Here is a 55,680-nt window from a genome sequence, read left to right as displayed (position 1 = left end):
ACCGGAAACGAGGCCTTTCCCTACCTTCCCGAGGGCTTTCTGATCCGGGGCGAAGAGGCCGGCGGGGGCTATCTCGACCGCTGGACGCGCGCGGATCCGCGGAGTTTCGCGCCGCCGGAATAGGGGAAAATGGGCCGGCTCATCCAATTCTTCACCTGAAGCAGCCAAACAGTCGCGCGAGGTGGGGCACCGCTCCGGGGCCTCTTCTGTCAGGTCGGGATCGCGCGTGTTCAACAATATCAGCATCGGCGTAAAGCTCCCCCTGGTGATCGTGCTGATCGGTCTGATCTCCATCCTGGGGGCCGAGGCGATAGCGACGGCGAACACCCGTGCGACCATCATGGTGACGGGCGAAGACCGGCTTCTCGCGGTTGCCGAAAGCCGCGCGACCGAGGTGCGGCGCGAACTCGATGCGATCCGGGCCGATCTGAAGGGTATGCGCGAAAATCCGGTGATCCTCGATGCTGCGCGGGCCTTCGTCACGGCTTGGCAGTTGCACGGGCCCGATGCGCGTGACGAGCTCCGCCGCCTCTATCTAGACGATAACCCGAATCCGCAGTCGCAGCGCCTTCAGTTCAACGGCGCCGATGACCGGTCTGCCTACAGCCTCGTGCACCTGCGGTATCATCGCTTCTTCCGGGCCAAGACCCAGGCGCAGCGGTACAAGGACATTCTGCTGATCGCGCCCGATGGGCGGATCGTCTATTCGGTCGCGAAGACCGAGGAATTCGGAACCGACATCGACGATTTTCCTGTCGGCCAGGCGGGGCTCGTCAGGGCCGTCCGGCTTGTCCAGGGCGGCACGATGGACGAGGTCATGACCGAGTTTCTGATCGATCCCGCCGCGCCGGGATCGCGCAGCGCGATCTTCGCGCTTCCGGTGACCAGCCCGTTCGGCACGGTCGAGGCGGTGTTGGCGGTCAGGGTCTCAATCACGCGGATCGACGAGATCATGCAGCGCCCGGCGGGCCTTGGGCGCACCGGGGAAGCCTTCCTGACCGATGCCTATTCAGGACGGATCAGCGTACTGCGCAGGGTGGCCCCGGCGCTGACCGGGCGCATTCCGGCGCCCGATGCCGAACGCCGCAATCTCGGGCGCGGCCGCCAGATCATCGTGCAGGAAGGGCCGAATGGGGCCGGGATCGTCAGTGCCCATGTGCCGCTTGATATCCTGGGGCGGTATTTCGGCGTCTATGTGCAGCAGGCCAGGGGCGAGATCCTCGCACCGGCCGAGGTCTTGCGCGACAAGATGCTGGTTGAAGGCGCGATGGTTCTGTCGCTCGTCACCATCTTCGGCGTGCTTCTGGCAAGGGGGATCAGCCGGCCGCTTCTGCGGGTGGACGAGGCCATGGGGCTGGTGGCCTCCCGCGATTACCTTGCCGATATTCCCGACCGGCGCCGGAATGACGAAATCGGCCAGATCGCGCGGCGACTGGACAGTTTCCGCGCGACCCTGCTTGAGGCGGAAAGCTACGAACGCGAGATCGCTTTCAAGGGCGCGGCTTTCGAGCAGAGCCCTGCCGCGCTCATGCTTGTCGATGCCAATCTGACAATCATCTATGTGAATGCCCGCATGATCGCCTTCCTGCGGGCCCATCGCATCGCCCTGGACAGGCATGTTCCCGACTTCACGCCCGAACTTTCCATCGGCCGCCCGCTTGAATTGCTGTTTCCCGGCAGCCGGTCCGTCCGCGGCCGTCTGGAAGAGGCCGAGCTGGTGACCGAGCACCTGCAACTCGGCTCGGCGCATCTCCAGATCGATTGCGGGCTGATCCGCGACTCCCTGAGGGAAGTCGTGGGCATGCTGTTGTCCTGGACCGACATCACGGACCGCCAGAAGCAGAACGCCCTGTCGCAGGTTCTCGAAACGCAGACACCGCTTGCATCCTTTTCGCCCGATGGCCGCCTTGTCGAGATGAATGCGCCGTTTCGGGCCCTCGCGGGGCCGGACCGGTCTCTTGTGCTCGGCACCCATTGGGACCACATCCTGAGCGCCTGGCCTGAAGAGCCGGACGCGCCGCAGTTCACGGATTGGGCGGATCTCAAATCGGGGCTGAACGGCGATGCCGCGTTTCGAATTGCACCGAAGGGAGGGCAGGACGCCGATACAGCGCGCGTCGCCCTCCACCGGGTGCGGGATATCGATGGCAGGCTTCAGAGCCTGATCCTTGTCTTTGTTCCGGAGAGGAAACCGTCCTGGTCGCTCGTCTCACCGGATCTCGGGCCGGCCTGGCCCTATGCCGCTGGAGAGGGACGCACATGACCGTAATGACACAGCCGCCGCGGACCGTCCTGCTGGTCGACGACAGCCGGACGATCCGGGCCCTTCTCAGGGCCACGATCGAGGCCGATCCAAGACTGACCGTTGTGGGGGAGGCCGCGGATCCTTACGAGGCCCGCGAAAAGATCAAGGCGCTCAGTCCCGATGTGATAACCCTCGATGTCGAGATGCCGCGCATGAACGGGCTCGAGTTTCTGGAGCGCCTCATGCGGCTCCGGCCGATGCCGGTGGTCATGGTGTCGACGCGTACGAAGGAGAAATCGGCGGATGCCATTCGCGCCATGTCGATAGGTGCGATCGATTGCGTCGATGTGGCGCGCGTACAGGCCGATCCGATCCTGCGGTCGCGCCTCGTGGAAACGATCTATTGCGCGGCCGGCGCACGGGTCGTTGCGCGCGGGCAGGAAGCGGGCGTGACGGATGGCACCGCATCCGGATCGGTTCAACTGCCCGATGCGCCGTTCCGATGGAACGGGCGCACCGTCCTGATCGGCAGTTCCACGGGCGGCGTGGATGCAATCGAACGCGTTCTCTCCCCCCTTCCGGCGGATGGCCCGCCGGTCTTCATCGCACAGCACATGCCAGAGGCGTTTCTGCGCAGCCTTGCCCAGCGGTTGAACAGCCGCATGGCGCCGGAGGTGCGGATCGCCGAAGGCGGCGAGACCCCGCGCCAGGGGGAAGTGCTCTTTGCGCCGGGCGGGACGCATCACCTCGAGATCACGGGCCGCAGCGTACCCCGCACCCGCCTCGTCCCGGATGACGGGGAGGCGCTTTACGTGCCGTCCGTCGACCGGCTGTTCGGTTCCGCCACGCAGATGGCGTCGAACGTGCTTGCGGTGATCCTGACCGGTATGGGACGGGATGGCACGGAGGGCATGCTGGCCCTGAAGGCGTCCGGTGCGGTCACGCTTGCGCAAAGTGGGGAAACCTGCGTGGTCGACGGGATGCCGCGCGCCGCCCGCGATTCCGGCGCGGTTGATCGGATCGTTCCGCTTGACCGGATTGGCCGGACCATACTCGAGCTCACGTCCGCCAGAGCCCGGTCCTCTACCGGGCGGGAGGGCCAATGACGACACGGCTGGGAGCCGGCACCACGCGCGTTTACATAGCCCAGGGCGAGCAGGCGATCGGGGATCGGCCCGACCACGTGATCACGACCATTCTTGGCTCCTGTATCGCAGTCTGCCTCTGGTCTCCGGATCAGAGCCTTGGCGGCATGAACCACATTCTCCTGCCCGAAAGTCCGGGGCGGGATATCGCGGCGCGCGGCGCCGGTGCCTGTTCGATGGAACGTCTCGTGAATGCCTTGATGAAATGCGGCGCCGATCGCGGTGCGCTCCGTGCCAAGGTTTTCGGGGGCGCGTCGATCGTGGCGGGGCTGTCCGATATCGGGGAGCGGAATGCGAAATTCGTCTTCGAGTATCTGGAAACCGAACAGATTCCCTGCCTTGCGAAGAGCACCGGCGGGCAACGCGCCCGCCAAATCCGATTCTGGCCGGCGACGGGTCAGGTTCAGCAGCGTTTCGTCCGACCCGACGAGGCGCCGGCATTACAGACCGGGCCTGTCGAGAGAGCAAATGGGCTCGAATTGCTCTGACCCCTGCGTCCTGGAAACGCCAAGACCCTGGTCGCTTGCCACGGATCCCGAGATCGGAATCCAAGCAGAGCGGTGCCGTCTGCCGGGGTGCGTTGGGTGAGGCGAAAGGTCATGTCCCACCGCTGTGACGACTGATCCGGGCCGGCCTGGAGCTTCTTCCCGGCCCCGCAAGGCCCGTCCGAGTCACGTCTTCTCAAGATGTCCAGGCCGGCCAACTCCTTATGCCGCGTCGCGGGCCGAATGAACACGCATGGTTTTGAGAATGCCGCATCTGACCGGGCGGGCCGGTGCTTTCAGCTGTCCAGGCGCTGAAACGCCGCGGGCTCACCTTCGAGCGTCGCACATCCGGCCCGGGCCAAACCAGAGCCGTCGTGCAGAAGCCGTTCCGAGAGGCTGTCCAAGACGACCGCGTCTCGCAATTCGGAAGGATCCACACGTATCCCGTCAGGCAGTCTGCCGACCAGGAAGGTCGCAAGATCCGCCAGTCGGCGCAAAATCTGCGAAATGCGATCGGCGCTCTGAATGTCACGCAACGTGGTCGCGTCAAGCCGTACGCCGTCTTCGCCGACAAGGGTGCCAATGACCTTCTGCAACGCATCGCTGTCATCGGCAAGCTGCTCGATTTCTCGTGCCATCCGGCGCAGCACATCCTCCAGTGCGACCTCCGCCGGGCTTAAGGTGGCACCCGGCGGTATATGCTTGTTCACGCTCACTAGAGGCGCCCGACGATCGCTTCGATCGCGGCCTTCAGATCCGCTGGCTGGAACGGTTTCTTTATGAAATTGTTCATCTTCAGCGCGCGCCCCCTGTCGATCACGGCGGCAACGGCGCGGCCGGTAATCAAAAGAAAGCCGATGCCGGCAGTGCGCGCGCCGCCGCGAAGCTGCTCAAGCAGCGCAAGCCCATCCATTCCGGGCATATTGTAGTCCGAAATCACGAGATGCGCCGGCGATGCCTCGAGGGTTTTCAAAGCGCTCGTCCCGTCAGAAGCAGTCGCAATATTGCGAATGCCCAGACTCTCGAGCGCTTGGGTGATCAGGCCGCGGCTCGTTGACATATCATCAACCACAAGTACACGAAGCTGGTCGCGAAAAGCCATGGGTTACTCCTTGTGAGGCAGATTGGAAAACGAGGTCATCGTCGTCTTGCGATAGCTGGTGACACCAGATGGTGTCAGGCCAAGCGTCTCGGGATCGGTCACACGCTCGGAATGGCCGAGAAACAGCCATCCGCCCGGAAGCAGTGCCTCTGCGAAGCGGGGCCACAGCTCTCGCTGGGTTTCGTCCGAGAAGTAGATCACGACGTTCCGGCAATATATCGCATCGAACCTCTGGCGCATCGGCCAGGTCTCGATAAGGTTGAGGGCGCGAAACGTGATGAGGCGGCGGATTTCCGGGCAAACCGTCACATGTTCGGGGCCGTCAGGCTGTAGAAACGCACGCCGCAACCGGTCAGGAACATCCGCTATCTGGCGGGTTTCATAGCGGCCCTTGAGCGCGGTCGACAAAACGACCCGGTCTATGTCGGTGGCGAGAATACGCAGGTCGGCATCCCCCAGATCGGGCCAGCGATCCAGAAGTGTCATCGCGATGGTGTAGGGCTCCTGGCCGGTCGAACAGCCCGCAGACCAAAGGCGTATCGCCTCGCCCGACTGCGCCTTTGCCTTAAGGTCCGGCAGGAGCGTATTGGCCAGCGTCTCGAAATGATGTGCTTCCCGAAAGAAGTGCGAAACATTCGTCGTGAGGGCCGAGATCAAGTTCAGGCGTTCCGATCCATCGCCGGCACCCTCCACCTCGTCGAGATATGCCGTGAAGGAGGAATGGCCGGTAGCGCGCAAGCGCCGGCTCAACCTCGACTGCACCATGGATCGCTTTGCGTCCGGAATGGAAAGGCCGGCTTCGCGCTGTGCAAGCCGACGCACCCGGTCGAACTCTCTTTCGCTGAGCTCCGACCCGGCCGCGCCGTCGGATCGTGATCCCACGGCCCCTTCGGTTCCGGTTCTGGGGAATGGGCCGTTCACGCCGCGACATCCTTTGGAGAGGGCAGAACCATCGCGAGATCGAGGATGCGGATCATGCGGCCGTCATGGATCGTCAGGGCTTGAACGAACCCCTGATCCCGGTCGGCATCCATTTCCGGCGGAACCTGCAGGTGTTCGCGCGGGAACGAAAGAATGTCAGAAACCGCATCGACCCGCATGCCCATGTTTCGGCCGTGCACATCGACAACGATGATCACGTTGCGCTCCGTGGGCTCTTCGGCATCCAGGCTCAGACGCAGGGCAAGATCGATCACCGGAAGCACCGCGCCCCGGAGGTTGATCACACCCCGCACATAGTCGGGCGCATGGGGCAGCGAGGTCGCCCGCGTCCAGCCGCGGATCTCGCGCACCGACATGATGTCGACCGAGTACTCGTTCTCTCCGATCCGAAAGGACAGGAGCTCAACTTCACTCTGGTCGGACACAGGACCATCTTTGGACGCTGGGGTCGACATGGTGTTCCTTTCACACTCTATCCGACGGCGGCGAGCGCCGGGCCGGGCCGGCTCAGACCGCTTGCATGGGTAAGAAGATCGGTGGGGTCGAGAATGAGGGCGATCTGCCCGTCGCCCAGGATCGTCGCGGCAGCGACGCCCGGCACGTGGCCATAGCTGTCTGCCAGCCCCTTGATGACGACCTGACGCTGATCCTCGATTCCGTCTACGACAAGGGCGGCCCGCTTCCCGTCTTCCTGCGAAATCAACAGGACAATTGCGCCCGCATATTCCGTTCGCGGTGGCGCATAGCCAAGCTCCGTTCCCAGATCGATGAGAGGCACGAACTGCTCGCGCACCTTGATCACCTGCGTCGACGGGCCAAGCTGCCGTGCATCCCCGTTCTGCAAAGACAGCGTCTCTGAAATCGCCGACAGTGGCATGACGAGCGTCTCTCCGGCGACGCGAACGACCATGCCGTCCAGAACCGCAAGGGTCAGCGGAAGCGAGATCGAGAAGGTCGTACCGATCCCGGCCTCCGAGTTGATGGAGATCCGTCCGCCAAGGGCGCTGATCGCGTTCTTCACAACGTCCATGCCAACGCCGCGGCCGGAGAGGTTCGACACTTCTTTCGCCGTCGAGAACCCGGGCAGGAAAAGCAGGTTGTCGACCTTGCCGTCACTCAGGTCCTGCCCCGGTGGGATAAGGCCCTTCTCCTCGGCGATGGATTTCACGCGCGCGCGGTTAATCCCCCCGCCGTCATCGGCGATCTCGATGACGACGCGGCCCGACCGGTGCGAGGCGGTCAGGGTGACGGTTCCCTCGGGCGGCTTGCCCGCGGCAACGCGCGCCTCGGTCGATTCCAGCCCGTGATCCACGGCATTTCGGATCATGTGGGTCAGCGGGTCCGACAGACGTTCGATCACGGTCTTGTCGATTTCCGTTCCTTCGCCATCGGTGCGAAGGCGAACCGTCTTGCCCACTGCGGCCGAGGCTTCACGCACGATCCGCGACATGCGCTGGAACAGCGATTTCACCGGCTGGGCACGGATCATCATCACACTGTCCTGCACATCGCGGGTGAGTTGCTGAAACTCGTCAAGCCCCGAGGCGATCTTGGTGTTGCCCGACATGCCCGAGGCGGCAATCGACTGCGACAGCATCGCCTGGTTGATCACAAGCTCGCCGACGAGGTTCACCAGCCGGTCGATCCGGTCGAGGTCGACCCGGACGGTGGCATTCGACTTCGCCGCAGGCGCACCGGCCCCTTGCGGTTTGCCCGCCGACGCAGCCTCCGGCGGGGCGGGCGGTTCCGCCATGGCCGGTTCGATCCCGGCGGGGGCCGCGGCGTCCTTGAGGGGGGCAGGGGGGGCCGGTTCGGCGTCTGCATCGGGCGCGGAGTCTTTGGGCGTGGGGCCGGTGGCCGCGTCGCCGTCCGCCGGGGGCGGCACATCGATGGTTTCGGGGCCGGTGGAGGCATCCGCCGCACGTACGGCGGATGCCTCCGCCGACCCCTGATCAGGGTCCGCTGAAGTTGCCTCCGGCGCGCCGTCGCCCCCTGCGGCACCGGGGTCATCCATCGGCGGCGCGTCCGCGATGTCGAGTGCACAAAGCCCCTGCGCGAAGTCGAACACCTCGCGGATTTCGGCCTCGCTCGCCTCGGTTTCCAGGGTGATCTCCCACGCCAGGCTGCTGGCGGCATCGCCGTAGGAATCGATGTCGGGAAAGTTGCCGATCAGGCACCGGATCTCCGCCGTCCCAAGATCGGCAAGCGCGCGAAGCAGGAAGAGCGGCTCGTTGCCGGATTGATAAAGTCCCGCTTCGGGGGTGAAATGAATGCGCACCCTGCGCGGGCCTTCGGCCGCGTCCGAAAGGGGCAGATCGCCCCCGACAATCGGCAAAGCGTCCAACTCCCCGCCATCTGCAGGGTCGTCGTCCAGCTCGAGCCCCGGCAGGTCGAGGGAGATGCCCATGGGCTCGAAGGTCACCTCTTCCTCCTCGCCGCCGCCAGCGTCGGGATCCTCGCCGGACAAGGCGCCAAGTTCCGCCAGAAGGCCGGCAAGATCCTCTGCGGGAAGCGTGTCGTCTTCCCGCGCGACGCGCACCAGATCGGAAAGCGCGTCACCGCATTGAAAAAACAGGTTGACCAGCGTGCCGTCGATCTCAAGCGCGCCGCTGCGCACCTGATCCATCACGGTCTCGAAGGCATGCGCGAAAGACACGAGTTGATCGAGGCCGAACGCGCCCGCACCCCCCTTGATCGAATGCACGGCACGGAAGGCGACGTTGATCGTCTCCGAATCGTGTTCTCCCGCTTCCATGCTCTGAAGCGCGTCCATCAGCGCCTCAAGCAGCTCCTCGCACTCTATGAAGAACGAGTCGCGGATTTCCTGCATCGGGTCTGACATCAGCCGGCCACCATGTTCAGCGCCTTGATCAGTTTTTCGGGATCGAAGGGCTTCACGATCCACCCCGTCGCCCCTGCATTCCGGGCGCGCGCCTTCAGATCCGCCGAGCTTTCCGTGGTCAGAACGATGATCGGGATGCCTTTGAAGGTTTCCTGCGAACGCACCGCGTCGATGAAGCCGAACCCGTCAAGCCGGGGCATGTTGATATCGGTGATGATGACGTCGGGTTCGACGGTATCCAGCACCGTCAGGCCTTCTTCCCCATCCTCGGCGAAATGCGAGGTGATGCCGGCCTGGGTCAGCGTGTACTTGAGCATGTCGCGGATGGTGCGGCTGTCGTCGACGGCCAGAACTGTCATGCCCATCTAAATCTCTCCTGAAAACGGTGGTTCGTTGTCGAGGTCCAGGATTCTGAGGGCCTCTTCGACGGCGGCGCTGGGCGCCTCAAGAACAAAGGCGTGGCGGTCGGCCTCCCATGAGCGGTGGGCAGCCAGAAGGGTCTGCGCGGCATGCGCGCCGAACTGCACCACCCGCGCCAGGTTGATGGTCACATCCGCGCCGCGCCGTGCGCGCAGGGCTTCGGCCAGCGCTTCTGATCCGCGCAGGTCCAGCTTCATGTCGGGTTCGATTGCCGTCATCGCATCCGCCCCCGCACGCGCCCCGCTGTCGATCGCACAGTCATGGAAACTCCCGTGATGCCTCACCGAAGTCGTGCTTACGGATGATCCGTTAAAGCGGCGTTACGAAGGCCCGCCTCAGACGGCGCGGGCAAGCCTGTCCAGATGCGCGGCCGATCCGATCAGTGCGGCATAATCGTCTTCGATCACCCAGACGCCGAACTGCCCCATGAACTCGGTGAACCGGCCCTTGTCCCGGAACGCTTCGATGAAGCCGAACCGCCCGAAATAGGGGGCCATGGCGCGGGCCACGCCGCCGGCAAGAAACACGCCGCCGAAGGGCAGGTGGTCAAGCGCCTGATTCCCGGCAACCCGGCCCAGCATGCGCACGAAAATCGCAACGGTTTCGGCCGACCGGGGATGCCCGTCCTTGCCCATCCGGTCCATGATTTCCGCGGCGCTTGCGCTCCGCGGATCGCCCGCCTCTTCCCCAAGCCAGGCATAAACGCGCTCAAGTCCGCGCCCTGACAGAACCTCTTCGACGGCGGCGAATCCGTGCGCCTTCTCGATATAGCGGCACAGGCGAAGCTCGGCCTCGTTGCTGATCGGCAGGTTGCCATGCCCCGCCTCGGACGGGGCCACAAGCCGCGCCTCGCCCGCATTGTGTACCGGCGCCACGTTGAATCCTGTGCCAACCCCGATCACCAGTTGCGAGGCATTCGGCGCGGGCTCCGCCCCCTCAACCACCTGGTGCAGGTTCTCCGCCGCGATCCGGCCAAGGGCATGGCCCTGTGCCTGAAGGTCGTTCAGCACGGCGGTGAAATCCGCTCCCGTGGCGGCGGCCAGCGTCTCGCGGTCGATCGTCCAGTCCAGGTTCGTGAGCGTGCCCCGGCCATCGCGGACCGGCCCGGCAATCGCCACCGACGCGGCCTTGCAGGCGAACGCGCCATGCTCGCCCACATAGGCGCGCAGCACGTGTTCAAGCCCCGGATACTCGGCATTGCGGAACCGGCGGATCGTCTCGGGCAAAAGTGTCGGCCCGGCGGCCAGCCCGACGCGCGTGTTCGTGCCGCCGATATCGGCCACAAGGGCGTCAGCGTGGTCGGGGTGGGGCAAGGCGGTCATCGGGCGTCCTTCATCGGGCCATTGCCCGTGCCAGCGCGTGATAGGATGCTTTCGGGGTTCGCTTCAAGCTTTCGAGATCCACATGAACGAGGCCGAAGCGTTTCTCGTACCCAAGCGCCCATTCGTAATTGTCGAGCAACGACCACAGGTAATAGCCTTGAACGGGCACGCCCGCCTGGATCGCGCGGCGCACCGCACCAAGATGCGCCTCGATATAGGCGCCGCGCACCGGGTCATCGACGGTGCCGCCCGGTGCCATCACATCGGGCGCGGCCATGCCGTTTTCGGTGATGTAGATCGGCAGGCCCTTCGAATAGTCCGCATGCGTCCGGTTCAGGAAGTACTCTAGCCCCTCGGGATAGATCTCCCAGCCCATCTCGGTTTTCGGAAGCGGGCCCGAAACCTCCGTGTGCGCGGGCCATGGCCCTTCCGCCGGGGCAAGGATCTTGCGTGTGTAATAGTTGATACCGCACCAGTCGAGCGGCGCGCCGATCAGATCGAAATCCGCGTCCCATCCCTTCGGCAGGTGCGGCTCCAGCCCGTCGAGCACGTTCCGGGGGTAGCTTTTCCGGAAAACACCCGAAAGGAAGAAGAGGTTGTAATACCCGTCATAAAGCTCGGCGGCCTCCCGTGCCGCGTCGCTCGGATCGACGGGCTGGGCATATTCCATGTTGAAGACGCCGCCCAGGTTCGGCTGCCCGCGCGCGCGCATCGCCGCGATGGCGGTGCCATGCGCCACCAGCACATGATGCATCGCCCGCGCGGTCGCGCGGATATCCCGAAGCCCCGGCGCATGCAGGCCCAGGAAATGCGAGATCCAGGCAACGCAGATCGGCTCGTTGATCGGCGCGACCGACCAGATCCTGTCGCCGATCCGGGCCAGGATCGTGTCGGCATAATCGGTGAACCAGTTCGCGATGTCGCGGTTCTGCCAGCCGCCGAGGTCGGCAAGCGGGGAGGGGAGTTCCCAGTGATAGAGCGTCAGCGCGGGCTTCAGCCCCCGCGCCAGCATCCCGTCGACCAGCCGGTCATAGAAGTCGAGGCCCTCAACGTTGGCCGCCCCGCGTCCTTCGGGCAGCACGCGCGCCCAGCTTGTCGAAAAGCGGTAGACGTCCAGCCCGGCGGCGGCCACGAGATCGAGGTCTTCCTCCCAGCGGTGATAGTGATCGATCGCGCGGCGCCCGTCCTCTGCCCGCACCACGTTGCCGGGGGTGGCGGCGAAGCTGTCCCAATGGGTTGCGCCGGCGCCGCCGAATCCATGCCCCTCGATCTGGTAGGAGGATGTCGCCGTTCCGAAGAGGAACCCCTCGGGAAAATCGCTGCGGGAAATCTCCATGGTGCATCCTTGTGATCGGGCCCGGGGGCCCTGTTGGCGCGTCTCAGCCCGGCTGACCGGCCTGCTCGGGCACCCGAATCCGGGGGCCTGTCGATTCGCCGACGATGAAATCGGTGTTCAGCATCGTTTGCGACAGCTTTCCAGGCGTCTCGATCAATTCGATCAGCGTCGCCGCGGCGATCCGGCCCGCCTCGCGCACGGAGGAGCGGAGCGCGGTGAAGATCGCCGTCTCTCCTCCGTTGCGGAAATAGGACAGGTCATCGTCATGGGTGATGAGAGAAATGTCGCGGCCCATCCGCAGGCCCGCGCCTTCCACCGCCCGGCGGATCCCGAAGGCCGAAATCGTGGAGGCGGTGACAAAGGCCGTCGGCGGATCCTTCAGTGCCAGAAGTTCGCGCGCGGCCTCGAACCCGTAGCCTTCGGTCATCTCGTCCGATCGCATCAGCGCCGGATCGATCCCGATCCCCCGTGCCTTCAGGCCTTCGGTGAACCCGGCGCGCCGGCGCACGGCGAAATCCATCGTTTCAAGCCCGTTGATCAGCGCGATCCGGCGATGCCCGAGATCGGCCAGAAACTCCGCGGCGCGCCGGAACGAGCGCTTGTTGTCCACATCGACCCAGCTGTAGGGCGCGTCGATCTCGGACGAGCGGCCATGCACGACGAAGGGCAGCTTCAACTCGCTCAGAAGGGCGATCCGCGGGTCCCGGCTCTTGGGCGCGTGAACGATCACTCCGTCTGCCGATCGCCGCGCGGCGATATCGCGGTAAAGCTGTTCCTGGCCGCTGTCGCTGACGACCGTCAGGCTGATGTCATAGCCGCGCGGCAGATAGGCCTCCGACGCCCCTGCGATGAAATCGGCGAAGACCGGGTTCACCATCTCGTGGCGGTCGGAGATCGGGATCACGTGGGCGATCGTCATCGACCGGCCGGTGGCAAGGCTCTTGGCGCGTGTGTTGGGGCGGTAATTGTGGCGCTCTGCCGCGGCCAGCACCCGCAGGCGCGTTTCCTCCGCAACTTCCGGATAGCCGTTCAAAGCCCGGCTCACAGTCGTCTGCGACAGGCCAAGATGCTTCGCCAACTCCCTGAGATTCATCGTTAATCCATCTTCAAACCGCTTTGGCTCCGGCTTGACATTAGCGCCCGCCGCCACCGCCGTCAAAGGGGCCGTTTGCAGTCATCCCAAAATGAAGGCAGAAAAAATATATGTTTTACAAGGGAAGGCGCGATTGTTTGTTTGACAAGGCTCTATGTTTGAGCGACGGTCCTGCCATCCAAAGCGCTTTGACAAACGGCCCGAACGGGCAAAACGGCGCGGGACACATGCGTGGGAGGAAAAACATGCATAAGAAACTGATCGGCAGCGCTGCGGCGCTGGCATTGCTTGCAGGCGCGGCACAGGCCGGCTCGCATCTGATGGTTGCCCCAGGCGAGGGCGGCTTCAACTGGGCGAGCTATGAAGAATTCGCTGCGAATCACGATCTGTCGGGGCAGAGCCTGACGGTTTTCGGCCCCTGGCTTGCGGGCGAGGCCGCCTCGTTCGAGAATCTCATCGCGTTTTTCGAAGAAGCGACAGGCGCGGATGCGGCCTATACGGGCTCGGATTCGCTCGAGCAGCAAATTCTCATTGATGCCGAGGCAGGCTCGGCACCTGATCTGACCGTGTTTCCGCAGCCGGGGCTGGCTCAGAACATGGCCGCACGCGGCTTCCTGACGCCACTTCCCGAGGGGACGGCCGACTGGGTGCGCGAGAACTTTGCCGCCGGTCAGTCGTGGGTCGATCTCGGAACCTACAGCGATCCCGACGGAAACGACGCCCTCTACGGTTTCTTCTTCAATGTGAACGTCAAGTCGCTCGTCTGGTACATCCCTGAAAATTTCGAGGACTTTGACTACGAAGTCCCGGAAACCATGGAAGAGTTCGTGGCGCTGATGGACCAGATGGTGGCTGACGGTGAAACGCCGCTTTGCCTGGGTCTCGGTTCTGGAGGTGCGACCGGCTGGCCTGCGACCGACTGGGTCGAAGACCTGATGCTGAGGATGCATCCCCCGGAGGTGTACGATGCATGGGTATCGAACGACATGCCGTTCACGGACCCGAGAGTCATCGAGGTCCTTGAGCAGTACAGGGCGCTGACCGGAAATGACGACTATGTTGCAGGTAATGCCAACGATACGGCCGCAGTCGATTTTCGTGACAGCCCCAAGGGTCTGTTCGACAGCCCGCCGCAGTGCATGATGCACCGTCAGGCCTCGTTCATCCCTGCCTACTTTCCTGAAGGCACCATGTTGGGCGAGGATGCCGACTTCTTTTACTTCCCGGCATTTTCGGAAAAGGATCTCGGCACCCCGGTTCTCGGGGCGGGTACGCTTTTCGCGATCACGAGCGAAAATCCCGCGGCAAATGTCTTTGTCGAGTTCCTGAAGACACCCTTCGCGCATGAAATCATGATGGCGCAGGATGGCTTCCTGACCCCGCATCTTCAGGCGGATCCGGCAAACTATTCGAACGATACGCAGCGGGGGCAAGGCGAGATCCTGACCAACGCGACGACCTTCCGCTTCGACGGCTCCGATCTGATGCCGGGCGGCGTGGGCGCAGGCTCCTTCTGGACGGGCATGGTCGATTTCTCGTCGGGCTCCAAGGACGCCGCCACCGTGGCGCAGGAAATCCAGGACAGCTGGGACGCGCTCAAGTAAGCGCTTGATCCTCTGATCGCGGGAGATCCGGGCCATGCCCGGGCCTCCCCACCCATCGGGAACCACATAGCCAGGGGAGGGGCCGCCATGCATCCGGCGTTACAGGGCCTGCTGACCATCGTGATCGGGGTCGGAGGCTGTATCGGGTACTTCTACTTCTCGAACCAGTTCCTGGATAAGGTGCTCTTCCCGGCCAAGGGGCCGAACGCGGGGCGCAACATCAACCGCGCGAACATGATCCGGCCCTGGCTGTTCCTGTTTCCGGCGCTGTTCGCGCTTGGCCTCTACCTCGCCTATCCGGTGGTCGAGACGCTGCGCCTTTCGCTCACCGACCGCTCGCAGGGCGGGGCCTTCGTCGGCTTCGCCAACTACTCCCAGATGTTCGGAGAGCCGAAATTCTGGGAAGCGATGCGCAACAACATGCTCTGGCTGATCATCGTGCCGGCCTTCTCGACGGCCTTCGGCCTCCTCGCCGCACAGCTCACCGACCGGATCGCCTGGGGCAACATCGCGAAATCGCTGATCTTCATGCCGATGGCGATTTCCTTCGTCGGCGCGGCGGTGATCTGGAAGCTTGTCTACGACGTGCGCCCGGCGGGCGAAGGACAGATCGGCATCCTGAACGCCATCATCGTCTCCCTGGGCGGCGAGCCGGTGACGTTCCTGTCCGTCCCGTTCTGGAACAACTTCTTCCTCATGATCGTTCTGATCTGGATCCAGACGGGCTTTGCCATGGTCATCCTCTCCGCCGCCCTGCGCGGCATCCCCGAGGAAACCGTCGAGGCGGCCATCGTCGATGGCGCCAACCCCTTCCAGATCTTCTTCAAGATCAAGGTGCCGCAGATCATGGGCACCATCGTCGTCGTCTGGACGACCATCACCATCGTCGTTCTCAAGGTCTTCGACATCGTCTTCGCCATGACTAACGGGCAATGGGAGACGCAGGTTCTCGCCAACTACATGTACGACAAGCTTTTCCGCTCCAATGACTGGGGGGTGGGGTCGGCGTCCGCCATGGTCATCATGCTGCTGGTGACGCCGATCCTTGTCTGGAACGTCTACAACGCCCGGAAGGAGATGCGGTAATGGCCCGCGATCGGAGGAGCATATAATGGACGGTATTGCTGGCAAGAAATCCGGTCTCACCTGGGCGGTCCACATCTCGGTCGTCCTGCTCGTGGCGCTGTGGCTTTTCCCGACGCTGGGCCTTCTGATCTCGTCCTTCCGGACGGCCGATCAGATCGCGGCCTCGGGCTGGTGGGCCTCGCTGTTTCCCTCGGAACAGACGGTGCAATACCGCACCGGCGCCCCCGATACCCAGGTGCAGGAGGGCACGAGCTTCGTCATCGAAGGCAATGTCTTCGACGAGGCAGGCGAAGACCGCGCCGATATCTCCGCCTGGGGCACCAGTGCGCGCGACGTCTCTGCCTACGCGCCCGGCGACACGGCGGATATGGGCGATGACGGGCAGCTCACGCTTCAGGGCGACGGCACCTACCGCCTCGTGAACGATCAGGAATTCGAGGGCCGCCGGGGCGAGCGGATGTTCGTCACCAAGATAACCCCGCCGGAATTCACGCTTCAGAACTACCGAAACGTCCTCGGGCCCGAAAATCGCGAGGGCATGCTGAAGGCCTTCTTCAACACGCTGACGGTGACGATCCCGGCCACGATCATCCCGATCCTCGTCGCGGCATTCGCGGCGTACGCGCTGGCGTGGATGGATTTCCCGGGCCGCGCGCTTCTGATCGCCGCGGTCGTGGGGCTTCTCGTGGTGCCCCTGCAACTCGCCCTCATCCCGCTTCTGAAGCTTCACAACGAGGTGGGGATCGGAAAGGGCTATCTCGGGGTCTGGCTTGCCCATACCGGCTTCGGCCTGCCACTCGCGATCTATCTTTTGCGCAATTACATGGTCGGCCTTCCCCGCGACATCATCGAAAACGCCAAGGTCGACGGCGCCACGGATTTCCAGATCTTCATGAAGATCATCCTGCCGCTCTCGTTCCCCGCGCTTGCCTCCTTCGCGATCTTCCAGTTTCTCTGGACGTGGAACGACCTTCTCGTGGCGCTCGTCTTCCTGATCGACGCGACGGGAGAGACCACGGTGATGACGAAGCAGATCGTCGAACTCCTCGGCACGCGCGGCGGCAATTGGGAAATCCTCGCAACCTCGGCCTTCGTCTCGATCGCGGTGCCGCTGATCGTCTTCTTCGCGATGCAGCGCTACCTCGTGCGCGGCCTTCTCGCGGGGTCGGTCAAGTGAGTTTCGCAGAACCCATGCTCGAAGCGCGCTCGGTTCTCGCGCCGGATCCCGACTGGTGGCGCGGGGCGGTGATTTATCAGATCTACCCCCGCAGCTTCCAGGATTCGAACGGCGACGGGATCGGCGATCTGGCGGGCATCATCCACCGCCTGCCGCATGTTGCGGATCTCGGCGTCGATGCGATCTGGATCTCGCCGTTCTTCCCCTCGCCGATGCTCGATTTCGGCTATGACGTCTCCGCTTACCGCGACGTCGATCCGATGTTCGGCACGCTGGGGGATTTCGATGCGCTCATCAACCGCGCCCACGAGCTTGGGCTCAGGGTCCTGATCGATCTCGTCCTGTCCCACACCTCCGAAAGCCATCGCTGGTTCACCGAAAGCCGCTCGTCCCGCGACAACCCGCGGGCCGACTGGTATGTCTGGGCCGATGCCAAACCCGACGGCACGCCGCCCAACAACTGGCTGTCGATCTTCGGCGGCTCGGCCTGGGAATGGGACGGCGAGCGGATGCAGTACTACCTGCACAACTTCCTCGCCGAACAGCCCGACCTCAACCTCCACAACCCGGAAGTGCAGGACGAGCTTCTTGAAATTGCCCGGTTCTGGCTCACCCGCGGCGTCGACGGGTTCCGCCTAGACACGGTGAACTTCTACTTCCACGACCGCGCGCTGCGGGACAATCCGCCCCTCAGGCCGGAAGACCGGAACGACAGGACGGCCCCGTCGGTCAACCCCTACAACTTCCAGGATCACCTCTACGACAAGACCCAGCCGGAAAACATCGCCTTCCTGAAGCGCCTTCGCGCGCTCTGCGACGAGTTTCCCGATCGCACCACGGTTGGCGAGGTCGGCGAAAGCCAGCGTGGCATGGAAGTGCAGGCGGAATACACCAAAGGCAACGACCGGCTGCACATGTGCTACGACTTCGCGCTTCTGTCGAACGCAGAGCCGACGGGCACCTATGTCGCCGAGGTTCTGGAAAGGGCCAACGACATCGTGTCTGAGGGCTGGGCGTGCTGGGCCTATTCGAACCACGATGTCGTGCGCCACACGACGCGATGGGGGCTGTCGGAACCGGCACTTCGCGTCTACGCCGCGCTTCTCATGTCGATCCGGGGCTCGATCTGCCTCTACCAGGGCGAGGAACTCGGGCTGACCGAGGCCTATGTCGCCTTCGAGGAGTTGCAGGATCCCTACGGCAAACGCTTCTGGCCCAAGTTCAAGGGGCGCGACGGTTGCCGCACGCCGATGCCCTGGATCCGCGACAATCAGTATGGCGGCTTCACCGACGGCAAGCCCTGGCTGCCGGTGGCGATGGAACACCTGCAGCGCGCGGTGGGCGTGCAGTGGGACGATCCGGGCTCCACGCTCGCCTTCTACCAGAAGATGATCGCGTTCCGCGCGGCCCATCCGGCCCTCGCCAAGGGCACGCTCGATATCGTCGAGGCCGCCGACGACCGGCTGAGCTTCATTCGCGCACACGACGGCACGCGGCTTTTCTGCGCGTTCAACCTCTCGGGCGAAACGATCAGCTTCACCCGGCCAGAGGGCACGTGGCGGCAGGACAAGGGGGCCCCCTTCACGGCCGGGCTTCACAATGACATCGGCGCAGAACTTCCTGCGTGGCAGGCATTTTTCGCGATCGAAGAACAGGGCGACACCTGAGGAACGTGGCGGGGCGCACGGCTGACGCCCCGAGGGAGGAACAAAAAGATGGCTAACCTGAAGCTGACCGATGTGGGCAAGGCCTATGGCGGCACGGTCGAGGTGCTGAAAAACATCAACCTCGATATCAAGACAGGCGAACTCATCGTCTTCGTCGGGCCATCGGGCTGCGGTAAGTCCACGCTTCTCAGGATGATCGCCGGGCTCGAACAGATCACGAGCGGCACGCTCGAGATCGACGGAACGGTCGTCAACGACGTGCCGCCGTCAGAGCGTGGCATCGCCATGGTGTTCCAGTCCTACGCGCTCTACCCGCATATGACGGTCTACGACAACATGGCCTTCGCCCTGCGCCTTGCCAAGAAGCCGGAAGGCGAGATCCGCAAGGCCGTGGAAGCCGCGGCCGCGAAGCTCGACCTCACGCAATATCTCGACCGTCTGCCCAAGGCGCTCTCGGGCGGACAGCGCCAGCGCGTCGCCATCGGGCGCTCCATCGTCCGCGACCCCAAGGTGTTCCTTTTCGATGAACCGCTGTCGAACCTCGACGCCGCCCTGCGCGTCGCCACGCGGATCGAAATCGCGCAGCTGAAAGAGCAGATGCCGGAATCGACGATGATCTACGTCACCCACGATCAGGTCGAGGCGATGACGCTTGCGACCCGCATCGTCGTCCTGGCGAACAAGGGCATCGCCCAGGTGGGCTCGCCCCTGGAACTCTACGAACGCCCCAAAAGCGAATTCGTGGCCCAGTTCATCGGCTCGCCCGCGATGAACCTCCTCGACGGCGAGATCGTGGGCACCGGCGAACAGACCCGCGTTCAGGTCGACGGCGAGGGCATCGCGGTTTCGAATGTGCCTACGGAAGCGGGCGACATGGGCAAGCGGGTGCGCATCGGCATCCGGCCCGAGGATTTCGTCGAAACCGACGGCGAAAGCATCTATGACGGCCGCGTCGATTACATCGAGGCCCTGGGCGAGGTCACGATCCTCTATTTCGAGCGGCGCACCAACGGCGACCAGGTGCTCGCGAAACTCGCGGGGATCCACGACGAGGTGCGCGGCAAGGATGTGAAACTGACGGCGGACCCGGCCAAGGTTCACATCTTCCACGACGGCAAGTCATTGCTCTACCGCTGATCCGGCGGAGCGCGCGCCAGGCGCGCGCACACCTTCTGGCACTGCGTGCGGATTGGGGCCGTCTGCCCCCAAACCCCCGAGAGTGCTTTCACCAAAATGAACGAGGCGCCTTCATTTTGGTGAAAATACTCCGGGGTGCGGGGCGGAGCCCCGCATCGGTCGGCGCGCCGAAGGCGCGGCGAAACCGTTCCTGTCAGAGTGCCTTTTCCAGCCAGCCTTCTAGCCAGTGGATGTCGTACTCCCCCGCCAGGATATCGGCTTCGTCGAGCAGCGCGTGGAAGAGCGGCACCGTCGTGTCGATCCCGTCGATGATCAGCTCTCCAAGCGCCCGGTCGAGCCGCGCCAGCGCCTCGGGCCGGTCGCGGCCATGCACGATCAGCTTGCCGATCAGGCTGTCGTAATAGGGCGGGATGGAATAGCCGTCATAAAGCGCGGAATCCATCCTGACGCCCAGGCCGCCCGGCGCGTGATACTGGGTGATCCGCCCCGGGGAGGGCGCGAAATTCGGCAGCTTCTCGGCGTTGAGCCGCACCTCGATGGCGTGGCCGTTGACCTGAAGATCCTCCTGCCGGAATTCCAGCGGCAGCCCCGCCGCCACCCGGATCTGTTCGCGCACCAGGTCGACGCCGAAGATCGCCTCGGTCACCGGATGCTCGACCTGAAGCCGCGTGTTCATCTCGATGAAATAGAATTCCCCGTTCTCGTAGAGGAACTCGATCGTGCCCGCGCCGATATAGTTGATCGAGGCCACTGCATCGGCACAGATCTTGCCGATCCGCGCCCGCGTCTCCGCATCGATCGCCGGGCCCGGCGCCTCCTCGAACACCTTCTGGTGGCGGCGCTGCAGCGAACAGTCCCGCTCGCCCAGATGCACCGCGCGGCCCTTGCCGTCGCCGAACACCTGGATCTCGATATGCCGGGGCTGGCCGAGGTATTTCTCGATATAGACCTCGTCATTGCCGAAGGCCGATTTGGCCTCGGCCCGCGCCGTGCGGAAGGCGCTTTCAAGCTCGGCCGAGGTGCGCGCAAGCTTCATGCCGCGCCCGCCGCCGCCCGCCGTCGCCTTGATGATCACCGGATAGCCGATGTCGTCGGCCACCTTCATCGCGACTTCCATGTCGGGCACGCCGCCATCGGAGCCCGGCACGCAGGGCACGCCCAGCTTCTTCATCGTCTCCTTCGCGGTGATCTTGTCGCCCATGATGCGGATATGTTCCGCCGTGGGGCCGATGAAGGTGATCTCGTGGTCCTCCACGATCTGCACGAAGGCCGCGTTCTCGGACAGAAAGCCATAGCCGGGATGGATCGCCTGGGCGCCGGTGATCTCGCAGGCCGAGATGATCGCGGGCATCGACAGGTAGCTTTGCGAGCCGGGCGGCGGGCCGATACAGACGCTTTCATCCGCCATCCGCACATGCATCGCATCGGCATCCGCCGTCGAATGCACTGCGACCGAGGCGATGCCCATCTCGCGGCAGGCGCGGATCACGCGCAGGGCGATCTCGCCCCGGTTCGCGATAAGGATCTTGTCGAACATGATTACTCGACGATCATCAGGGGCGCGCCGAATTCGACCGGGGCGCCGTCTTCCACGAGGATGCGCTTCACAGTCCCGGCCTTGGGGGCGGGAATGTGGTTCATCGTCTTCATGGCCTCGACGATCATGAGCGTCTGGCCTTCGGAAACCGTTTCGCCCACCGAGACGAAGGGCTGCGCGCCCGGTTCGGGCGACAGATAGGCCGTGCCCACCATCGGCGAGGTGACGGCGCCGGGCAGGCTGGCGGGGTCGCCGCCGTCGCCGGCGGCAGGGGCCGGGGCCGCCGCCGGTGCGGCCGGGGCAGGCGCGGCTGCCGGGGCCGCCGCCACCGGTGCGGCGATCGCCACCGTCCCGCGGCTCACGCGCACGTTCAGGCTGTCATTCTCTCCGTATTCCCGCTTGACCTGAAGCTCGGTCAGGTCGTTCTCGCGCAAAAGCTCTGCAAGGGAGCGGATGAAATCCACGTCCGACTTAAAGGGCTTGTCCGCCATGTGCTGTCCCCGCTGATCACTGCCCCGGGCCCTGTCTGCCCGATCTTGTCGTTCCGGTATACGCGAGCGATTCCGAGGAGAAAAGCGTGAACCGCCCAAAGTTCGGGCAACCTCCGCCACCATCGTGGCATTACGAAAACGCCGGCGCGCCGCGGCCGTCGCCAAAAAATTTACCAGTTGATAAAAAAATTTCGCCTTGGCACTCTTCCCGAAGATACACGGCAGGACGGGGAGAGAGATGTCCAACAGCCCAACGACGCCCGGCATCGTGGCCGGCCGCCTTTCCGACGCGGCACTTGCCGAGAACTTCTCCGATCTGCATGCGCCCTTCGACGCCCACGAGGCGGCGGTGGCGGCGGATCGCTGTTACTTCTGCCATGACGCGCCCTGCGTCACGGCCTGCCCGACGGATATCGACATTCCGATGTTCATCCGCCAGATCCAGACCGGCCATGCCGAAGGCGCGGCGAAGACGATCCTCGACCAGAACATCCTGGGCGGCATGTGCGCCCGGGTCTGCCCGACCGAGACACTGTGCGAGGAGGTCTGCGTGCGCGAGGTGGCCGAGGGCAAGCCGGTCGAGATCGGGCGGCTCCAGCGCTTCGCGACCGATACGCTGATGGCGAAGGGGGTGCATCCCTTCACGCGCGCGGCCCCCACGGGCAAGCGCATCGCCGTTGTCGGCGCGGGGCCGGCGAGCCTCGCCTGCGCGCACAGGCTTGCGATGAAGGGCCATGACGTGGTGATCCACGAGGCGCGGGAAAAACCGGGTGGCCTCAACGAATACGGGATCGCGAGCTACAAGACGGTGGGCGGTTTCGCGCAGGCCGAGGTGGACTGGCTGATGCAGATCGGCGGCATCGAAACGGTGTACGGCGCGGCCCTCGGGCAGACGCTCTCTCTCGAAGCGCTGATCGAGGATTTCGACGCGGTGTTTCTCGGGATCGGTCTTCAGGGTGTGAACGCGCTGCGCGCGGAGGGCGAGGCGGCCGATGGCGTGCGCGACGCCGTCGATTTCATCGCCGATCTGCGCCAGGCCGCGGATCTGTCCGACCTGCCCGTGGGCCGCAACGTCGTGGTGATCGGGGGGGGGATGACAGCGGTGGACGCCGCCGTGCAGTCGAAGCTTCTGGGGGCCGAGACGGTGACGATCGCCTACCGCCGCGGGCAGGAGAAGATGCCGGCCAGCCGCTTCGAACAGGATCTCGCGTCCTCGAAGGGGGTGCGGATCGTGGCGAATGCCCGCCCCGTGGCGGTGCATGGTGCGGGCGCCGCGGCCGAGGTGGAGTTCGAATATACCCGCGACAGCGGCGGCGGGCTCGAAGGCACGGGCGAAACCTTCCGCATCCCCGCCGATCAGGTGCTGAAGGCGATCGGCCAGACGCTCGAGGGCGCGCCCGAGGGGCTTCAGCTCGACGGCGGGAAGATCGCCGTGACCGGCTCGGGGCGCACGAGTCGCGCGGGCGTCTGGGCCGGGGGCGACTGTGCCGCAGGCGGCGATGACCTGACCGTGACTGCGGTGGCGGAAGGCCGCGATGCGGCGGAAGACATCGACGCAACCCTCCGCGCGGGGTGAGAAACGTGGTATGAGTATTTGTGCCAAAATGAAGGGGTAGCCGAGATGCGAGATCCGCGACCCACGGGGCCTGAAAGGTGAGGCGGCCCGAGCTTCCGGCCGAGGGCGGCTGCCGCTGCGGCGCGCTGCGCGTGCGGATGACCGAGCCGCCGATGATCACCTCGGCCTGCCACTGCACCGGATGTCAGAAGATGACCGGCAGCGCCTTTTCCCTGACGATCACGCTGCCCGCCTCTGGGCTCGAGGTGATCCGGGGCGAAAGCGTTCAGGGCGGGCTGAAGGGCGACGAAGTCACTCACCACCACTGCCCGGACTGCCTGTCCTGGGTCTTTACCACCGCGAAGGGGCTTGAAGGTTTCGTGAACCTGCGCGCCACGATGCTCGACGATCCGACATGGTTCGAACCCTTCATCGAACTCCAGACGGCAGAGCGCCTGCCCTGGGTGCCGCCGCTGGCGGAACACGGGTTCGCGCGCTTCCCGGACGTGACCGACTACATGGCCCTCGCGGCGGACTACGCCGGGCATCTCGATGCGAAGGATCGCCCCCCCGGATGACCGATCCCAACCCCACCATCGCGGCTCATTATGGCCATGCCGGCCTTTATGACCGCATCCTCGCGGCCCTGGGCGCGGCCGGGCATGACGCCGGGGCACTCACGCCCGACCATCTGAAGCCGGTGGACGAGTTCCATATCGGCGGCGTCGCCGCGACAGAGGCGCTTCTTGGCCCGCTGAGGATCGGGGCGGGCACCCGCGTGCTCGATCTCGGGTCGGGCATCGGCGGGCCTGCGCGCTTCATCGCCACCCGCTACGGCGCGGAGGTGACGGGGATCGACCTGACCCCCGAATTCGTCGCGGTGGCAAAGCGGCTGTCGGATCTTGTGGGGGTGACGGCGGATTTCGTGGAAGGCAGCGTTCTCGATCTGCCGTTCGGGGATAACAGCTTCGATCTCCTGACGCTCCTCCATGTCGGCATGAACCTTCCCGACAAGCCGCGCCTTTTCGCCGAGGCCGCGCGCGTCATGGCCCCGGGCGCGCGCTTCGCCGTCTACGATGTCATGCGCTTCGGCGATCACCCCGAATTCCCGCTGCCCTGGGCCAGCGCGCCCGAAGGTTCGTTCCTCGATGCGCCCGAGGCCTATCTCGCCGCGGCCGAGGCGGCGGGCCTGGGCCTTCAGCACCGCGCCGACCGGGGAGAGGTCGCGCGCGCCTTCTTCGCCGATCTTCAGGCGAAGGTGGCCGCGGAAGGCGCCCCTCCCATCGGCCTGCCGATCCTCATGGGCGAGGACGCGGCGGCCAAGATCGGCAACATGGTGCGTGCGGTGAACGCAGGCCATATCCAGCCCGTCGAGATGGTTTTCGCGGCGGAGCCCACAGCATGAAGACAACCCGGAAAGGAGGCTGACCATGGCCGACCTCAGCACCAACTTCGTAGGGATCAAATCCCCGAACCCGTTCTGGCTCGCTTCCGCGCCACCCACGGACAAGGAATACAACGTCGTGCGCGCCTTCAAGGCGGGCTGGGGTGGTGTCGTGTGGAAGACGCTGGGGCTCGATCCCCATATCGTCAACGTGAACGGCCCGCGTTACGGCGTCGTCTACGGGGCCGACCGGCGCGTTCTGGGCCTCAACAATATCGAACTCATCACCGACCGCCCGCTCGAGGTGAACCTGCGCGAAATCAAGCAGGTCAAGCGCGACTGGCCCGACCGCGCCATGGTCGTCTCGCTCATGGTGCCGTGCGAGGAATGGGCCTGGAAGGAAATCCTGCCCAAGGTCGAAGACACCGGGGCGGACGGCATCGAACTCAACTTCGGCTGCCCCCACGGGATGAGCGAACGCGGCATGGGCTCCGCCGTCGGCCAGGTGCCGGAATATATCGAGATGGTCACGCGCTGGTGCAAGGCGCACACCCGCATGCCGGTGATCGTGAAGCTGACGCCCAACATCACCGATATCCGCTTTCCGGCGCGGGCGGCCCATGCGGGCGGGGCGGATGCGGTGTCGCTCATCAACACCGTCTCCTCGATCACCTCGGTGAACCTCGACACGATGAGCCCCGAGCCCTCGATCGACGGCAAGGGCTCCCACGGCGGCTATTGCGGCCCCGCGGTCAAACCCATCGCGCTCAACATGGTGGCCGAAATCGCCCGTGATCCCGAAACGCAGGGCCTGCCGATCTCCGGCATCGGCGGGGTCACGACCTGGCGTGACGCGGCGGAGTTCCTGGCCCTGGGCGCGGGCAACGTTCAGGTCTGCACTGCGGCGATGACCTACGGCTTCCGCATCGTCGAGGAAATGAAGCGGGGGCTGTCGGACTGGATGGATGGCGCGGGCTATGCGGGCGTTTCCGATGTGGTGGGCCGCGCCGTCCCCAACGTGACCGACTGGCAGTACCTCAACCTCAACTACATCACCAAGGCGCGCATCGATCAGGATCTCTGCATCAAGTGCGGGCGCTGTTTCGCGGCCTGCGAGGATACCTCGCACCAGGCGATCGTCATCAACGAGGGCCGCACCTTCGAGGTGATCGACGAGGAATGCGTGGCCTGCAACCTCTGCGTCGATGTCTGCCCCGTCGAGGGCTGTATCACGATGGAAGAGCTTCAGCCGGGCATGGTCGACAAGCGCACCGGCAAGGTCGTCGAGACGAAATACGCCAACTGGACGACCCATCCGAACAACCCCGCGGCTAAGGCGGCCGAGTAAGGGGGGGCAGGGCGCGCGGCCATCCGCGCGCCCGCTTTGCTCAGGCGATCATCTCGACGCCGAAATCCGACAGTGTCAGCGAGGTGTCCACGCCGTCCCAGGTGTTCTCGACCCGAACCGTGCCCGATCCGCCGACAAGCGCGAGGTCGAGCACCGTGGCGGTGCCCTCCTGCGTCGCCATCAGAAGCATCATCTCGATTTCCCAGTCCTCGACATCGTCGCCAACCTCGATCCGGTCCTTGCCAAGCTCGAAATCCATGATCGTGTCGTTACCCTCGAACCCGTCGAAAACGAAGGTATCGGCCCCGCCGATCACCGTCACCAGATCGGAATAGTCGCGCACGTCACCCCAGAGGATGTCGTCATTCGGGCTGCTGACCAGCGTGTCGTCGCCTCCCGTGACCGTCACGGCATGATCCGTCGACGTGACGGCGCCGAAATCGCCGATCAGAACGCTGCTGATCCCGTCTGCCTCGATCCGGTCGTTGCCGCCGGTGATCGAGGGGGTCACGTCGTCCCCGACCTCGGGCGCCACCTCGAAGGTTACCGTGATCGCATCGCCCACCAGAAGGTCGGTGGAGCCGATCCCGCCATCGATCGAATCGTTGCCGAAGGTCACCGACGGCAGATCGCTGCCGCTGTCGATCACCATCGTCACCGACATCGCATCGCCCGCGATCGTGTTCGTGCCGTTGTTGCCGCCATCGAGGCCGGGGCGGAAGTCGCCCTCGTCCCCGGCCACGACGACACCGCCATTGGTCACGACGAGATCCTCGAAATCGCCCGAGATCCGGTTATCGCCGCCGTCGCCGCCGTCGATGAAGTCGTTTCCGGCGACATACGGGGCCGATCCCGTGCCGCCCTCCGTCAGCGTTCCGTCGGTTTCCCCGAAGCCCGCATTCGCGAACCCGGATTTGCCCTTGCCGCTATCGGCGCCCGTGGTGTCGCCCAGATAGATCTCGTCGTGGCCAAGGCCGCCCGCGATCAGATCGCTGCCATCCCCGCCGATCAGGCGATCGTTGGCAGTGCTGTCGGACCGAACCTCGTCATCCCCACCGCCTGCATCGACATGATAGCCGACCGGCAAACCGGACGATCCGATAAACTCCAGCAATTTCAGATTGTTGCTGCCGCCGCCGAATTTCAGAAAGGCGACGTCTCCTTTGAAGGGCGAAGAAATCTCCCTTACGCGCATGATGTACTCCTGTTTCCCCAGAGCGCAAAACCGCACCAGATCGGGTCAACAGCGATGGCAGCGGGCCCGGCACGTCCATGCCAAGCCCATGAAATATCGGGAACAGTGCTGTCACCTCTGGCAGTCAGACCAGACCGGGCGGTCCTCGGAACTCCTTTTGCAAAGTCCAATCCCACCCGTACTCAGCACTGACACGACTGTATTGCCGCACGCTTTACCAGGCAAAGAAAATCCTTTGTAATCACAAGGACAATCAAGTGAACGAATGCGAACAATGCCTGGGGCGCAGGGGCGTGCAGGCTGTCGCGAAGGGGGGCACCACATGATCGAGCGGCTCGACCACATCAACATCCGCACCGCGCGCATCGACGCGATGATCGCCTGGTATGGCGAGGTTCTGGGCATGCACCCGGGCCCGCGCCCCGCCTTCGATATCCCCGGCGCCTGGATCTATGCGGGCGATCAGGCGGCGGTTCACCTCGTGGAGGTTCCGGTGCCGCCGACCGACCCGGGCACCGATCTAAAGCTCGAACACGGCGCCTTCCGCGCGACCGGGCTGAAGGAATTCCTTGCGCTTCTGGAGCCACGCGGCGAACGCTACGAACTCACCCGCATCCCGGATTTCCGGATCATCCAGGTGAATGTCTGGGATCCTGACGGCAACCACCTGCACATCGATTTCGATCTGGGCGAGGACGAGGCGATGCGCGCGGAGGCCCCGTGAAGGAAACCGTTCTCCCCGACACCCCCGATGCGCGCTCCCCGGCCGGGGCAGAGATACGCTTCATCATGGATGGCCCCGCCGGAAACATGATCCACAGCACGGTGCCACCGGGCCAGGTCAACCGCGCGACAATTCATGCGACGGTCAGCGAGTTCTGGCATGTCCTCGATGGCGCGGGCGAGATCTGGCGGCGGGACGGGGCGGAAGAGCGCATCACGCCGCTCACTCCCGGCGTCTCCATCGACATCCCCGTCGGCACGGCCTTTCAGTACCGCGCGGCCGCGGGCGTGCCGCTTCGCTTCATCTGCATCACCATGCCGCCCTGGCCGGGCGATCACGAGGCCACGCATCTCGACGGGCCCTGGGTGCCCACGGTCTGAGCGTCAGGATTTCGGCGGATCGCCCGTTTCCATCGGGGCCGCCGGATCCGCCGCCCACTCTTCCAGCGATCCGATATAGACGGCCACGTCCTCGAACCCCACACGTGTCATCGCGAAGGCCGACAGCGACGCCAGGATGCCGCCCCCGCAATAGGTGATCGCCCGCGCCGCGCGGTCGCCGGGCAAATGCTCCGCCAGCGCCGCGTCCGGCAGAAACCGCCCGCTTGCATCGAGAAGATCCATCCCCGGCTGGTGCTCGGCCCCGGCGATATGTCCGGGCCGGGCATACATCTGCACGTCGCCGCGGTAGATCTCGGCAGGAAGCGTGTCGATCACCCGCTGCGCGGGATCGCCAAGCGCCGCCGTCACCGCGTCCCGGTCCGCCATCAGGCGAGGCCGGGGGCGCGCCGTCAGGTGCCGCGCCTCCGCAGTCTCGGCCCCGCCGCGCAGAGCGCCGCCTGCCGCCGCCCAGGCCGCAAGGCCGCCGTCGAGCAGCGCGGCATCGTCATGGCCGATCCAGCGCAGCATCCACCAGACACGCGCGGCCCAGGCCTGGCCATTCCTGTCGTAAAGCACCACGCGGGTGCGATCCCCGACGCCGAGGTCCGCCATCGCCGCGGCGAATTGCCCGGGCGCGGGCAGGGCGAAGGCAAGGCGGCTTTCCGCATCCCGCAGCGCGCCGGTCAGATCGGCGAACCCCGCCCCGGGGATGTGGCTGTCTAGATAATCCGCGCGCCCGCTCTCGACGCGCATGCCGCCGTCGGGCAAGTCGATCATGCGCACCGAACAGTCCAGAACCACCGTGGCCGGATCGTCCAGCCGGGCGGCAAGCCAGCCGGGCGTTACAAGCTGATCCATGGGCGAAGGTTACACCGGGTCATCCGGTGAAACCCTGCGCCAGATCAATCAGCGCGCCACGTCCACCGTCGCCGTATCAAGCGGCATTTCGATCCGGCGCAGCGCGGCAACCTGCTCGGCGGCGCGTTCGCTCGCCGACGGCGGCACCTCGTAGGGATCGGCGGGCCGCGCCTCCGGTCGGGGCGACACGACCGGCGCCTGGGCCGAGCTGTCATCGGTCTGCTGTACAGGTTCGGCCGGCCCGGCCTCGACGGGCACGGCCTGCGCCGCCCCGCGCGCGCGGTCCAGGATCGAGGCTTCGAAAGCCGGCGGCGGCCCGGCCGGTGCGGTCGGGTCGGAAAAGACGGCCGGTGGAACGGCGGGTTCGGCACCCGGGTTCGGCGCCTCGGCCACGGCCTGACGCGCGCGGTCGGCGGCCTGAGGCGGCAGGGCGGGGCGCTGTGTTTCCGCGGCGGCCGGCCGCGCCGCCTCTGTCGCGGGCGGGCGGAAAGAGGGCGCGGCGTCGCTCTGCCGCACGTCACCTGATATCGGCGGGCCCGGCCCGCCGGGCGCAATTGGACCTATCTGGGGTATCATCCCACTCTCCTTTTCAAGCCCCCAAGCGAACCGGAGCCTAAGCTCAGTTTCTTGACGGGGTCTTAATATCCACAAGAGATTGCGGGAAAGGTTAACGGGGCTCCAGCGCCCGGCGGTAAAAGCCCGTCAGAAACGCCTCGGCCTCGGAAAACGGATCCGCCCCGCCGCCGAGGATGCCCCGCACCTGAACGTCGAAATCCGCGTAATGCTGGGTCGTCGCCCAGATCGAGAAGATCAGGTGATGGGGGTCGTGGGGCGCGATCCGCCCCGCCTCGGCCCAGCCCCCGATCACCGCCGCCTTCTCGTCGACCAGCGCCTTCAGAGGCCCTTCGATCTGGTCGAGGATGCGCGGCGCGCCCTGCACGATCTCGTTGGCGAAAAGCCGGCTTTCGCGCGGATAATCCCGCGCCATCCTCAGCTTCAGCCGGACATACCCCACGATCTCGTCCACCGGGTCGCCCCCCGGATCGAGCCGGCGCAACGGGTCGAGCCAGGTATCCATCAGCCCCGACAGAAGCGAGATGTGGATCGCCTCCTTCGACGGAAAATAATAAAGCAGGTTGGGCTTAGACAAGCCCGAGGCCTGCGCGATCTGATCCAGCGTCGCCCCCCGGAACCCGTGCTGCGAAAAGACATCGAGCGCGGCCTCGAGGATCACGCCGGTGTTCTTTTTCTGGATGCGCGTCTTCGGGGCGGGCTCGGTCATGGGGCGAGCCTTGCCCGGATTTTACCAACCGGTCAAATAGTTTGGCGCGCCCCGGGCCGTTTGCCGTGATTTCCAATTGACGCCTGCCGGGCTTCGTGGTCGCCTCCCATTTGACCGTTTGGTCAGATTCTCATCACGAAGGAGACAGCCATGCCCGCCCCCGGAGAGAACCTGAAAATCAACGGCGACCGGCTTTGGGACAGCCTGATGGAGATGGCGAAGATCGGCCCCGGCATCGCGGGCGGCAACAACCGCCAGACGCTGACCGACGAAGATGCCGAAGGGCGCGCGCTGTTCAAGTCCTGGTGCGATGCGGCGGGGCTGACGATGGGCGTCGACGAGATGGGCAACATGTTCGCCCGCCGGGAAGGAACGGATCCCGAGGCGCTTCCGGTCTATGTCGGCTCCCACCTCGACACCCAGCCCACGGGCGGGAAATACGACGGGGTGCTGGGCGTCCTGGGCGGGCTCGAGATCATCCGCACGCTGAACGATCTGGGCATCAGGACGAAGCACCCGATCGTGGTGACGAACTGGACGAACGAAGAGGGTACGCGCTACGCGCCCGCGATGCTGGCCTCTGGCGTGTTTGCGGGCAAGCATGATCGGGACTGGGCCTATGACCGGGTCGATGCCGAGGGCAAGCGTTTCGGCGACGAGCTGGAGCGGATCGGCTGGAAGGGCGATGAAAAGGTTGGGGACCGGAAGATGCATGCGTTCTTCGAGCTTCATATCGAACAGGGCCCGATCCTGGAGGCCGAAGGCAAGGACATCGGTGTGGTGACGCATGGCCAGGGCCTGCGCTGGATCGAATGCACGATCACGGGAAAGGAAAGCCACACAGGCTCCACGCCCATGCATATGCGCAAGAATGCGGGGCGGGGGCTCGCGCTGGTGACCGAGCTTGTCCACGAAATCGCGATGAAGAACCAGCCCAACGCCGTGGGCGCGATCGGCCATATCGACGTCTACCCGAACTCGCGCAACATCATCCCCGGCAAGGTCGTCTTCACGATCGACATGCGCACCCACATCCTCGACAAGCTGAACGCCATGGTCGCGGAGCTGATGGAACGCGCGCCGAAGCTCTGCGAGGGGATCGGCGTGGAATTCGCCGCCGAAATCGTCGGCCAGTTCGATCCGCCCGCTTTCGACGAAGGCTGCGTCAAGGCCGTGCGCGATGCGGCCGATCGCCTGGGCTACAGCCATATCGATATCGTTTCGGGCGCGGGGCATGACGCCTGCTGGATCAACGATGTGGCGCCGACGGCGATGGTGATGTGCCCCTGCGTCGATGGCCTCTCGCATAACGAGGCGGAGGAGATTTCGCCCGAATGGGCGGCGGCGGGGACGAATGTGCTGTTCCACGCGGTGGTGGAGACGGCGGGGATCGTGGAGTGAGCGGCCACGCTTCGAGTCCCACAGTCCCGGGCTTGACCCGGGACCTCTTGGCCGCGGTTGGACGAGGCCCCGGATCAAGTCCGGGGCTTCGTTTACGCCCTGTTAACCTTGTGCCGGCATGCCAGGCGGATGGCGTACCACGTCTACATCCTGTCCTGTGCGTCAAATACGGCGATCTACATCGGCTCGACGCAGGACCTTCCACAGCGGCTCGAACAGCATCGCAGCGGGGCCGGTGGTACGCATACGGCAAAGTACCGTATCAGGAAGCTCGTCCATCTCGAGACCTACGGGACGCGCGCAGAGGCGTTGGAGCGCGAGCGCAAGCTGAAACGCTGGCGGCGGGCGTGGAAGAACGATCTGATCGCGGCGGCCAATCCCGGATGGCGCGACCTTTCGATGGAGAGGTCCTTCCTGTAGCCTGCGCTGGAGCCGAGGTCCCGGATCAGGTCCGGGACTGCGCCAGGACGGGAGACAGGACATGACCCAGCACGACATAACCCTCGACGAAACCCAGCTTCGGATCGACCTCGCCGCCGCGATCCGGCTCTCCTGCCGCGCCGACTGGCACGAGGGCGTGGCGAACCATTTCTCCGTCGCGGTCTCGGCGGACGGCAAGAAGTTCCTGATGAACCCCCGCTGGGTGCACTGGAGCCGGGTGCGCGCGTCGGACCTGATCCTCTGCGACGCCGACGACCCCGAGACGATGAACCGCCCCGACGCGCCCGACCCCTCCGCCTGGTCGATCCACGGCGCGATCCACCGCAATCTGCCGCAGGCCCGCGTCGCGCTTCACATCCATCCGCCCTATTGCACCGCGCTTGCGGGGCTGAAGGATCCGCGCATCCTGCCGATCGACCAGGTGACCGCGCGGTTTTACAACCGGCTGGCCTATGACCTGAGTTTCGGCGGAATCGCGAACGATGCGGCGGAGGGCGAACGGATCGCGGCCACCATCGGCAACCACGGCGCGGTGATGATGCAGAACCACGGGGTGACGACCTTCGCCGCCACCGTGGCCGAGGCCTGGGACGCGCTCTATCACCTCGAACGCGCGGCGCGGACGATGGTGCTCGCTTACCAGACCGGCCAGCCCCTGGCGGTGATGCCCGACGACCTGGCCGAAGAGACGGCGGCCGAGTGGCACACGGTGAAGGAGGCCGAGTTCGCCCATTTCGCCGAAATGAAACGGATCCTCGATCGCGAGGCGCCCGACTACAAGGACTGAGGGGCGAGGGGGCGCTGCCCCCGCCGCCCGTGCCGGGCGGCCCCCCGGAGTATTGAGACCAAAATGAAGGGGCGGAACGGCCCCGGGATCAGGGAGACGAAGATGAGCACGGTGATCAAGGGCGGCACGGTCGTCACGGCGGATCTGACCTACGCGGCGGACGTGAAGATCGAGGGCGGGCGGATCGTGGAGATCGGGCCGGATCTGTCGGGCGACGAGGTGCTCGATGCCGCGGGATGCTATGTCATGCCCGGCGGGATCGATCCGCACACCCATCTCGAGATGCCCTTCATGGGCACCTATTCCTCGGACGATTTCGAAAGCGGCACGCGCGCGGCGCTCGCGGGCGGCACGACCATGGTCGTCGATTTCGCGCTGCCCTCGCCCGGCCAGGGGCTTCTGGACGCGATCGGGATGTGGGACAACAAATCGACCCGCGCCAATTGCGACTATTCCTTCCACATGGCGATCACCTGGTGGGGCGAACAGGTCTTCGACGAAATGCCGAAGGTGGTGGAGCGGGGCATCAACACCTTCAAGCACTTCATGGCCTACAAGGGCGCGCTCATGGTCAATGACGACGAGATGTACGCCTCCTTCCGGCGCTGCGGCGAGATCGGGGCGATCCCGCTCGTCCATGCCGAGAACGGCGATGTGGTGGCCGAACTTCAGCGCAAGCTGATGGAGGAGGGCAATAACGGCCCCGAAGGCCACGCCTACAGCCGCCCGCCCGAGGTCGAAGGCGAGGCCACGAACCGGGCGATCATGATCGCCGATATGGCGGGCGTGCCCCTGTATGTCGTGCACACCTCCTCGGAAGATGCCCACGAGGCGATCCGCCGCGCGCGCCAGGCCGGGCGCCGGGTCTGGGGAGAGCCGCTGATCCAGCACCTGACGCTCGATGAGACCGAGTATTTTCACGAGGACTGGGATCATGCCGCCCGCCGCGTGATGAGCCCGCCCTTCCGCAACAAGAAGCACCAGGACAGCCTCTGGGCCGGCCTGCAATCCGGTTCGCTGTCGGTCGTGGCGACCGATCACTGCGCCTTCACCACCGAGCAGAAGCGTTACGGCGTCGGCGATTTCACCCAGATCCCGAACGGCACCGGCGGGCTTGAAGACCGGATGCCGATGCTCTGGACCCACGGGGTCGCGACCGGGCGGCTCACGCCGAACGAATTCGTCGCCGTCACCTCGACCAATATCGCCAAGATCCTCAACATCTATCCCCGGAAGGGCGCGGTTCTCGTGGGCGCCGATGCCGATCTCGTGGTCTGGGATCCGGCGAAGGAAAAGACGATCAGCGCAGAAACCCAGCAATCGGCGATCGATTACAACGTCTTCGAAGGCAAGCATGTGAAGGGCTTGCCGCGCTTCACCCTCAGCCGCGGCAAGGTGGCGATCCACGATGGCGAGGTGCGCACGGAGGAAGGCCACGGCGAATTCGTCCCGCGCCCCGCGGGCCAGAGCGTCACAAAGGCGCTCTCGACCTGGAAGGAGCTGACCGCGCCCCGGAAGGTGGAGCGGACGGGGATCCCCGCCAGCGGGGTCTGAGCGCGCCATGGGCGGGCTCACTGCCGACGAGGAGGCCGCGATGCGGGCCGCCGCCGATCTGGCGGTGTCCTACCGGCAGGGGCTGCCCGACCGGCCGGTACCGGCGCAATCAAGCCACGATGATATCATCGCGGCCTTCCGCACGCCGCTGGCCGATGCGGGCCAGCCCGCCGAAGCGGTGATCCGCGCGCTGGCCGAGACGGCCGATCCCGGGATCGCGGGCATGAGCTCTCCCAATTTCTACGGCTATGTCCTGGGCGGCTCGATGCCGGTGGGCGTGGCGGCGGACATGCTCGTCTCCGCCTGGGGGCAGAATGCGGGGTCTTCGGTCGAAACCCCGGCGATCACCGGGATGGAGCGCGCGGTCTGCGACTGGATCCTCGATCTGCTCGATCTGCCCCTGGACAGCGGTGTGGGGCTCGTCACCGGCGCGACGGTCGCGAATACGCAAGGCGTGATGGCGGCGCGGCACGCGCTTCTGGCCCGGCAAGGCTGGGATGTGGAGGAAAAGGGGCTTTACGGCGCCCCCGAGATCCCGGTGCTGATCGGGGCCGAGGCGCATTCGGCCCCGTTTGCGGCGCTGCGCTACGCCGGGCTCGGCGCGGGCCGGGCCTCCCGCGTGGCGACGGACGATGAGGGCCGGATCCGGCCCGACGCCTTCGCCGAGGCGCTGGAGGCCACGACCGGCCCGCCGCTCGCGATCCTGCAGGCCGGCCAGATCAACACGGGCGCCTTCGATCCCTTCGCCGAGCTCATTCCGATGATCCATGCCCGGGGCGGCTGGGTGCATGTTGACGGGGCGTTCGGGCTCTGGCTTCGGGCTGTACCTGAGTTGCAGGGCAGGCTCGCGGGCGTCGGCGCGGCCGATAGCTGGGCCACCGACCTTCACAAGTGGATCAACGCGCCCTTCGATGCGGGCGCCGTGATCGTGCGGGATCGCGCGCCGCTGGTGGCGTCGATGACGGCGCGCGGGGCCTATCTGCCCGACGAAGGCGCTGAATGGATCCCCACGGATTCGACGCTGGAACTCAGCCGCCGGGCGCGCGGCGTGCCAAGCTATGCGATCTTCCGCCATCTCGGGCGGTCGGGGGTGCGGGAGATGGTGGCGCGGCATTGCCGGCTTGCCGCCGAACTCGCGCGCGAGCTGGCGCGGGAGCCGGGCCTTCGCGTTCTGAACGCGGTGCATTCCAACCAGGTGGCGCTGACCTGTGGCGAGACGGATGCGGAGACCGACGCGGTGCTGGCCGAGGTGCAGGGCCGGGGGCGCGTGTACCCCACTCACGGCGAATGGCGCGGACGGCGGATTATCCGTTGCTCCATAATCGGTTACGCGACGAAGGAGACGCATACGCGGCTTCTGGCCGACGAGATCAGGCAGGCGTGGCGCAAGGTGCGGGAGGCGGCATGACACAGGTGGCGCTGGTGATCGGCGGCGGAAGCGGCATGGGGGCGGATTGCGCCCGGCGGCTGAAGGCCGACGGGTTCGAGATCGGCGTGATGTCGTCCTCGGGAAAGGGCGAGGCCCTGGGCAACGAGCTTGGGGGTCTGGGGTTAACCGGATCGAACCGGGAAACGGCGGATATCGTGGCCTTCCGCGATGCCGCCATGGCGCGTTGGGGGCGGATCGACGCGGTGGTCAGTTCCGCCGGCCACGGGCCCCGGGCGCCGGTGCTGGAGCTTTCCGATGCCGACTGGCACGAGGGGCTCGAAGTCTACATGCTGGGCGCGGTCCGCGCCGCCCGCGCGATCGCGCCGGTGATGGAGGCGCAGGGCGGCGGGGTGTTCGTCAACATCTCCACTTTCGCGGCGTTCGAGCCGGATCCCGTATTTCCCACATCGGGCGTGTCGCGCGCGGGGCTTGCGGCCTTCACCAAGCTTTTCGCGGATGCCTATGCGGCGAAAAACATACGCATGAACAACGTCTTGCCCGGGTTTATTAACACGAAACCCGAGAAGGAGGAATTCCGCGCACGCATCCCGATGGGCCGCTACGGACATTCCTCGGGAGAGATCGCGGCGACGGTGGCCTTCCTCTGTTCGGACGGGGCGGGATACATCACGGGCCAGAACATTCGGGTCGATGGCGGGATCACGCGGTCGGTCTAGGCAGGGGGCACATGGGGTTCGAGATCAGGCAGAAGGGTGACGGATTCCTGTTCATGGGGATCGGTGCGGGCGATCACCGCGCGCGCCGGGGCGTCGAACGGGTTGAACGGCAGATGCGGCGTGTGGGCGGGGATATAGAGCATGTCGCCAGCGGCCAGCTCCATCCGGTGTTCCAGCGTATCGCCCCAGTACATCACCGCCCGGCCGTCGAGCATGTAGATCGCGGTTTCATGGGCGTCATGCTTGTGGGCCTTGGCGCGGCCACCGGGAGGGATCGTCAGAAGATGCATGCAAATCGCGCCGGAACCCGTTGTTTCTCTTGCGATTCCCTCGAAATAATCAAAACCCTGCTTGCCGCTGTAGGTGGGTTCTGGTCTGACGATCTGGCATTCGGGCATCGGGGCCTCCGGGGGATGGGAACGTGACGGGCGAAGCATTGCAGGAAACGCAGGCCGCGGCGAGGAAAACCGTGGTCGAGGCGTCGGGGCTCGACCTCACCTTCCAGACCAACGATGGGCCGGTGCAGGCCCTGTCGGACGTGAACCTGACTGTAGAGGCGGGGGATTTCGTATCCTTCATCGGACCGTCCGGTTGCGGGAAGACGACGTTCCTCAGGGTCGTCGCCGCGCTCGAGCATCCCACCGGCGGCAGCATCTCGGTGAACGGCGTCAGCCCCGACGAGGCGCGCCGTGCGCGGGCCTACGGCTATGTATTCCAGGCTGCGGGGCTTTACCCGTGGCGGACCATCGGCAAGAACATCCGGCTGCCGCTCGAGATCATGGGATACGGTCGGGCGGAGCAGGACAAGCGGGTGAAGGACGTTCTCGAACTCGTTGATCTTGCAGGATTCGAGAACAAGTTTCCCTGGCAGCTGTCGGGGGGCATGCAGCAGCGCGCCTCGATCGCGCGGGCGCTGGCCTTCGACGCCGATCTGCTTCTGATGGACGAACCCTTCGGGGCCCTGGACGAGATCGTGCGCGACCGGCTGAACGAAGAGCTTCTGCGGCTCTGGGGCCGGACGGGGAAGACGATGCTTTTCGTGACCCATTCGATCCCCGAGGCGGTCTATCTCTCGACGAAGATCGTGGTGATGAGCCCCCGGCCGGGGCGGATCACGGATGTGATCGAAAGCCCGCTGCCGAAAGAGCGCCCGCTCGATATCCGCGACAGTGCGGCCTTCATCGAGGTGGCGCACCGGGTGCGCGAGGGGCTGCGCGCGGGGATGGGCGATGAGGTCTGAGCGGGGTCAGCGCACGGTCCGTTACCGCCGAAACCCCGTGTACACCGGGCGTACACAGGACGTACACACCGCGTACACCGGCTGTGCGACAGCGGCGATCTTCACGAAGGTTCACAAAGGTTTAAGCGTGCCATGGCGGTGAGCGATGCTGTCAGACCATCGGCCACGGGAAACGGCGTGCGGCGGGCGCGCCCCGAAGACGCGGCGCGGTGTGCGGCGATCCTGAACCGGTGGATCGACGACCGGGACTGGATGCCCCGGGTTCATACCGAAGCGGAGGTCGAGGCCTTCTATCATGACGTCGTCTTCGCGCGCCGGGAGGTGTGGGTGATCGGCGATCCGGCGGCGGGGTTCATGGCGCTCGACCGTGAGGCCGATGTGGTCACCGCGCTTTACGTGGCCGGGCCGGGGCGCGGTTTGGGGCGCAGGCTTCTGAACCACGCCAAGGCGGGGCGGGCGACGCTGGAGCTTTGGACCTTCGTGGCGAACAAGGGCGCGCGCCGGTTCTATGCGCGCGAAGGCTTCACCGAGATCCGCCGGACGGAAGGCGACAACGAAGAAGGCCTGCCGGACGTGCTTCTCAGGTGGGAGCGGGACCGGTGACCCGTATCCTGCCGATCCTGACGGTCGTCGCGGCGATCCTGGCGCTCTGGTACGCCGCCGTCGGGCCGATGAACATTCACGGCGCGGTGGAGCAGGCGGCGCGGGACGGCATGGCCGTGACCCCCGAAACCCCGGCGGAGCGGCGGGATATGGGGGGCATCGCGCTTTTGCTGAAGAACCCCGATGCCGTGCCGGGGGCCTATGCCCAGGAACGGCCGCGCCTGCCCACGCCGCACCAGGTGATCGCGGAGCTTTGGGACACGACCGTCGAAAAGCGCATCACCTCGAAACGGAGCCTCGTCTATCACGGCTGGATCACGCTGTCGGCCACGCTTCTGGGCTTCGCGATCGGGACGGGCGCGGGGATCCTCCTGGCGGTGGGCATCGTGCACAACCGGGCGATGGACATGTCCGTCATGCCCTGGGCGATCGCGAGCCAGATGGTGCCGATCCTGGCGATTGCGCCGATGATCATCGTGGTCCTGAATTCCATCGGGTTGCAGGGGCTGGTGCCGAAATCGATCATCTCGGCCTACCTGAGCTTCTTCCCGGTCGTCGTGGGCATGGTGAAGGGGCTGAGATCGCCCGACGCGATGCAGCTCGATCTTCTGAAAACCTACAATGCGAGCCCGGCAGAGGTGTTCTGGAAGCTGCGGCTTCCGGCCTCGATGCCCTATCTCTTCACCTCGCTGAAAGTGGGGATCGCCGCATCGCTGGTGGGCGCGATCGTCGGCGAACTGCCCACGGGCGCGGCCGGCGGGCTTGGCGCGCGGCTTCTGGCGGGAAGCTATTACGGGCAGACGATCCAGATCTGGGCGGCGCTCTTCGGCGCGGCGGTGCTGGCGGCGGCGATGGTGGGCTTCGTGGGGGTCCTGCAGCGGATGACGCTTCGGCGGATGGGGATGGAGCGGTGAGGCGGGCTGCTGGGGCGCGGGAGGTCCCGGATCAGGTCCGGGACGCGGGCAGGGGGGCTGTCTGCCCCCCCTTGGCCTCCGGCCAATTCCCCCCCGAGGATATTTCCGGCCACATGAAGGGAGGGGGCGCGTGAGCGGGGTAATGGCACAGCGCGGGCTTCTTATCGGCGGCGCCGTGATCCTGGCGGGCGCGGCGCTTGACTGGCGGCTTGGCGTGATCCTCGCGATCTGGGTGGGCCTGTGGCTTCTGAACGTGGCGCTGGCGAACCGGGGCGGGCCGGCCGCGCGCTGGATCGTGCCGGTGATCTTCGGCGCGACGATCCTGATCCTCTGGGAGGCGGTGGTGCGGCTTTACGGCATCCCGCTCGCGCTTCTGCCCGCGCCGAGCGTGATCGCGCGCGCCTTCGCCGAGAACACCCATATCCTCTGGGCAGATTTCGTGCAGACCTTCGTCAAGGGCGCGCTGTCGGGCTTCGCCATCGGATCGGGCGCGGCGATCCTGATCGCGATCCTCGTCGACCGTTCGCCCTTCCTGCAGAAGGGCCTTTTGCCGGTCGGCAATTTCGTGGCCGCGCTGCCGATCATCGGCACGGCGCCGATCCTTGTCATGTGGTTCGGCTTCGACTGGCAATCGAAGGCCGCCGTCGTCGTGGTGATGGTCTTCTTCCCCGTCCTCGTGAACACCGTGCAGGGGCTGAAGGAAGCCAGCCAGATGCAAACCGACCTGATGCGCACCTATGCCGCGGGCTACTGGCAAGCCCTGTGGAAGCTGAGGCTGCCCGCCGCGATGCCCTTTGTTTTCAACGGGCTCAAGATCGCATCGACCCTGGCCCTGATCGGGGCCATCGTTGCCGAATTTTTCGGCTCGCCCGTGGTGGGCATGGGCTTTCGCATCTCGACGAGCGTCGGCCAGCTTGCGCTCGACATGGTTTGGGCGGAAGTTACAGTCGCCGCGATCGCGGGAAGCCTGTTTTACGGATGTGTCGCGCTCGCCGAACGGTGGGTGACGTTCTGGCACCCGTCGCAGAGATAAAAACCAAGGGAGTGAAACCATGAAGACAGTAATCGGTGCAGTCGCGGGCCTCGGCCTGATGACAGGGGCGACCTGGGCCGCCGACGAGGTGACGCTGCAGTTGCAGTGGGTCACCCAGGCGCAGTTCGCGGGCTATTACGTGGCCCTCGACAAGGGCTTTTACGAGGAAGAGAACCTCGACGTCACGATCCAGCCCGGCGGCCCCGACATCGCGCCGCCGCAGGTGCTGGCGGGCGGCGGCGCCGACGTGATGCTGAACTGGATGCCGTCCGCTCTCGCCGCGCGGGAAAAGGGCGTGCCGGTCGTGAACATCGCGCAGCCCTTCAAGTCGTCGGGCCTGATGCTGACCTGCTGGAAGGATACCGGGATCACGGGGCCCGAGGATTTCAAGGGCCGCACCATCGGCGTCTGGTTCTTCGGCAACGAATACCCCTTCCTGAGCTGGATGAGCCAGGAAGGCATTCCCACGGATGGCGGCGAGAACGGGGTGACGGTTCTGAAGCAGGGCTTCAACGTCGACCCGCTGTTGCAGCGGCAGGCCGACTGCATCTCGACCATGACCTATAACGAATACTGGCAGGTGATCGATGCGGGTGTGTCGCCCGACGAGCTTGTGACCTTCAAGTACGAGGATATGGGCGTCGCCACGCTGGAAGACGGGATCTACGTGCTGGAAGAGAACCTTGAGGATCCGGCCTTCGTCGACAAGATGGTGCGCTTCGTGCGGGCCTCGATGAAAGGCTGGAAATATGCCGAGGAGAACCCCGACGAGGCGGCGGAAATCGTGCTCGACAACGACGACACGGGCGCCCAGACCGAAACCCATCAGAAGCGGATGATGGGCGAGATCGCGAAGCTGACGGCGGGGTCGAACGGCGCGCTCGATCCGGCGGATTTCGAGCGGACGGTGTCGACGCTTCTGGCCGGCGGCTCGGACCCGGTGATCACGGCGGAGCCGGTGGGCGCCTGGACGCACACGATCACCGACCAGGCGCTGAACTGAGCCCTGTGAAGATCTGACGCGACGCCCCGGGGATGTCTTCGGGGCATGGTCGCCCGTCAAAACAAGCTAGGGGCGCGGTCGGGAGGCCGCGCCCCAATGCATCTCGGGACAGAAGGGCGCGGGGGGTGATGCAGGTCTGGGTTTCGTCTCAGACCCCGGCGCGCGCCCGGCGCCGTGGTATCGGGGCGTCTCTTACTGCGCCGCGAGGGCGGCGGCCGTCTCGTCGGCCGCATCGGCCTCGAGCAGTTCGGCCGTCTTCAGAAACGTGTCGAGCTGTTCGATATCGGCTTTCAGGGCTTCGACATCGTCGAGAAGTTCCTGGCGGCGCTTTCGGGCATGGCTCAGAATATCGATCACTGGTTCATCCTTCCACTCTTACACTGGCGGAGGCTTTGCGCCTTCCTGACTTCAGAGATCGTCAAGGATTGTGATCGGATTCGGGCAGGCGCTGAGGTTCTTTCGCGGCCATTTCGCCGGGAAGCGTGATCTGGGTCTCACAGGGTGCGCAGGGGTTGCCTGCGGGGCCGGGGGGAGGCGCTCAAAGCGCCTCCATCACCTCGTCGGAGATTTCGAAATTCGCGGTGACGCGCTGCACGTCGTCGTCGTCTTCCAGAACCTCGATCAGGCGCATCAGCTTCTGAGCGCCATCGAGATCAAGCTCGGTCGTCGTCATGGGCTTCCAGATCAGCTTGGTGGATTCGGCCTCGCCCAGTTCGGCCTCGAGCGCGGTGGACACCTCGTTGAGGTCGGTGTCGGCGGTGTAGATGATGTGCCCGTCTTCGGAGCTTTCGACATCTTCCGCTCCGGCCTCGATCGCGGCCATCATCACCGTATCCTCGTCACCCGCATCCGACGGATAGACGATCTCGCCCTTGCGTTCGAACATGAAGCTGACAGAGCCGGTTTCGCCCAGGTTCCCGCCATGCTTGCCGAAGGTCGACCGCACGGTGGAGGCAGTGCGGTTGCGGTTGTCCGTCATCGCCTCGACGATCACCGCGACGCCGCCGGGGCCATAGCCCTCGTAGCGGATTTCCTCGTATTCATCGCCCTCGCCGCCGGTGGCCTTGGCGATCGCGCGTTCGATGTTGTCCTTGGGCATCGACTGCGACTTGGCTTCCTTCACCGCAAGGCGCAGGCGGGGGTTCTTGTCGGGATCGGGATCGCCCATCTTGGCGGCGACGGTGATTTCCTTCGACAGCTTGGAAAAGAGCTTTGAGCGTGCGGCATCCTGCCGGCCCTTGCGGTGCTGGATGTTCGCCCATTTGGAATGGCCTGCCATGGCGTCCTCGGTGTCTCGTGACTGGTTCGGGCTTCCTATATTGCACGGAAGCGCGGGGCTTCAAGCCGGTGCGAGCCAGCCTTTGTAATGAACGAGGGGCGCGCCCCAGGGCAGGGCGAGGCGAATGTCGAAGGTGAAGCGCCCGCTCTCGACGGTTTCGGTGACATCGGAGACCGGGTTCAGGGCGGCGGGCAGGGGGATGCCGAGGAATTCCATGCGTTCGATGGTGATGGCGAGGCCCTTGGGCGTCGCGGTCAGGCGCGTCAGCGCCGTGAGCGGGCCGAAGCGTTCGCGGATCACCCCGGGGGTCTCCGGGGAAAGGGTGCTTTGGAAGCTGTGGCATCCGAAGCGGCGCGTCCAGATTTCGGCGGCGCCCTTCCGCTCCATGGTGACGGAAACGGGCGTGTCGTTCAGTGCGGGCGGAAAGCCCATCAGCCTGGCCAGAAGGCGGGCCGGAAACGACGTGCCCCGCGTGACGGTGGCGCGGCCTTCGAAGCGCTCGCGATCCCAGATGTCGTGGATCCGGCGGATCTCGGGCGGCAGCGCGGCCCAGTCCTCTGCAAGCGCCGCCTCGATCAGGCGGGGGCTCGCCTCTTCCGCCCGGCGGCAGGTGATCGCGAAGCGGGACAGGGCGGCTTCCGCCATGTCCAGATCGAAGGCCTCTGTCGCGGGGCGGGCGCCGGGCGCGACGTCACCGCGCGCAATGCGGGTCACGGCGATCTCTGCTGGAATGGCCGGGATGTTGGGCCCGTCGCCCTCTTCGGCGATCAGCGTCCAGGTGCGGGTGAGCGGGCGGCCCGCCGCGTCGCGGCCCGAGACGGCAACCAGCATGCCGCCCCGGTCGGTGCCGAAGGGTTCGAAAAGCGCGGCGAGGCGGGTGAAAAGCCGCGCATGGCGTTCGGGGTAGCGGAGGAGGCCCAGCCGCGTTGCCCAGGCCACCGCCTGCACCCCGTAATGCAGGATCCCCAGTTCCAGCCCGGCGCGAAACCGGACGGAGCGGGCGGCGAACAGCCCCGGAAACAGCGCCAGATCGGGCGCGCCGATGGGGGCGGCGGGGCGGCGTATCCCCGCGCCGAGGTCGACGGTTTGCGACCGACACCAGGCCGGGGTCTCGACCCAGGCGCCACCGCGCCATTCCCGCAGGGGCCGGCCCGCCTGGGCCAGGATCGCGGCCACGACGGAGAGGCCCCTTGGCGCGCGGTTGCCCGGCAGGATGGCGGAAGAGATCAGCGTGATCTCGGACAGCCCCCCGGCCCCCCAGCGGGCCGCGGCGGCAGAGAGGGCGGGAACGGAGGAAAGGCCCGACAGCACGGTGCGGGACGCCGCGCGCGCCGCCTCGTCATGGGCCGTGATGCCTGCCGTGAATCCCGCGTCGTCCGACAGATCGAGGTAATGGGCCTTGTGGCGAAGCGCGGCCTCGACCGTGGCATAGGGGTGGTCGCCATAGCCCTGGAACGGCCCGGCGGCGTCGATCAGGATATCTGGGGCCTGCGCCCGCAAGGCGGCGTCGAGCGCGCCCGCGTCGCGCCCGTCGAGCGCGAGGGGCGACCCGCCGATCTCTGCGGCACGGGCGGCGGCCTTCTCGGGCGACCGGCCGGCGACGATGACATCGTGCCCCGCCGCGGCGAGAAACCGCGCCGCCCGGCCCCCGAAGACGCCATAACCGCCGAGAACGAGGATCTTCACAGGATCAGACGCTCCTGCACAGCCGGGTCGGGAAGGGTGCAGAGATCGACCCGGGCGGACAGGCGATACCGGTTCCGCGCGACCATCCCATATCCCCAGTCCTGCACCGGGCGCGGCAGGATGCAGAAGGCCGCAAGGGCCGCAGACCAGCCACCCAGATGCCCCCCCGTGCGGATGATCGCGTCAAGCGAGGTGTAGCCCCGGCCCTCGTCGATCAGCAGCCAGCTTGCCGGATCCCCGGGATCGAGCCCGAAATGGGCGAACAGCGCCGCGCCCAGCGGCGATTGCATCGGGATGATGCGGAACCGGCCCGCGCGGTCGTTATGGGCGATCCAGCGGGCCCCCTTGGCACAGAGGCCGCAGCGCGCATCCATCACGGTTCGCGGGCCGCCATCGTCGAAGGCGGGCACGGCGGGATCGTCGCGATAGGCGTAGGGGGCGCGGGGCGTCAGCTTCATGGGCGGCAATATGGGCCAGGTTCCGCGCCGGGACAGCGCGCCGATTGACGCGGGACGGGCAGGGCGGCACTGTCGGCGGGCGGCAAGAGGCAGCGTGCGTGACCCAGGACCAGATCATTCTCTTCAGCCTCTTCGGCGCGGTCTTCGCACTGCTCATCTGGGGGCGGTTCCGCTACGATCTCGTGGCCTTCGCGGCGCTCATGGTCGCGGTCGTCCTGGGCGTGGTGCCGGCATCCGAGGCCTTCGCGGGTTTCGGGCATCCCGCCACGCTTGTCGTGGCGCTGGTGCTCGTGGTGTCGGCGGGGCTCGTCCGGTCGGGCGCCGTAGGGCTGATCACGCGCACGATGATCGACGCGAACCGGGGGCTTCAGGGCCATATCGCGGTGATGGGCGGCGTGGGCGGCATCCTTTCGGCCTTCATGAACAACGTGGCCGCGCTCGCGCTTCTGATGCCCGTCGATATCCAGACCGCGCGGAAGGCGGGGCGCGCGCCTGGCGTGACGCTGATGCCGCTGTCCTTCGCGACGATCCTGGGCGGCATGGTCACGCTGATTGGCACGCCGCCCAACATCATCATCGCGGCGATCCGCGAAGACAGCCTGGGCGCGCCCTTCAAGATGTTCGATTTCGCGCCCGTGGGCGCGGTGGCGGCGCTGGCGGGCCTCGCCTTCGTCGCGCTGGTGGGCTGGCGGCTGATCCCCGTGGCCGACAGCGGGGCGGGGCAGGCCGAGCCCCTGTCGGATATCGCCGATTACATCGCCGAACTCGTGGTGCCCGACGGATCGAAGCTCGAAGGCACGCGGCTGCGCGAGCTTCATGGCACGGCGGAAGAAAACGACGTGGCGATCCTGGGCCTCGTGCGGGACGGCAAACGGCTTTACGGCACCCAGCGGAACGCGATGCTGAGGCCCGGCGACGCGCTGGTGATCGAGGCCGGGCCCGAGGCGCTGGACGAGTTCCGCTCCACCCTCTCGCTCGATTTCGCGGAGGCCAATGCGCTCGATCACCTGACGGCGGAGAACGCGGGCGTGAAGGCGATCGAGGTGGTCGTGCCCGAAGGCGCGCGCATCGCGGGGCGCACGGCAGAGGCGATCGGGCTCTCCTGGCGCCGCCGCACGGTGCTGATGGGGATCTCGCGCCGGGGCCGCAAGATCACCAGCCGGGTGCGCAAGACCCACGTGCAGCCGGGCGACATCCTGCTTCTTCTGGTGCCCGAAGGGGATGCGGCGGACGTGACCGACTGGCTCGGCGGGCTGCCCCTGGCCGACCGGGGGCTCGCGGTGACCGATGCCTCGAAAGTGTGGCTGGCGATCGGCATCTTCGGCGCGGCGGTGGCGCTGTCGGCCTTCGGTCTTCTCTACCTGCCGGTGGCGCTTGGCTGTGTCGTGGTGGCCTATGTGCTGACGCGGATCGTGCCGCTGTCGGAGCTTTACACCCACATCGAATGGCCGGTGGTGGTGCTGCTCGGTTCGATGATCCCCCTCGGCGCGGCTCTCGAGGCGGCAGGGGGCACCCAGCTTATCGCCGGATCGCTCGTGTCGCTGACCGAGGGCTGGCCGGCCTGGGCGGTGCTGACGGTTCTGATGGTGGTGACGATGACGCTGTCGGATGTGCTGAACAACACCGCCACCGCGATCGTCGCCGCACCGGTGGGGATCGGTATGGCCGGGGCGCTCGGGGTCAGCCCCGACCCGTTCCTGATGGCCGTCGCGGTCGCGGCCTCGGCGGCGTTCCTCACGCCCATCGGCCACAAGAACAACACCCTAATCCTCGGTCCCGGGGGCTACGGCTTCGGGGATTACTGGCGCATGGGCCTGCCGCTGGAGATCCTGATCATCGCGGTCAGCATCCCGACGATCCTGGTGGTGTGGCCGCTGTGAGGGCGGCAGGCGCGTGCCCGTTTGTCCGCCCCCAGACACATTCCCGCCATAGTGAAGCGGAAGTGATTTTGCATTAGGAATTTGGAATAAATGCAACAATGTCACAAGGTTAGCAGGCAGACAGACCGTTTCTCTACTTTCGGTTGAGCTTCGCCGCGGAACCGGGCAATCAGGCCGTGATGTTCGAGAGTAATGGCTTAGCCCTCGCCGCAGGGTTCTCCCTCGGTCTTAGCCTGATCATGGCCATAGGCGCGCAGAATGCCTTCATTCTGCGGCAGGGCCTGCGCAGGGAGCATGTCTTTGCCGTTTGCCTGACCTGCGCGCTCTCTGACGCGATCCTGATTCTCGCCGGTGTGGCCGGCTTCGGCTATCTGGTTGAGGCCGCGCCCTGGATCGGGCCGGCGATGACCTATGGCGGCGCCGTTTTCCTGATCGTCTATGGCGCGTTCAGCGCGCGGCGGGCCCTGTCCTCCGCAGTGGCGCTGGAGGCGTCCGAGACCAAGGCCGCCTCGCTTTGGCGGGCGCTTCTGACCTGCCTCGCGCTGACCTGGCTGAACCCGCATGTCTACCTCGATACCGTGGTTCTGCTCGGCTCGATCTCGACCCGCTACGACGCCCGGGCGCTCTTCGGGCTGGGCGCGGTGATCGCGAGTTTCTTTTTCTTCTTCTCGCTGGGTTACGGCGCGCGGATCCTCGCGCCGCTCTTCGCCAAGCCGATCGCGTGGCGCATCCTCGACGGGCTGGTCGCGCTGGTGATGTGGGTGATCGCCACGAAGCTGATCTTCTCTTGATAGGGAGCGCGTGTTCCGGTCTTCTGCGCCGGTGAGCGACACCCCGATCTCCGCGGCGAACCGACCGGTGGCCGGCATCTTCTGGATGGCCGTGACGGGTGTGATGTTCGTGGCCGTGGCGGCGGTGGTGAAACATGTGGGCGACCGGCTGCCCGCCCCGCAGATGGCGTTCATGCGCTATGGGCTGGGCCTCGTCTTCCTGATCCCGATGATCCGCCCGATGCTTGCGGCGGGGCTGACCCGGCGGCAGGCCGGGCTGTTCACCGCCCGCGGCGCGGCGCATTCGGTGGGCGTGATGCTGTGGTTCTACGCGATGACCCAGATCACCATCGCCGAGGTGACGGCCATGAACTACATGGCGCCGATCTATGTCACGCTCGGCGCGGCGCTGTTTCTGGGCGAGGGGCTGGCTTTTCGCCGGATCGCCGCGGTGGCGCTGGCGTTCCTCGGCGCGATGATCATCCTGAGGCCCGGGTTCCGCGAACTCTCGCCCGGGCATCTGGCGATGCTGGTGGCGGCGGTGTGTCTCGGCGGGTCGTATCTTCTGGCGAAGCTTCTGTCGGGCGAGGCCTCGGCGCCGGTGGTGGTGGGCTGGCTGTCGGTGACGGTGACGATCGGGCTTCTGCCCGTGGCGCTGGCCGTCTGGGTGCCGCCGACGCTGACCGAAAGCGCCTGGATCTTCCTGGTCGCGGTCTTCGCGACGGCGGGCCATTACACCATGACCCTCGCTTTCGCCGCGGCCCCCGTGACGGTGACGCAGCCGGTCGCCTTCCTGCAGCTCATCTGGGCGGTGACGATGGGGGCGGTGTTCTTCGGCGAGGTGCTGGACGGCTGGGTGATCCTCGGAGGTACGGTGATCCTCGGATCGGTGAGCTTCATCACCTGGCGGGAACATGTGCTGAAGCGGCGGGCGACGACGCCGGCGGTGGCGGCGACCAAGGTCTGACATCCCGAGCATTTCAAATCCGGGCGGGCGCGTCTGCGGCGCGTTTCCGGGCCGCGCCGTGTCGCCAGGTTTTTATTGACTGACCAGTCAATCAAGTTCATAACCGCCCATCGTTCAACTTGGGAGGCGGGCATGCCCAGAACCGGGATGGAGCCGATACGGCGCAAGGCGCTTGTCGATGCGGCAATCGTCGAAGTGGGCGCGCATGGCGCCCATGCCGTGACCGTGGGCGCGATCGCCCGGCGGGCGGGCGTGTCGAGCGCGCTGGCGCATCACTATTTCGGCGCGAAATCCGATCTTCTGACCGCCGCCATGCGCCGGATCCTTGGCGATCTGGGCCAGGCGGTGCGGGCGGAACTGGCGCGTGCCGGAACGCCCGAGGAACGGGTGCGCGCGGTGATCCGGGCCAGCTTTGCCGCGCCCAATTTCCGCGACGAGGTGATTTCCGCCTGGCTCAACTTCTATGTCTCGGCCCTTAGCGAGGCGCAGGCGGCGCGGCTTCTGAAGGTCTATCACCGGCGGTTGCATTCCACGCTCGCCCATGCGCTCAGGCCCCGCTTCGGCGCGGGGGCGCATCAGGCGGCGGAAACGCTCGCCGCGCTGATCGACGGGATCTATATCCGCGCGGCCCTCGGCGATGGCGGGCCGGAACCGGAAGCGGCGACGGCGCTCTGCCTCGGCGTCTATGACGCGATGATCGGGGAGGCGCGCCATGGCTGAACCCCGGAAAGCGGATTACGTGATCGTGGGATCGGGATCGGCGGGGGCCGCGCTGGCCTATCGTCTGGGCGAGGCCGGGCATTCGGTTCTCGTCGTCGAATATGGCGGCAGTGATGCGGGGCCGCTCATTCAGATGCCCGGGGCGCTCAGCTACCCGATGAACATGGCGCATTACGACTGGGGTTATGCGACCGAGCCCGAGCCCGGTCTTGGCGGGCGCCGGCTGGCCTGCCCGCGGGGCAAGGTGATCGGCGGATCCTCGTCGATCAACGGGATGGTCTATGTGCGCGGCCATGCCGGCGATTTCGCCCATTGGGCGGAAAGCGGGGCCAGGGGATGGGATTACGCCCATGTGCTGCCCTATTTCCGGCGGATGGAACAGTGGCACGGTGCGGGCGACGGGGGGGATCCCTCGTGGCGCGGGACGGACGGGCCCTTGCACGTCTCGCGCGGGCCGCGGGCGAACCCGCTGATCGGGGCCTTTCTGAAGGCCGGGCAGGAGGCGGGCCACCCTTACACCGCCGATTACAACGGCGCGGTGCAGGAGGGTGTGGGCCCCTTCGACACGACGATCTGGCAGGGGCGGCGCTGGTCGACGGCGAATGCCTATCTGCGGCCGGCGGTGGCGCGGTTCGGCGTGAAGATCCTGCGCGGGCTCGCAACGCGCGTCGTGATCGAGGAGGGCCGCGCGCGGGGCGTGATGCTCCGGACCCGGGAGGGCGAGATCCGGATTGATGCGACCCGCGAGGTGATCCTCGCGGCGGGCGCGATCAACAGCCCGAAGCTTCTTCTGCACTCGGGGATCGGCCCGGGGCGGGCGTTGCAGGCGCTTGGAATCGAGGTGGTCGCGGACCGGCCCGGGGTGGGGCGGAACCTGCAGGATCACCTGGAAGTCTACGTGCAGGCGGCCTGCCGCGAGCCGGTGTCGCTTTACAGTTACTGGAACCTCTTCGGCAAGGCGCGGGTGGGGGCCGAGTGGCTGTTTCGGAAGTCCGGGCCGGGGGCCACGAACCAGATCGAGGCGGGGGCCTTCCTGCGCTCTTCGCCGGAGGCCGAGTATCCGGATGTGCAGTTCCATTTCATCCCGATCGCGGTGCGCTATGACGGCAAGGCTTCGGCCCAAGGACACGGCTTCCAGATCCACACCGGGCCGATGCGGTCGGAGGCGCGGGGGCACATCACGCTCAGCACCCCCGATCCCGCCGCGCCGCCGTCGATACGCTTTAATTATATGACCGCGCCGGAGGATTGGCGCGACTTCCGGCGGGCGACTCGGATGGCTCAGACGGTGCTGCGGCAGCCGGCGTTTGCGCGGTATTTCGATCACGAGATCCAGCCGGGGGTGGAGAGCGACGAGGGGATCGACGCCTTCGTGCGCGAGCATGCCGAAAGCGCCTATCACCCCTGCGGGGCCTGCCGGATGGGGGCGGCGGACGATCCGATGGCGGTGGTGGATCCGGAAACGCGGGTGATCGGGGTTCGGGGGCTAAGGGTTTCTGACAGCTCGATTTTTCCGCGCATCACCTATGGCAATCTCAACGCGCCCTCGATCATGGTGGGCGAGAAGGCGGCGGATCACGTGCTGGGGCAGGGCATGCTCGCCGCGGACGAACGGGTGCGGGAGCGGGTGGCGGAACCGGCCTGAGCTGGGGGGCCTGCGCACGGTGGGTTAACCGGGTTTGCGGCCGGAAACGGCCGTGTGCACCCGGCGTACACAGGGCGTACACCGGGCGTACACAGAAAATGCACGACATCGGGATCGGGCGGTTTCTGAACCGGGCGTACGGTTCGGAACTGATAGCGAGTCTCTACTACCGGGTGAGATGATAGCGAGTCGCTATTACTTTCGCTGGCCCGGGACGAGGGGCGCAGCCCCGCCGGGCCAGCGCATGCCCGTTCCGGCGGGCAGGCGCTATTGCGCGGGGATCTTGCCGCTCTGGGTCCTCCGGGATTGCGGGATAAAGCGCGCCGCGCGGAGGTTGGGAGCGCCTGCCCACGGGCATGCACTGGCCCGGCTTGTCGCGAGGGACCGGCAGGGCGGTGCCCGGCCCGGGACACGGGGCGCAGCCCCGCGAAGAAAACCCTTCGACCTTTCCCCGCGATGTCCTAGGTCCCCGCGCATGACCGATCTTCATTCCCGCACCGCCCTTCCGCCCGCCCTGCGTGTTCTGGCCGAGACGCTGCCGCGCGCCGACTGGGAGGCGCATGCGAATTTCGACGGGCTGACGCGGTTCTGGATGAACCGGCACCTGATGTTCCGCGAGGTGCTCGACCGGATGCGGACGGGCACGGAGGCGCGGCTGGATCAGGGCCTCGATCCGCAGCGCCATGCCGCCGAGACGCAGCGCTATGCCTCGTTCTTCCTCAATGAGCTTCACGGCCATCACATGATCGAGGATCAGCACTACTTTCCGCAGCTCATGCGGCTCGACAAGCGGCTGGAGGCCGGGTTTCAACTGCTCGATGCCGATCACCACGCGCTCGACGCCGATCTGCATGCGCTGGCCGAGACGGTGAACGGCTATCTTCAGGGCTGGTCGGCACCCGATGCGCAGGACAGGGCCGGGGCGCTTCTGACCCATCTGCAGGGGTTCGGGGTCTTCCTCGACCGGCACCTGACGGACGAAGAAGATCTGATTGTTCCCATTATCCTGACCCACGCCCCCGATATGCACTGACCGCGACGTCGCGCCGCCCTGCGTTTGCCGCATTCGCTGGGCTGAATGCGGCCCATGGTGAGAGGATTTCTGACTGCGCTGGCGCTTGCCGTGGCCGGGGCGGCCTGGGCGGCGGAACCTGTGACGGGCGACGTCGCGGTGATCGATGCCGATACGATCCGCGTGAACGGGGTGACGATCCGCCTGCACGGGATCGACGCGCCCGAGCGCGACCAGACCTGCCGCCTTGACGGGCGCGACTGGGCCTGCGGGCGCTGGGCGACGGACGCGGCGCGGGCGGCCTTCGAGGGCGCGCGCGCAAGCTGCACGCCGCTGTCGACCGACCGGCACGGGCGGACGGTGGCGCGCTGCCGCGTGAACGGCGACGACATGGCAGACCGGATCGTGCGGATGGGGCTGGCGGAGGCCTATCTGCGCTATTCGCGCGATTACGTGGATGCCGAGAAGGAGGCGGCGCTCGCGCGGCGCGGCATCTTCGCCTCCGATTTCGCGGCCCCCGAGGATCACCGCGCCGCGGCGCGGGCCGCGACGGATCAGCCGCCGCCGGGGCGCTGCGCGATCAAGGGCAACATCACCAAGAACGGGCGGATCTATCACATGCCCGGGCAGGAGCATTACGCGCGCACCCGGATCTCGGAAGGGAAGGGCGAGCGCTGGTTCTGCTCGGAGGCCGAGGCGCGCGCCGCAGGCTGGCGGAAGGCGCGGCGCTGAGGCATAAGCGGGCGGTCATGGGCGACCTCTCGGCTTTCATCATCCATCTCGACCGGGCGACGGACCGGGCCGCGCATGTGGCGCGGATGATCGCGGACCTGCCGGTGCCGGGCGAGGTTCTGCCGGCAGTCGATGCGCGGGCCGCCCCGGCGGGCGAGATGGCGCGCCATGCGCCCGGGGCGCCGCTCGACCCGGCCTATCCCTTTCCCTTGTCGGACACCGAAGTGGCCGTCTTCCTGAGCCACCGTCGGGCCTGGGGCGAGATCGTTTCGCGCGGGCTGCCGGCGGCGCTGGTGCTGGAGGATGACGTGGCGCTTGACCTCGCGCTTTTCCCGCAGGCGCTGGCGCTTGCCCGGGGCCGCGAATACGCCGTCGTGCGCCTGCCCCAGAAGGACCGCGAGCGGGGCGAGACGCTGGCCGAGGCCGCGGGCGCGCGGCTGATCCGGCCCGTGGAGGTGGCGCTTGGCATGCAGGCGCAGCTTGTGGGGCGCGGCGCGGCGGCGCGGCTTCTGGCCGCGTCGGAGACATTCGACCGGCCGGTCGACGTGTTCCTGCAGATGACCTGGGTGCACGGGGCGGATGTGCTGAGCGTCTGGCCCACCGGGGTCAGGGATATCTCCGCCAGCCTCGGGGGCAGCACGCTGAAGAAACGCAAGGGCCTGGGCGCGCGGCTTTCGGCCGAACTCGGCCGTGCGCGGTTCCGGCGGCGTATGGCCGATCTCGCACGCCGGGCGGGGCGCGGCGGATAGGCTTCTGGACCTTTGCCGCGCTCTGCGCCATTACAATGGGCAAGAGGCAGTCGGGAAACGCACCATGGGCCTGATCAACACACTTCTTCGCGCCGTCACCTGGTGGAACGGCCAGACGATCGGAACGCAGATCTTCACCGCCCGGAAGGGCGTGAAGGTGGGCGAGGACGCGGAAGGCAACATCTTCTACCAGACCAAGGACGGGGCGCGCCGCTGGGTGATCTTCAACGGCGAGGCCGAGGCCAGCCGGGTGTCGCCCGAATGGCATGGCTGGCTGCATCGCACCTGGGACGAGCCGCCCACGAAGGCGCCGCTTCCGCGGAAACCCTGGGAGAAGGAGCACCTGGAGAACCTGACCGGCACGCCGCGCGCCTATGCGCCGCCGGGCTCGATCCGCAGGCCCGATCCCGCGCCGCGGCGCGATTACGACGCCTGGTCGCCGGAGTAAGCCGCCCATGTCGAGCCATGTTTCCGAAGTCGTCACCGGCGGTGTCGTCGTGGCCGCCGCCGTGGGCTTTCTGGTTTATGCGAGCCAGTTCGACGGGCTGGGCGCGCAGGGGGGCACCTATCCCCTGAGCGCGAGCTTCCGGTCGGCCGAAGGCGTGACGGTGGGCACCGATATCCGGCTTGCGGGGGTGAAGATCGGGACGGTCACGGGGCTGGAGCTTGACCCGGCGACCTACCGCGCGGAGGCGACCTTCGCGATCCGGGACGGCATCGAACTGCCCGACGACACCTATGTGAGCGTGGCCTCGGAAGGGCTGTTGGGGGGCACGTTCATCGAGATCTCGCCCGGCGGATCGCAGTTCACCTATGGGCCGGGGGACGAGATCCTGGACACCGAAAGCTCGGTCTCGATCATCTCGCTTCTGCTGAAATTCGTCTCGGGCGGGGAGGAATGAGGCGCCTGGCGCTGCTCCTTCTGGTTCTGGCCGCCCCTGCGGCGGCGCAGAATTTCGGAGTGACGGAGGAGAGCCAGGTGCTGTTGCCCGATTTCTCGGAGCCGGTGCTGGACGCCGATGGCAACGAGATCATCGGCGGCGGGATCGTCGTTGAGGAGCTTCAGCCGATGCAGAGCGAGACGCTGAGCCTCGCCCGCCCGCGCCAGGCGCCGGTGGTGCGGGTCGAGCCGGCGGAGACGGCCGTTCTGCGGAGCCTCGACAAGGTGACGGGGATCGTGAAGGACCTCGAACTGAGCCCCGGCGAGACGGCGGCGGTGGGGCGGCTGACGGTTGCGCTGAAGGAATGCCGGGTGCCGGCGGGGAACCCAACGGGCGATGCCTATGCCTATCTGACGGTGACGGCCGAGGGGCTCGACGCGCCCGCCTTCAGCGGCTGGATGGTGGCGTCGAGCCCGGCGCTGTCGGCGCTCGATCACCCGCGTTACGACGTCTGGGTCATCCGCTGCAGGATGAGCTGAGGGGCCGGCACGGGCCCCGCTTCCGTGAAATCGGCCTGGTGCCGGAGTGCCTCGGCCAGCCGCGCGTGATAGGCCGCGCGCGGGATCTCGATCGCGCCGAGGCTGGCGAGGTGGGGGGTGAGGAACTGCACGTCGAAGAGGGTGTAGCCGGCCTGTCGCAAGCGATCGACGAGGTAGGCCAGCGCCACCTTGGAGGCGTCGCGGGCGCGGGAGAACATGCTTTCCCCGAAGAACGCCGCGCCGAGGGAAACGCCGTAGACGCCGCCTGCGAGCGTTTCGCCCTGCCAGACCTCGAGCGAATGGGCCGCGCCCTCGGCATGGAGATCGAGATAGAGCTGGCGAATGGCCGGGTTGATCCAGGTTTCGGGGCGGTCGGCGCAGCCGTCGATCACGCCGGCGAAATCGGTGTCGGTGGTGATCGTGAAGGTGCCGCGCCGGATCGTGCGGGCGAGGCTTTTCGAGATGTGGAACCCGTCGAGCGGGATGATGCCCCGATCCTGCGGATCGACCCAGAAGAGATCGGGATCGTCGCGGGTTTCGGCCATCGGGAAGATGCCCGAGGCATAGGCGTGGAGGAGCAGATCGGTCGTGAGGGCAAGGTCGCGCATGGCCGGGCCAGACTAGCGCCGATGGCGTGGGGGGAAAACGCGGATTTTTCGGGGGGGGCTCGCTTCTTGTGGGGGGGCGATTGTCTCGCAGGGGGCGGGGCTTCCGAGGCAGTGGCTGCCTGTGTGGGGGGAGGTCCCGGGTCGGGGCCTCGGGGGGCTTGCCTGGCGGGGCATTGATTTTGCGTGAGTGGCGGGGTGTCGGGCCATGTCCCGGAGGCCCTGGCTGCCTGTGTGGGGGGAGGTCCCGGGTCGGGCCCGGGACGGCGTATGTTCTGCGCGTTGGCGCTCGGGTGGCGGGGTTTTTGTGCTGTGCGG

General features: G+C 66.3%; 59 protein-coding genes (1 of these 59 only partly in view). 37 read left to right on the top strand and 22 right to left on the bottom strand.

The annotated features are described in order from the left end of the window. From RXV90_RS17285 to RXV90_RS17270, 4 genes are all read left to right on the top strand, one after another. Positions 1–123, top strand: partial view of an FMN-binding glutamate synthase family protein gene (locus RXV90_RS17285; protein ID WP_316650149.1) — the final stretch only. Its footprint begins 1,488 nt before the window's first position; 123 of the gene's 1,611 nt are visible here — the last part of the coding sequence; its start codon lies off the left edge, out of view; the stop codon is at positions 121–123. A 103-nt stretch (positions 124–226) separates the two neighbouring features. Then, positions 227–2,263: a PAS domain-containing protein gene (locus RXV90_RS17280; RefSeq protein ID WP_316650147.1), complete on the top strand. Its 2,037-nt coding sequence runs from the start codon at positions 227–229 to the stop codon at positions 2,261–2,263. After that, the gene (locus RXV90_RS17275) at positions 2,260–3,351 is read left to right on the top strand and encodes a protein-glutamate methylesterase/protein-glutamine glutaminase (RefSeq protein WP_316650146.1); all 1,092 of its coding nucleotides are present in this window, start codon (positions 2,260–2,262) and stop codon (positions 3,349–3,351) included. Before RXV90_RS17280 ends, RXV90_RS17275 begins: the two co-directional genes overlap by 4 nt. After that, positions 3,348–3,878, top strand: a complete 531-nt coding sequence (locus tag RXV90_RS17270; protein ID WP_316650145.1) for a chemotaxis protein CheD — start codon at positions 3,348–3,350, stop codon at positions 3,876–3,878. The genes RXV90_RS17275 and RXV90_RS17270 overlap by 4 nt, the downstream gene beginning before the upstream one ends. Before the next feature lie 293 nt (positions 3,879–4,171). On the opposite strand, the gene RXV90_RS17265 is transcribed toward RXV90_RS17270, so the two are convergent. The 10 genes from RXV90_RS17265 to RXV90_RS17220 form a co-directional block, all read right to left on the bottom strand. Continuing rightward, positions 4,172–4,585, bottom strand: a complete 414-nt coding sequence (locus tag RXV90_RS17265; RefSeq protein WP_316650144.1) for a hypothetical protein — start codon at positions 4,583–4,585, stop codon at positions 4,172–4,174. A gap of 5 nt (positions 4,586–4,590) precedes the next feature. Then, complete coding sequence (locus RXV90_RS17260) at positions 4,591–4,977, bottom strand: response regulator (RefSeq protein ID WP_316650143.1); 387 nt, start codon at positions 4,975–4,977, stop codon at positions 4,591–4,593. 3 nt (positions 4,978–4,980) lie between these two features. Further along, positions 4,981–5,898 (bottom strand): CheR family methyltransferase, encoded by a 918-nt coding sequence (locus tag RXV90_RS17255; RefSeq protein ID WP_316650142.1) that lies wholly within the window; start codon positions 5,896–5,898, stop codon positions 4,981–4,983. Next, complete coding sequence (locus RXV90_RS17250; protein ID WP_316650141.1) at positions 5,895–6,344, bottom strand: chemotaxis protein CheW; 450 nt, start codon at positions 6,342–6,344, stop codon at positions 5,895–5,897. Before RXV90_RS17250 ends, RXV90_RS17255 begins: the two co-directional genes overlap by 4 nt. A gap of 47 nt (positions 6,345–6,391) precedes the next feature. Next, on the bottom strand, positions 6,392–8,761 hold the full coding sequence (locus tag RXV90_RS17245) for a chemotaxis protein CheA (RefSeq protein WP_316650140.1): 2,370 nt from the start codon (positions 8,759–8,761) through the stop codon (positions 6,392–6,394). Beyond that, positions 8,761–9,126, bottom strand: coding sequence for a response regulator (locus RXV90_RS17240; RefSeq protein ID WP_316650139.1), 366 nt, complete (start codon positions 9,124–9,126; stop codon positions 8,761–8,763). Before RXV90_RS17240 ends, RXV90_RS17245 begins: the two co-directional genes overlap by 1 nt. Continuing rightward, complete coding sequence (locus RXV90_RS17235) at positions 9,127–9,399, bottom strand: STAS domain-containing protein (RefSeq protein ID WP_316650138.1); 273 nt, start codon at positions 9,397–9,399, stop codon at positions 9,127–9,129. Between the two features lie 117 nt (positions 9,400–9,516). Beyond that, positions 9,517–10,503: a glucokinase gene (locus tag RXV90_RS17230; RefSeq protein ID WP_410482379.1), complete on the bottom strand. Its 987-nt coding sequence runs from the start codon at positions 10,501–10,503 to the stop codon at positions 9,517–9,519. A 10-nt stretch (positions 10,504–10,513) separates the two neighbouring features. After that, positions 10,514–11,839: a GH1 family beta-glucosidase gene (locus RXV90_RS17225; protein ID WP_316650137.1), complete on the bottom strand. Its 1,326-nt coding sequence runs from the start codon at positions 11,837–11,839 to the stop codon at positions 10,514–10,516. A 43-nt stretch (positions 11,840–11,882) separates the two neighbouring features. Beyond that, positions 11,883–12,932, bottom strand: a complete 1,050-nt coding sequence (locus tag RXV90_RS17220; protein ID WP_316650136.1) for a LacI family DNA-binding transcriptional regulator — start codon at positions 12,930–12,932, stop codon at positions 11,883–11,885. Positions 12,933–13,177: 245 nt separating this feature from the next. Between RXV90_RS17220 and RXV90_RS17215 the strand changes: the two genes are divergently transcribed. The 5 genes from RXV90_RS17215 to RXV90_RS17195 all read left to right on the top strand — a co-directional run bounded on the left by RXV90_RS17215 (position 13,178) and on the right by RXV90_RS17195 (position 19,603). Further along, complete coding sequence (locus RXV90_RS17215; RefSeq protein ID WP_316650226.1) at positions 13,178–14,536, top strand: ABC transporter substrate-binding protein; 1,359 nt, start codon at positions 13,178–13,180, stop codon at positions 14,534–14,536. Between the two features lie 87 nt (positions 14,537–14,623). Then, entirely contained in the window at positions 14,624–15,622 is a 999-nt protein-coding gene (locus RXV90_RS17210; RefSeq protein WP_316650134.1) for a carbohydrate ABC transporter permease, read from the top strand. Positions 15,623–15,647: 25 nt separating this feature from the next. Next, on the top strand, positions 15,648–16,799 hold the full coding sequence (locus RXV90_RS17205) for a carbohydrate ABC transporter permease (RefSeq protein WP_316650133.1): 1,152 nt from the start codon (positions 15,648–15,650) through the stop codon (positions 16,797–16,799). A gap of 14 nt (positions 16,800–16,813) precedes the next feature. Beyond that, entirely contained in the window at positions 16,814–18,466 is a 1,653-nt protein-coding gene (locus RXV90_RS17200; RefSeq protein ID WP_316650225.1) for an alpha-amylase family glycosyl hydrolase, read from the top strand. Positions 18,467–18,514: 48 nt separating this feature from the next. Beyond that, complete coding sequence (locus tag RXV90_RS17195) at positions 18,515–19,603, top strand: ABC transporter ATP-binding protein (protein ID WP_316650132.1); 1,089 nt, start codon at positions 18,515–18,517, stop codon at positions 19,601–19,603. Positions 19,604–19,796: 193 nt separating this feature from the next. On the opposite strand, the gene accC is transcribed toward RXV90_RS17195, so the two are convergent. Together accC and accB are read right to left on the bottom strand one after the other, a co-directional pair. Further along, the gene (accC, locus tag RXV90_RS17190; protein ID WP_316650131.1) at positions 19,797–21,140 is read right to left on the bottom strand and encodes an acetyl-CoA carboxylase biotin carboxylase subunit; all 1,344 of its coding nucleotides are present in this window, start codon (positions 21,138–21,140) and stop codon (positions 19,797–19,799) included. Between the two features lie 2 nt (positions 21,141–21,142). Then, positions 21,143–21,631, bottom strand: coding sequence for an acetyl-CoA carboxylase biotin carboxyl carrier protein (gene accB, locus RXV90_RS17185; protein ID WP_316650130.1), 489 nt, complete (start codon positions 21,629–21,631; stop codon positions 21,143–21,145). Between the two features lie 238 nt (positions 21,632–21,869). On the opposite strand from accB, the gene RXV90_RS17180 reads away from it, so the two are divergent. From RXV90_RS17180 to preA, 4 genes are all read left to right on the top strand, one after another. Further along, a complete protein-coding gene (locus RXV90_RS17180) occupies positions 21,870–23,207 on the top strand; it encodes an NAD(P)-dependent oxidoreductase (RefSeq protein ID WP_316650129.1) in 1,338 nt (445 codons plus the stop codon). A gap of 77 nt (positions 23,208–23,284) precedes the next feature. Continuing rightward, on the top strand, positions 23,285–23,764 hold the full coding sequence (locus tag RXV90_RS17175) for a GFA family protein (RefSeq protein ID WP_316650128.1): 480 nt from the start codon (positions 23,285–23,287) through the stop codon (positions 23,762–23,764). Beyond that, positions 23,761–24,591: a class I SAM-dependent methyltransferase gene (locus tag RXV90_RS17170; RefSeq protein ID WP_316650127.1), complete on the top strand. Its 831-nt coding sequence runs from the start codon at positions 23,761–23,763 to the stop codon at positions 24,589–24,591. Before RXV90_RS17175 ends, RXV90_RS17170 begins: the two co-directional genes overlap by 4 nt. 25 nt (positions 24,592–24,616) lie before the next feature. After that, positions 24,617–25,918, top strand: coding sequence for an NAD-dependent dihydropyrimidine dehydrogenase subunit PreA (gene preA / locus RXV90_RS17165; protein ID WP_316650126.1), 1,302 nt, complete (start codon positions 24,617–24,619; stop codon positions 25,916–25,918). Positions 25,919–25,958: 40 nt separating this feature from the next. On the opposite strand, the gene RXV90_RS17160 is transcribed toward preA, so the two are convergent. After that, positions 25,959–27,113: a hypothetical protein gene (locus tag RXV90_RS17160; protein WP_316650125.1), complete on the bottom strand. Its 1,155-nt coding sequence runs from the start codon at positions 27,111–27,113 to the stop codon at positions 25,959–25,961. Between the two features lie 322 nt (positions 27,114–27,435). Between RXV90_RS17160 and RXV90_RS17155 the strand changes: the two genes are divergently transcribed. Continuing rightward, positions 27,436–27,837: a VOC family protein gene (locus tag RXV90_RS17155; protein WP_316650124.1), complete on the top strand. Its 402-nt coding sequence runs from the start codon at positions 27,436–27,438 to the stop codon at positions 27,835–27,837. After that, positions 27,834–28,217: a cupin domain-containing protein gene (locus RXV90_RS17150; RefSeq protein WP_316650123.1), complete on the top strand. Its 384-nt coding sequence runs from the start codon at positions 27,834–27,836 to the stop codon at positions 28,215–28,217. Before RXV90_RS17155 ends, RXV90_RS17150 begins: the two co-directional genes overlap by 4 nt. Before the next feature lie 3 nt (positions 28,218–28,220). Here RXV90_RS17150 and RXV90_RS17145 read toward each other — a convergent pair whose 3' ends face one another. The 3 genes from RXV90_RS17145 to RXV90_RS17135 form a co-directional block, all read right to left on the bottom strand. Next, the gene (locus RXV90_RS17145; protein ID WP_316650122.1) at positions 28,221–29,075 is read right to left on the bottom strand and encodes a sulfurtransferase; all 855 of its coding nucleotides are present in this window, start codon (positions 29,073–29,075) and stop codon (positions 28,221–28,223) included. 48 nt (positions 29,076–29,123) lie between these two features. Further along, a complete protein-coding gene (locus RXV90_RS17140; RefSeq protein ID WP_316650121.1) occupies positions 29,124–29,651 on the bottom strand; it encodes a hypothetical protein in 528 nt (175 codons plus the stop codon). A gap of 91 nt (positions 29,652–29,742) precedes the next feature. Further along, entirely contained in the window at positions 29,743–30,357 is a 615-nt protein-coding gene (locus tag RXV90_RS17135) for a TetR family transcriptional regulator C-terminal domain-containing protein (protein ID WP_316650120.1), read from the bottom strand. A gap of 150 nt (positions 30,358–30,507) precedes the next feature. Here RXV90_RS17135 and RXV90_RS17130 point away from each other — a divergent pair, with 150 nt between their 5' ends. From RXV90_RS17130 to RXV90_RS17105, 6 genes are all read left to right on the top strand, one after another. Then, positions 30,508–31,758 (top strand): Zn-dependent hydrolase, encoded by a 1,251-nt coding sequence (locus RXV90_RS17130; RefSeq protein ID WP_316650119.1) that lies wholly within the window; start codon positions 30,508–30,510, stop codon positions 31,756–31,758. A 129-nt stretch (positions 31,759–31,887) separates the two neighbouring features. Continuing rightward, complete coding sequence (locus RXV90_RS17125) at positions 31,888–32,178, top strand: GIY-YIG nuclease family protein (protein ID WP_316650118.1); 291 nt, start codon at positions 31,888–31,890, stop codon at positions 32,176–32,178. A 61-nt stretch (positions 32,179–32,239) separates the two neighbouring features. After that, on the top strand, positions 32,240–32,986 hold the full coding sequence (locus RXV90_RS17120) for a class II aldolase/adducin family protein (protein ID WP_316650117.1): 747 nt from the start codon (positions 32,240–32,242) through the stop codon (positions 32,984–32,986). A gap of 102 nt (positions 32,987–33,088) precedes the next feature. Continuing rightward, positions 33,089–34,540 (top strand): dihydropyrimidinase, encoded by a 1,452-nt coding sequence (gene hydA, locus RXV90_RS17115; protein WP_316650116.1) that lies wholly within the window; start codon positions 33,089–33,091, stop codon positions 34,538–34,540. A gap of 7 nt (positions 34,541–34,547) precedes the next feature. Then, the gene (locus tag RXV90_RS17110) at positions 34,548–35,948 is read left to right on the top strand and encodes a pyridoxal phosphate-dependent decarboxylase family protein (protein WP_316650115.1); all 1,401 of its coding nucleotides are present in this window, start codon (positions 34,548–34,550) and stop codon (positions 35,946–35,948) included. Further along, on the top strand, positions 35,945–36,646 hold the full coding sequence (locus tag RXV90_RS17105) for an SDR family oxidoreductase (protein ID WP_316650114.1): 702 nt from the start codon (positions 35,945–35,947) through the stop codon (positions 36,644–36,646). The genes RXV90_RS17110 and RXV90_RS17105 overlap by 4 nt, the downstream gene beginning before the upstream one ends. On the opposite strand, the gene RXV90_RS17100 is transcribed toward RXV90_RS17105, so the two are convergent. Continuing rightward, positions 36,643–36,936 (bottom strand): cupin domain-containing protein, encoded by a 294-nt coding sequence (locus RXV90_RS17100; RefSeq protein ID WP_316650113.1) that lies wholly within the window; start codon positions 36,934–36,936, stop codon positions 36,643–36,645. The two genes, RXV90_RS17105 and RXV90_RS17100, sit on opposite strands and share 4 nt — an antisense overlap. Before the next feature lie 179 nt (positions 36,937–37,115). On the opposite strand from RXV90_RS17100, the gene RXV90_RS17095 reads away from it, so the two are divergent. From RXV90_RS17095 to RXV90_RS17075, 5 genes are all read left to right on the top strand, one after another. After that, positions 37,116–37,886 (top strand): ABC transporter ATP-binding protein, encoded by a 771-nt coding sequence (locus RXV90_RS17095; protein ID WP_410482380.1) that lies wholly within the window; start codon positions 37,116–37,118, stop codon positions 37,884–37,886. A gap of 138 nt (positions 37,887–38,024) precedes the next feature. Further along, positions 38,025–38,489: a GNAT family N-acetyltransferase gene (locus tag RXV90_RS17090; protein ID WP_316650111.1), complete on the top strand. Its 465-nt coding sequence runs from the start codon at positions 38,025–38,027 to the stop codon at positions 38,487–38,489. Then, a complete protein-coding gene (locus RXV90_RS17085; RefSeq protein ID WP_316650110.1) occupies positions 38,486–39,403 on the top strand; it encodes an ABC transporter permease in 918 nt (305 codons plus the stop codon). The genes RXV90_RS17090 and RXV90_RS17085 overlap by 4 nt, the downstream gene beginning before the upstream one ends. Before the next feature lie 130 nt (positions 39,404–39,533). Then, positions 39,534–40,436, top strand: coding sequence for an ABC transporter permease (locus RXV90_RS17080; RefSeq protein ID WP_316650108.1), 903 nt, complete (start codon positions 39,534–39,536; stop codon positions 40,434–40,436). A gap of 19 nt (positions 40,437–40,455) precedes the next feature. Beyond that, on the top strand, positions 40,456–41,439 hold the full coding sequence (locus RXV90_RS17075) for an ABC transporter substrate-binding protein (RefSeq protein ID WP_316650107.1): 984 nt from the start codon (positions 40,456–40,458) through the stop codon (positions 41,437–41,439). 192 nt (positions 41,440–41,631) lie between these two features. On the opposite strand, the gene RXV90_RS17070 is transcribed toward RXV90_RS17075, so the two are convergent. The 4 genes from RXV90_RS17070 to RXV90_RS17055 form a co-directional block, all read right to left on the bottom strand. After that, positions 41,632–41,796: a hypothetical protein gene (locus RXV90_RS17070; RefSeq protein WP_316650105.1), complete on the bottom strand. Its 165-nt coding sequence runs from the start codon at positions 41,794–41,796 to the stop codon at positions 41,632–41,634. A gap of 181 nt (positions 41,797–41,977) precedes the next feature. Continuing rightward, complete coding sequence (locus RXV90_RS17065; RefSeq protein ID WP_316650104.1) at positions 41,978–42,718, bottom strand: YebC/PmpR family DNA-binding transcriptional regulator; 741 nt, start codon at positions 42,716–42,718, stop codon at positions 41,978–41,980. Positions 42,719–42,778: 60 nt separating this feature from the next. After that, positions 42,779–44,404 carry a DUF4166 domain-containing protein gene (locus RXV90_RS17060; RefSeq protein ID WP_316650103.1) on the bottom strand — a complete coding sequence of 542 codons (1,626 nt, stop codon included), beginning with the start codon at positions 44,402–44,404 and terminating at the stop codon, positions 42,779–42,781. Continuing rightward, complete coding sequence (locus tag RXV90_RS17055) at positions 44,401–44,862, bottom strand: thiol-disulfide oxidoreductase DCC family protein (RefSeq protein ID WP_316650102.1); 462 nt, start codon at positions 44,860–44,862, stop codon at positions 44,401–44,403. The genes RXV90_RS17060 and RXV90_RS17055 overlap by 4 nt, the downstream gene beginning before the upstream one ends. A gap of 98 nt (positions 44,863–44,960) precedes the next feature. Here RXV90_RS17055 and RXV90_RS17050 point away from each other — a divergent pair, with 98 nt between their 5' ends. The 11 genes from RXV90_RS17050 (at position 44,961) to RXV90_RS17000 (ending at position 54,757) form a co-directional block, all read left to right on the top strand. Beyond that, positions 44,961–46,742, top strand: coding sequence for an SLC13 family permease (locus tag RXV90_RS17050; protein WP_316650101.1), 1,782 nt, complete (start codon positions 44,961–44,963; stop codon positions 46,740–46,742). Positions 46,743–46,921: 179 nt separating this feature from the next. Further along, a complete protein-coding gene (locus RXV90_RS17045) occupies positions 46,922–47,533 on the top strand; it encodes a LysE/ArgO family amino acid transporter (RefSeq protein WP_316650100.1) in 612 nt (203 codons plus the stop codon). 31 nt (positions 47,534–47,564) lie between these two features. Then, on the top strand, positions 47,565–48,479 hold the full coding sequence (locus RXV90_RS17040) for a DMT family transporter (RefSeq protein ID WP_410482378.1): 915 nt from the start codon (positions 47,565–47,567) through the stop codon (positions 48,477–48,479). Between the two features lie 132 nt (positions 48,480–48,611). Next, complete coding sequence (betI, locus tag RXV90_RS17035; protein ID WP_316650099.1) at positions 48,612–49,199, top strand: choline-binding transcriptional repressor BetI; 588 nt, start codon at positions 48,612–48,614, stop codon at positions 49,197–49,199. Beyond that, positions 49,192–50,844, top strand: a complete 1,653-nt coding sequence (gene betA, locus RXV90_RS17030; protein ID WP_316650098.1) for a choline dehydrogenase — start codon at positions 49,192–49,194, stop codon at positions 50,842–50,844. The genes betI and betA overlap by 8 nt, the downstream gene beginning before the upstream one ends. Before the next feature lie 475 nt (positions 50,845–51,319). Beyond that, the gene (locus RXV90_RS17025) at positions 51,320–51,877 is read left to right on the top strand and encodes a hemerythrin domain-containing protein (protein ID WP_316650097.1); all 558 of its coding nucleotides are present in this window, start codon (positions 51,320–51,322) and stop codon (positions 51,875–51,877) included. 54 nt (positions 51,878–51,931) lie between these two features. Beyond that, positions 51,932–52,588, top strand: a complete 657-nt coding sequence (locus RXV90_RS17020; RefSeq protein WP_316650096.1) for a thermonuclease family protein — start codon at positions 51,932–51,934, stop codon at positions 52,586–52,588. Positions 52,589–52,605: 17 nt separating this feature from the next. Next, positions 52,606–53,337, top strand: a complete 732-nt coding sequence (locus RXV90_RS17015) for a glycosyltransferase family 25 protein (RefSeq protein ID WP_316650095.1) — start codon at positions 52,606–52,608, stop codon at positions 53,335–53,337. A 64-nt stretch (positions 53,338–53,401) separates the two neighbouring features. Continuing rightward, a complete protein-coding gene (locus RXV90_RS17010) occupies positions 53,402–53,785 on the top strand; it encodes an NADH:ubiquinone oxidoreductase subunit NDUFA12 (RefSeq protein WP_316650094.1) in 384 nt (127 codons plus the stop codon). Between the two features lie 7 nt (positions 53,786–53,792). Next, on the top strand, positions 53,793–54,239 hold the full coding sequence (gene mlaD / locus RXV90_RS17005; protein ID WP_316650092.1) for an outer membrane lipid asymmetry maintenance protein MlaD: 447 nt from the start codon (positions 53,793–53,795) through the stop codon (positions 54,237–54,239). Continuing rightward, entirely contained in the window at positions 54,236–54,757 is a 522-nt protein-coding gene (locus RXV90_RS17000) for a DUF2155 domain-containing protein (RefSeq protein WP_316650091.1), read from the top strand. Before mlaD ends, RXV90_RS17000 begins: the two co-directional genes overlap by 4 nt. On the opposite strand, the gene aat is transcribed toward RXV90_RS17000, so the two are convergent. Next, entirely contained in the window at positions 54,721–55,365 is a 645-nt protein-coding gene (gene aat / locus RXV90_RS16995; protein ID WP_316650090.1) for a leucyl/phenylalanyl-tRNA--protein transferase, read from the bottom strand. The genes RXV90_RS17000 and aat overlap by 37 nt on opposite strands. Positions 55,366–55,680 lie beyond the last annotated feature (315 nt).

The sequence above is a fragment of the Ovoidimarina sediminis genome (assembly GCF_032586175.1).
GTDB classification, from domain to species: Bacteria; Pseudomonadota; Alphaproteobacteria; order Rhodobacterales; family Rhodobacteraceae; genus Ovoidimarina; species Ovoidimarina sediminis.
The sequence above is the reverse complement of the archived record's forward strand: the minus strand, read 5'-3'. Positions and strand labels throughout refer to the sequence as shown.

What these genes read in the sequence shown, in the direction of transcription:
- accC (WP_316650131.1), bottom strand. Translation starts at nt 21,140, where the DNA reads ATGTTCGACAAGATCCTTATCGCGAACCGGGGCGAGATCGCCCTGCGC.
- RXV90_RS17270 (WP_316650145.1), top strand. Translation starts at nt 3,348, where the DNA reads ATGACGACACGGCTGGGAGCCGGCACCACGCGCGTTTACATAGCCCAG.
- RXV90_RS17020 (WP_316650096.1), top strand. Translation starts at nt 51,932, where the DNA reads ATGGTGAGAGGATTTCTGACTGCGCTGGCGCTTGCCGTGGCCGGGGCG.
- betA (WP_316650098.1), top strand. Translation starts at nt 49,192, where the DNA reads ATGGCTGAACCCCGGAAAGCGGATTACGTGATCGTGGGATCGGGATCG.
- RXV90_RS17010 (WP_316650094.1), top strand. Translation starts at nt 53,402, where the DNA reads ATGGGCCTGATCAACACACTTCTTCGCGCCGTCACCTGGTGGAACGGC.
- mlaD (WP_316650092.1), top strand. Translation starts at nt 53,793, where the DNA reads ATGTCGAGCCATGTTTCCGAAGTCGTCACCGGCGGTGTCGTCGTGGCC.
- RXV90_RS17140 (WP_316650121.1), bottom strand. Translation starts at nt 29,651, where the DNA reads ATGATACCCCAGATAGGTCCAATTGCGCCCGGCGGGCCGGGCCCGCCG.
- RXV90_RS17210 (WP_316650134.1), top strand. Translation starts at nt 14,624, where the DNA reads ATGCATCCGGCGTTACAGGGCCTGCTGACCATCGTGATCGGGGTCGGA.
- RXV90_RS17195 (WP_316650132.1), top strand. Translation starts at nt 18,515, where the DNA reads ATGGCTAACCTGAAGCTGACCGATGTGGGCAAGGCCTATGGCGGCACG.
- RXV90_RS17180 (WP_316650129.1), top strand. Translation starts at nt 21,870, where the DNA reads ATGTCCAACAGCCCAACGACGCCCGGCATCGTGGCCGGCCGCCTTTCC.
- RXV90_RS17025 (WP_316650097.1), top strand. Translation starts at nt 51,320, where the DNA reads ATGACCGATCTTCATTCCCGCACCGCCCTTCCGCCCGCCCTGCGTGTT.
- RXV90_RS17225 (WP_316650137.1), bottom strand. Translation starts at nt 11,839, where the DNA reads ATGGAGATTTCCCGCAGCGATTTTCCCGAGGGGTTCCTCTTCGGAACG.
- RXV90_RS17160 (WP_316650125.1), bottom strand. Translation starts at nt 27,113, where the DNA reads ATGCGCGTAAGGGAGATTTCTTCGCCCTTCAAAGGAGACGTCGCCTTT.
- RXV90_RS17230 (WP_410482379.1), bottom strand. Translation starts at nt 10,503, where the DNA reads ATGACCGCCTTGCCCCACCCCGACCACGCTGACGCCCTTGTGGCCGAT.
- RXV90_RS17235 (WP_316650138.1), bottom strand. Translation starts at nt 9,399, where the DNA reads ATGACGGCAATCGAACCCGACATGAAGCTGGACCTGCGCGGATCAGAA.
- RXV90_RS17245 (WP_316650140.1), bottom strand. Translation starts at nt 8,761, where the DNA reads ATGTCAGACCCGATGCAGGAAATCCGCGACTCGTTCTTCATAGAGTGC.
- RXV90_RS17220 (WP_316650136.1), bottom strand. Translation starts at nt 12,932, where the DNA reads ATGAATCTCAGGGAGTTGGCGAAGCATCTTGGCCTGTCGCAGACGACT.
- RXV90_RS17155 (WP_316650124.1), top strand. Translation starts at nt 27,436, where the DNA reads ATGATCGAGCGGCTCGACCACATCAACATCCGCACCGCGCGCATCGAC.
- preA (WP_316650126.1), top strand. Translation starts at nt 24,617, where the DNA reads ATGGCCGACCTCAGCACCAACTTCGTAGGGATCAAATCCCCGAACCCG.
- RXV90_RS17125 (WP_316650118.1), top strand. Translation starts at nt 31,888, where the DNA reads ATGGCGTACCACGTCTACATCCTGTCCTGTGCGTCAAATACGGCGATC.
- aat (WP_316650090.1), bottom strand. Translation starts at nt 55,365, where the DNA reads ATGCGCGACCTTGCCCTCACGACCGATCTGCTCCTCCACGCCTATGCC.
- RXV90_RS17215 (WP_316650226.1), top strand. Translation starts at nt 13,178, where the DNA reads ATGCATAAGAAACTGATCGGCAGCGCTGCGGCGCTGGCATTGCTTGCA.
- RXV90_RS17205 (WP_316650133.1), top strand. Translation starts at nt 15,648, where the DNA reads ATGGACGGTATTGCTGGCAAGAAATCCGGTCTCACCTGGGCGGTCCAC.
- RXV90_RS17075 (WP_316650107.1), top strand. Translation starts at nt 40,456, where the DNA reads ATGAAGACAGTAATCGGTGCAGTCGCGGGCCTCGGCCTGATGACAGGG.
- RXV90_RS17170 (WP_316650127.1), top strand. Translation starts at nt 23,761, where the DNA reads ATGACCGATCCCAACCCCACCATCGCGGCTCATTATGGCCATGCCGGC.
- accB (WP_316650130.1), bottom strand. Translation starts at nt 21,631, where the DNA reads ATGGCGGACAAGCCCTTTAAGTCGGACGTGGATTTCATCCGCTCCCTT.
- RXV90_RS17105 (WP_316650114.1), top strand. Translation starts at nt 35,945, where the DNA reads ATGACACAGGTGGCGCTGGTGATCGGCGGCGGAAGCGGCATGGGGGCG.
- RXV90_RS17135 (WP_316650120.1), bottom strand. Translation starts at nt 30,357, where the DNA reads ATGACCGAGCCCGCCCCGAAGACGCGCATCCAGAAAAAGAACACCGGC.
- RXV90_RS17130 (WP_316650119.1), top strand. Translation starts at nt 30,508, where the DNA reads ATGCCCGCCCCCGGAGAGAACCTGAAAATCAACGGCGACCGGCTTTGG.
- RXV90_RS17055 (WP_316650102.1), bottom strand. Translation starts at nt 44,862, where the DNA reads ATGAAGCTGACGCCCCGCGCCCCCTACGCCTATCGCGACGATCCCGCC.
- RXV90_RS17065 (WP_316650104.1), bottom strand. Translation starts at nt 42,718, where the DNA reads ATGGCAGGCCATTCCAAATGGGCGAACATCCAGCACCGCAAGGGCCGG.
- RXV90_RS17260 (WP_316650143.1), bottom strand. Translation starts at nt 4,977, where the DNA reads ATGGCTTTTCGCGACCAGCTTCGTGTACTTGTGGTTGATGATATGTCA.
- RXV90_RS17100 (WP_316650113.1), bottom strand. Translation starts at nt 36,936, where the DNA reads ATGCATCTTCTGACGATCCCTCCCGGTGGCCGCGCCAAGGCCCACAAG.
- RXV90_RS17045 (WP_316650100.1), top strand. Translation starts at nt 46,922, where the DNA reads ATGTTCGAGAGTAATGGCTTAGCCCTCGCCGCAGGGTTCTCCCTCGGT.
- RXV90_RS17120 (WP_316650117.1), top strand. Translation starts at nt 32,240, where the DNA reads ATGACCCAGCACGACATAACCCTCGACGAAACCCAGCTTCGGATCGAC.
- RXV90_RS17110 (WP_316650115.1), top strand. Translation starts at nt 34,548, where the DNA reads ATGGGCGGGCTCACTGCCGACGAGGAGGCCGCGATGCGGGCCGCCGCC.
- RXV90_RS17240 (WP_316650139.1), bottom strand. Translation starts at nt 9,126, where the DNA reads ATGGGCATGACAGTTCTGGCCGTCGACGACAGCCGCACCATCCGCGAC.
- RXV90_RS17200 (WP_316650225.1), top strand. Translation starts at nt 16,814, where the DNA reads ATGCTCGAAGCGCGCTCGGTTCTCGCGCCGGATCCCGACTGGTGGCGC.
- hydA (WP_316650116.1), top strand. Translation starts at nt 33,089, where the DNA reads ATGAGCACGGTGATCAAGGGCGGCACGGTCGTCACGGCGGATCTGACC.
- betI (WP_316650099.1), top strand. Translation starts at nt 48,612, where the DNA reads ATGCCCAGAACCGGGATGGAGCCGATACGGCGCAAGGCGCTTGTCGAT.
- RXV90_RS17000 (WP_316650091.1), top strand. Translation starts at nt 54,236, where the DNA reads ATGAGGCGCCTGGCGCTGCTCCTTCTGGTTCTGGCCGCCCCTGCGGCG.
- RXV90_RS17275 (WP_316650146.1), top strand. Translation starts at nt 2,260, where the DNA reads ATGACCGTAATGACACAGCCGCCGCGGACCGTCCTGCTGGTCGACGAC.
- RXV90_RS17015 (WP_316650095.1), top strand. Translation starts at nt 52,606, where the DNA reads ATGGGCGACCTCTCGGCTTTCATCATCCATCTCGACCGGGCGACGGAC.
- RXV90_RS17145 (WP_316650122.1), bottom strand. Translation starts at nt 29,075, where the DNA reads ATGGATCAGCTTGTAACGCCCGGCTGGCTTGCCGCCCGGCTGGACGAT.